This window comes from Carnobacterium gallinarum DSM 4847, from assembly GCF_000744375.1.
Taxonomy (GTDB): domain Bacteria; phylum Bacillota; class Bacilli; order Lactobacillales; family Carnobacteriaceae; genus Carnobacterium; species Carnobacterium gallinarum.
The window spans coordinates 230,685-288,355 of the sequence record NZ_JQLU01000004.1; the positions used below are offsets into that span (position 1 = coordinate 230,685).

A 57,671-nucleotide genomic window follows, 5' to 3' on the forward strand; every position below is an offset into this window, starting at 1 on the left:
CGCATCCAAAATCAGATGTAGTTGTAGACACAGACCGTGTTTATTTCCCATACAAAGCAAAAGATGTTGATGGAAATGATAATGAACACCAAAGTTCACATATCAAAGACGGTTTCTTATATATTGTTATCGATCCAGAAAAAACAGTTAAAGACATTTACGCTGATAAATTTTAATCGTTTAAACCTTGCAAAATTTCATTTAGTTGAAAATTTTGTAAGGTTTTTTTGTTTTTTTTTGTGCTTCATAGTATGATAGTTAATGATGGAAAAAGACGAATTAAGAATTAGGTGACAATTGTGGAAAAAGTAAAAACATACGCCGTTGTTGATATTGAAACGACGGGTGGAAATGTTGAAAATGGCGATAAAATTATTCAATTTGGCTGTGTGTTACTTGAAGATGGAAAAATTGTACAACAATTTGCTACGGATATCAATCCTGGTGTTCGGATACCAAAGCAAATTGAATATTTGACTGGAATTAGCACAAAGCAAGTAGCAAATGCACCATACTTTGAAGATGTAGCAACGACGATTTACAATCTTTTAGCAGACTGTGTTTTTATTGCACATAATATTCAGTTTGATTATCAATTTTTAGATGGAGAATTGCAAAATTGTGGGTTGCCCCCTTTGAAGCTTAAAGGGATGGATACGGTAGAATTAGCTCAGATATTAGTGCCGACAGCTGCAAGTTTTCGTTTGACTGATTTAGCTACTCAATTTGAGTTTAAGCACGAAAATCCTCATCAAGCTGATAGTGATGCATATGTTACTGCACAATTGTTTCTTTTATTAAATGAAAAAGCTAAAAAATTACCCTTAGTAACTTTGGAGAAGATTTTAGAGTTGGCACAACATTGCTCAATGGATACCGTTGATTTTTTTGTGGATTGTTTAGCTGAATTACGTTTAGATTTACCAAAATTATCAGAATCAATTATGATAAAAAATGGGTTAGCCATTCAACAGAAAGCTGTTGAAATAGAAAGCCGCAATCATCGAGAAGTTCATAAATATCCAGTTAGTCAGGAAGCAAAGGCTAATTTGTTTAAAAATAAGCTGAAATTAAGAACTGCTCAGATTGATATGATGGATGCGTTACATGCTTATTTGAGTCAAGCTGAAGAGAGAGAACTGAATCAGCATATGGCCATCGAGGCGGCAACGGGTGTCGGGAAAACATTGGGGTATTTGATTCCTTTAGCGTATCATGGGACTCCTGAAAAACCCATTATGGTAAGCACCTATACAACTTTATTGCAAAAGCAATTATTAGAAAAAGATATCGCACAATTAAGTCAGATATTACCTTTTCAATTATCAGCGACGATTATAAAAAGTAAAAGTCACTATCTTCATTTAGCAAAATATGAGGCAGAATTAAAAAAAGAAACGGTTCATAAAAATGATGCTCTTGTTAAAATGCGTTTATTAGTCTGGCTGACAATGACGAAAACGGGAGATTTAGATGAGTTAAACTTATCTAATTACAATCAACCCATCTGGCAAAGAATCCGTCATCGTGGGTGGTTGGCAAGTTCGATAGATGATCCTTGGCTAGCAGAAGATTTTTATTTATTTGCTAAAAAACAAGCACAACATGCTAGTATTATTATTACCAACCATGCTTTTTTATGTCATGATTTACAACGTGAGTTACCTGAATTGCCTCTAACTGATACTTTAATTATTGACGAGGCCCATCATTTAGCAGATGTTGCGACAAGTTCTTCTAGTGAAGTTTTTAATTACTATGGTCTTTTACAGGCCTTCCGAACATTAGGGAAATTAGATATAGAAAACTCTTATTTACAACGCTTGGATCAATTACAAGATCAACTAAAGATTGGCAGAAAGTATCAATTGGCAAGTTTGGAAATGAGTGTTTGGTCTCTTGAAGAGCAGCTATCTGATTTTATTGAAAGTTTACTCGCTTATTGTGGGCAACAATTAGCCGGAGAGCAAATACCGCAAGAGCAGGTTGAGTTACTAGTGAATCATGAAATCGTTTGGCCGTTGGAAGTAAAAAAAGCAATTAAACAAATCGGTGCTTTATTTACTGAAATTATTTTTATTAGTGAGGAATTACTGGCTAGTTGTTTAAAAGCGAAAGAACAATTAATCTTTGATGAGCTTTATTTTTTAGATAGCTATAACCAATTGTTAACGACTTTAAAGAAGAATTATCTTGTTTTTCAAACCGTCTTTCAAGAAAATAATGAGAATAGTGTAAATTGGTTTGCGTATAATCAAAAAAGTGCCAAAAATAGTTTTAAAATTAGACGTTCTCGTTTAGATAGTGGAGAATTTCTGCGGGAGCATCTTGTTAAAAAAGTCGGCAAAATTATTTATACTGGAGCCACTTTAGAGATCAAGCAAAGCTTTGATTATTTTGCTAATCAAATCGGAGAGAGTCAGCTGGAAACGATGATTTTACCATCACCTTATGATTATGGTAAACAGGCACGTTTGTATTTGCCAAAAGAGATGAAGCCAATTAAAAGCTTATCTAAAAAACAATATATTCAGGCGATTGTTGATAATTTTGCTGCATTAGCTACAGATAATAATGAGAATATGTTGGTTTTATTTAATTCATTAGAAACATTAAAGGAAGTTTACTATTATTTGCAAAAGCAAGCTTTATTTAGTGAACGGGAAATTCTTGCACAGGGGATTTCAGGAAGTCGAGAAAGAATTTTAAAACGTTTCTTTCATGCTACAGGTGGAATTTTACTAGGGGCTGATAGTTTCTGGGAAGGGGTCGATTTGCCAGGGAAAGCGTTGCGGATGATAGTTATTACGCGTCTGCCATTTGATTCTCCAGAGCAGCCATATACAAAAGCGAATTATCAGCAAATTGCTGAAAAAGGTCAAAATCCATTTACTGTGGCAACCTTGCCTAAAGCAACTTTACGATTACGTCAAGGTTTAGGTCGATTGATTCGATCTGAAGAAGATAAAGGCGTGATGTTAATTCTAGATGATCGTTTATTCAAAACGAACTACGGATTACAGATGTTAAAAGCCTTGCCAGAAAATCTACCAAAAGAAGAATTGCCGTTAGCTGAAATTGTTGAAAAAGCTAAGGAGTTCTTACGCTAAATTAAAGAAATTTTATGATTTCAAACGGCATTTCTAAAGAAAGTTTGGTATAATAGGAAAAGTAAGTCAATTGTAGAGAACAAATGACATTTGGTGTATTTTGTAAAGTGGGTGAAAGAGATGAAAAAGGGCATTGTTCTAACCTTAACAATCGTCATGGCCTTTATTGTTGTAGGTTCTTGGTACGTTTATTATGTTGGTCATCAACCGATGGCAAAAGCTGAAAAAGAAGCCACTGAAATTGCAAAACAAGAGGCAGATTTAAAGGAAGTAGATCAGTTTTATTGGTATAATGGTGTGGAAACATATTTTACTATAACCGGAACCAATCAAAAGGATGAGAAAATCATTGTTATTATTGCTAAAAAAGGTGGTAAAACACAAGTGATTAAGCAAAGTGACACGATTTCAGAAAGCGATGCACGCAAACTAACACGTGAAGCTAAAAATCCAAAACGAATTTTAGAAACACGAATTGGACTTGAAAAAGATATTCCAATTTGGGAAGTGGTTTATAAAGAAGAGAATGGTCGTCTGGGGTATCACATTTTGAAACTAAAAGATGGAGAGTATATTCGTGATATTAGTAATATTTAAATAGATGGTAAATATAGGGGGCTTGGACTATGGGGTTAATTTCAGATAGAATGAAAACGATTGGACCATCAGTGACGTTGGCGACTAGCGCAAAGGCTAAACAGCTAAAAGCGGCAGGTATTGATGTGATTAGTTTAGCTGTTGGGGAACCGGATTTTCAAACCGCTGATTCAATTAAACAAGCAGCGATTCAGGCAATTGAAAATGGAAATGCTAGTTATTACACACCGACTCCAGGAGTACCAGCATTACGTCAAGCAGTTTTAAAACGTACAGCTGAAGATTTAAACTTAGATTACGAAGATAATCAAGTTATCGTAGCAGATGGTGCTAAGAATGTGTTATATAATTTGTTCCAAGCAATTTTAAATGAAAAAGATGAAGTCTTAATTTTTGCTCCGTATTGGGTAAGTTATACGGAACAAGTTAAGTTAGCGTCAGGTACACCAGTTACCATCTCAACAGAAGCTAAAAATGATTATAAAGTTACTGTGGCGGAGCTTGATGCAGCGATTACTTCTAAAACAAAAGCTTTAATTTTAAACTCACCATCCAATCCAACTGGAATGATTTATTCAAAAGAAGAGTTACTTGCAATTGGAAATTGGGCAGTTAAACATAACATTTTAATTGTTTCTGATGAAATTTATGGCAAACTCATTTATAATGGACATGAGTTCATTTCGATTGCAACGTTATCTGATGAAATTAAAGCTCAAACCATCTTAGTAAATGGTGTTTCAAAATCTTATGCCATGACAGGTTGGCGAATTGGCTATGCTCTAGGCAATCCTGAGATTATTAAAGCAATGATTGATGTTGCCAGCCATTCAACAAGTAATCCGACTGCGGTTAGTCAATATGCTGCAATTGAAGCCTTAACTGGTAGCCAAGAAATCGTTGAAAAGATGCGTCTAGCTTTTGAGGAGCGCTTAAATACAGCATATCCTTTACTAGCAGCGATACCTGGTTTTGAAGTCATAAAACCACATGGTGCCTTTTATTTATTTCCAAATGTACGACAAGCAGCATTAGCTTGCGGTTTCACCACAGTTGATGAATTTGTTGATGGCATTTTAATGGAGGCTCATGTCGCAGTTGTTCAAGGTTCTGGTTTTGGTTCCAAAGATAATCTGCGAATTAGCTATGCAACTGATTTAGAAACCTTAACTAAAGGAATTGAGCGGATTCATCAATATGTATTAAGCAAAATGAATGACTAAAAATAGTTGTACTAAAGGAGTAAACAAACGTGAAAAGAATTACGATTAATGAATCAAAAGATTATGTAGGTCAAGAAGTTGAGATTGGAGCTTGGGTTGCCAATAAACGTTCAAGTGGAAAGATAGCCTTTTTACAATTACGTGATGGTACTGCATTTTTCCAAGGAATTGTGGTTAAAAGTGAAGTTGGAGAAGAGATTTTCCAATTAGCAAAAGGATTGCATCAAGAAACATCTATTTTTGTAACGGGTACAATTCAAGAAGATAGTCGTTCAAAATTTGGTTATGAGATTGTGGTTAGTGGTGTAACGGTTGTTGGCGAGAGTCAAGATTATCCAATTACACCAAAAGAACATGGAACTGAGTTTTTAATGGATCATCGTCATTTATGGTTACGTTCATCAAAACAACATGCGATTATGCAAATCCGTAATGAATTAATTCGTGGAACGTATGAATTTTTCAATAAAGAAGGTTTTATAAAAATCGATCCACCGATTTTAACGGCAAATGCTGCTGAAGATACAACGGAACTTTTTCATACAGAATACTTTGATGAAGAAGCTTTCTTATCTCAAAGTGGTCAATTATACATGGAAGCTGCAGCAATGGCTTTTGGGAAAGTATTTTCATTTGGTCCAACTTTTAGAGCGGAAAAATCTAAAACTCGTCGTCATTTGATTGAATTTTGGATGATTGAACCAGAAATGGCTTTTATGGATCAAGACCAAAGTTTAGAAGTACAAGAACAATATGTTGCTTATTTAGTTCAAAGTGTCTTAGATAATTGTGATCAAGCGTTGACTACTTTAGAGCGTGATAAAGAATTATTAAAAAAATATACAGAGCTACCTTATCCTAGAATTTCTTATGATGACGCTGTTAAGTTATTAAATGAAAATGGTTTTGAGGATGTTAAATGGGGCGATGATTTTGGTTCACCACATGAAACGTTTATTGCAAGTTCATTTGATAAGCCTGTCTTTATCTTAAACTATCCTAAAGCAATTAAACCTTTCTATATGAAACCACATCCAGATCGTGATGATGTTGTTTTATGTGCAGATATGATTGCTCCTGAAGGGTATGGCGAAATTATTGGTGGTAGTGAGCGTGAAGTTGATTTTGATAACTTATCTGCTGCAATCAAGAAATTTGGCTTAACTGAGGAAGATTATGCTTGGTATTTGGATTTACGTAAATATGGTACAGTTCCTCATTCTGGTTTTGGTTTGGGATTAGAAAGAGCTGTAACTTGGATTTCTGGTACAGAACATATTCGTGAGTCTATTCCATTCCCACGTTTGTTAAATCGTATTTATCCTTAAGCAGTTTAATCTGAAAAGATGTTGGTTCTTTCTAAGAATCAGCATCTTTTTTATGGCGCTGAAATTTGACTGAATCAGTTGTTTTGTCAGTAAAAATAGCGTAAGATAATGGAGAGTAAGGAGTTTGATGAAAATGAATAATCAGTTATTACAAAAATGGTTAAGAGCAGGAAACGTGTCAATTTCGACTATTCTATTAACCTACTATCGTCAAATCGGATTAAGTAACGAAGAATTAATTTTAATTATTCAATTAAAATCATTAATGGATCAAGGCAATCTATTTCCAGATACAGCAGAAATTGCACAGCGAATGGGAAATACTACAGATTCAATTTTTCAAGGAATCCATGAATTAATTCAAAAAAAAGTCTTAACGATTGAAACGGAAACAAGTTTTGATGGAAAAAGTCAAGATTTTTATAATTTGGCATTACTTTGGGATAAATTAGCTTTATGCATTCAGCAAGTGGAACAACAACAAACAAAGGCTGAATTAGCAACTGTTGAAAAAGATTTGTATCAACAATTTGAAGCAGAATTTGCTCGCCCGTTGTCACCAATTGAAATCGAAACGATTGGCATGTGGTTAGATGAAGACCATTATTCAGTGGAATTAATTGAATTAGCGCTAAGAGAAGCTGTTTTAAGTCAAGTGTACAGTTTAAAATATGTGGATCGGATTTTATTAAGTTGGGAACGCAAAAACATTAAAACTAAAGAGCAGGTTTTGAAAGAATCAGAAAAATTTCGTCAAAATTCGATGCCAGCAAAATCTGAACCAAAACAACAAAATAATGAGTCTACGACACAAGTACCATTGCATAACTGGTTAAATAACGAATAAGAAAAGAGGGAAAGCAAACTTGTTTTCAAAAGCTAAAACAATTCATGCAATTGAAGTAATGGGCGAAATGTTTCCCAATGCGACATGCGAATTAACACATAAAAATTCCTTTGAATTACTAATTGCAGTTATGCTAAGTGCGCAGGCAACCGATATTTCAGTAAATAAAGTAACTCCTGGATTATTTGAAAAATATCCAACACCTGAAGCTTTTTTAACAGTTCCGGTTGAAGAAATTATGGATGCGATTAAAACGATTGGATTATTTCGTAATAAAGCCAAACACATTCAAGGATGTTGTCGCAAATTGATAGAAGAGTTTAATGGTGAAGTGCCACAAACTCGAAAAGAGTTGGTTTCCTTGCCTGGAGTTGGGATCAAAACAGCTAATGTGGTTTTAGGAGATGCTTTTGGTATTCCGGCAATTGCGGTAGATACCCATGTTGAGCGAGTAACAAAGCGTCTGGGGATTTGTCGAATTAAAGATAACGTAGGTGAAGTTGAAGCGACACTGATGAAGAAATTACCTGAATCTATGTGGGTAGATGCGCACCATCGTTTAATCTTTTTTGGACGTTATCATTGTACTGCACGAAGTCCTAAATGCGCGATCTGTCCTTTATTAGATGAATGTCGTGAAGGAAAACAAAAAATGGGGCTATCTTAAACTAAATTAAGCAGTTAAGGTCAAAAGAAGTGAAAAGACTTTTTTTGATCTTATTTTATTTAAATAAAATATCTCTTGTATTTTAATTTGTTTTTTAGTAACATGTATTATATAAAAAATAAAGATTAGTATAGGAGAATAGAATTAATGTTGAAAAAAATCGTATTAACAGCAGGCCTCTTGTTTTTATTAGCAGGCTGTCAACAAACAAATGAAAAAACTGAGTCTGTTGCATCCAAAACGGAAGAGAAAAGTAAAAAAATGGCGACGAATAAAATGAACGAAACGGGTTATCAGTTAGCTTTGGAAGACGCAAAAAATGTAGGATTAAACGAAAATATGGATGATATGGAAGTAACACAAATTGAAAAAATACAGTCATTTGATACAGTAAAGTCAATTAAAGATTTAGAATCTAAGACAGAAGTAGGCATTCAAGGGTTGATTGTTGCTAGTGACCCCTCTATTGATATTGATGAAAATTTAATAGCATCAACGGGAAGAACTAGATTAACTATTTTAGTAAACCAAGTTTTTTATGGCGATCAGTCTTTAGTTGGGCAGACGATGATAGTTGACCAACCAACGGGTTTTGTGAAGAAAAGCCAATTTAAATCTGAAAAAGAAACATCAAGTATGAGTGAAGCAGAATTAAATGAAAAAGAACTGATTGGATTGAATGGTATTGGTCCAGCTACGACCGGCACGGAATTAATTGCATATTTGAGTCCCAATGATCAAGTTAAAGCTGGGGAATTACCAAATTACGTTTTTTATGGAGTCAGCTTGTCTAGATTTGATAAGGATGAAAAAACTGGGAAATACCAACAAGTGGTAGCACCAAACTCAGAACAAAAAGCAACAAAATTAAACAAAGAGATTAATGCACTTGTAAAATAATAAATATAAACAAACCGGCATCAATTAGAGAAAGTTTCTAATTGATGCCGGTTTTATTTTATTTATTAATTAAATCAAATTTTTAGTAATAGCTGAGAATCCGAATAGTGATAGGGTGTTTCTAGCCAGTATGGAAGAACTCTCAGCTGATGCAGAGCCACCTATAACCGTTGAATCACTTGAACTAGATGAAGATTCTGAACTACTACTTTCTGAGCTAGAAGCAGGCGGTTCAGTGCTGCTAGATTCAGGTGGAGCCACACTGCTAGAAGAAGAGGATGAAGCAGGTTCTTCTTTAGAAGAATCGACACTTGAACTATCTATCGCTTTTACGGGAACTTCCACAGAAGTTGAAACAGAGGGACTAGTTTGTCCGCCAACAGTTGCAGTTAAAGTAATTGTGACTGTACCTTCTGATGGATTTAAGACTGTATACTTTTTATCGGCTGTTGTATAGGATTGTCCACCAACAGTTAACGTATAATTAGCATTCTTAAATTGATAGTCATTCCAAGAGATTGCAATACTATTTTTTGTTGCATCGTAGCTAGCACTCAATCCAGTTGGCTGTGGCAATTCATCACTAGAGGAAGCACCGCCGCCACCACTAGAAACTTCTGTTGGAGCAAATCCCTTAACAAATAATTCTTGAAGAATATTACTGCTAGGCGTATAAGCACTAGGTTTCTTAGCAGGATCAGATCCTTTTAAAACTGGTGAAGAAACAACACTATTAGGTTTCTTCCAATCTTTTGTTTCAATATTAGCAGAAACATAAGACATTAATTCCTTATAAATCAATCCAGGTAATTTTTGTGATCGTGGATTTAAATCATGATTATCTGCATTAGGATCGTCATAACCAACCCAAACCGATATTGAATAGTTCGTTGTATAACCACTGAACCACGCATCTGGTGAAGAGCTAGCTGGAAACTTAGCTGCAATAGTATCATCATAATTTGTTGTTCCTGTTTTACCAGCTTGTGGTAAATTAGGAATTTGAGCATTTGTACCAGTCCCATTTTTAATTACATCTTTCAACATATCTGTCATCATGTAAGCTGTTGAATCTTTCATTGCTTGCGTTCCTTTAGTAGATAGGTCAATCTCTTTATCGTTTTGTAAGACAACTTTACTAACAGCATAGGGCTCATAATACGTACCGCCATTAGCAAATGCAGCATAAGCAGCTGAAAGATTTAATGGTGTTACGTCACCCCCAATTGCATTGGATTCGACTAACCCTTTAGTAACTCCATCGGATTGTTCAATATTAATACCTAGTCCTTGTAAGAATTGATTAGATTTATCTAAACCAACAGCTTGTAAGGTTTTTAAAGCAGGAATATTTCGCGAATCCTCTATTGCTTCACGAATCGACATTTGCCCTTTATAAGCACGATCGTAATTATAAAGTGGAATTCCGTTGGAATACGTGTAAGGAGCATCTGTTACTTGTTGATAGGTTGAGTAATTTAAAAACTCAATCGCAGGAGCGTAATCGGCTAATGGTTTCATGGTTGAACCAATACTACGTTTTAAACTTGTTGCACGATTTAAGCCACGTTGAGCAGTTTGTTTACGATTGCCACCTAAAGCTCTAATTTGCCCAGTGTTAACATCTACCATCGATACACCAGCTTGAAGTTGGTCATCAGGATAGGCAACATACTGATCGGTATTTAAAGTATCATATAGATGTTTTTGGGCATCCATATCTAAATTAGTATGAATGGTTAATCCGTCTGTAAAGATATTTAATTTTGTTTTCTTTTCAACTTCAGCAATAACTTGTTCCAAATAAGCATCAATGACTAGATCAGATGAATTATCAGTGGAATGATCTACCAATGCTACTTTAACATCTTCAGCTTTAGCCGTATCTCGTTCACTAGCAGATATTTTTTTGTTTTCATACATCGCATCTAGAACTAAATTTCGACGTTTTGTCGCATCTTCCGGATTGACATAGGGATCATAATCAGCTGGAGCTTGTGGCATTCCAGCTAATAAAGCCAGTTGAGCCAAGCTTAACTCTTTTAATGTTTTTCCATAGTAATACTTACTTGCTTTTGCCATGCCATAATTGTTATTGGCTAGATAAACTTTATTTAAATAAAATTCAAGAATTTGTTCTTTTGAATATTCACGTTCTAATTTTATGGATAACCAAGCTTCTTGAGCTTTTCTTTTAATCGTTTGATCAGAGGCCTTTGTTGAAAAGACTGAAAGTTTGACTAATTGTTGGGTTAATGTACTTCCACCTTCAGAAGCGAACCCTCTGGTTAAGTTAGCAACAACAGCGCCACCAATTCTAATTGGATCAATCCCAAAATGTTTATAGAACCGTCGATCTTCAATTGAAGTAATCGCATCTTTTAATTGTTGAGGGATTTCATCACCTTCTGCAACCTCACGATTTTCGCTACCAATTTCTTTAATAACATTTCCTTTGATATCAAGGATTTTAGAAGAAACAACACCTCTTAAATCTTTTTCAGTCAGGGCTGGAGCAGAAGATGCATAGTAAGCAAACAAACCAGCTCCACTAATTAGACCAACCAAGCCAATACCGATTAGCGATAGTAAGATTTTTTTCCAAAGCTTCATTTTGGGTTTGCCGTTATTTTTTAAGGTTGTTTTTTCTTTTTTCTGTTTTTGAGCAACACGTGACATTTTGTCATTGTTATCAGTCATAATTTATCTACTCCTTTAAACTAAACCATTTTACTAGAATTAACCAAGCTCTTGATTAGAGCGTTGAATGAGTATATCCACTACATCTAGGTAGGGAATACGTGGGGCTAAACTATAATACAATTCATGTCCACATTTTTCAAGGCTTTCTAATGAAATTGATTTTCGTCCTTCATGATCTTTTAATTCCCAAAATTGAATAAGTTCTTTGGCTTCCAGTAAAAATATGCGATTAGATAATGAAAAACGCAGCAAAACAAAACAAATTGCTTGTTGCTTTAAGCATTGTTGCATATGAGTAATCTGGTGCTGATGGAAATTTTTAAGTGGGAAAGATTGCTTGTTTTTTGTTTCTTTTGCTTCAAAGTCTAAATAGTAACCACGATAAACACCATTATAATCAGTTGTTGAGGCTTGTCTAAAATAGGCTTCTTTAATAACGGCAGCACTACGCTTTGGATAATCCACTTGTACAATTTGAACAGGTGTAGGTTTTTTGTGAATAACGGCTTTTCCGAAAGCTAGATAAGTTTCATTACTGGCATTGATATCATCTTCTAAGGTCATTCCTCTTTTAGCATAGGAAGGATCTTTCTTTGGGGCTTGCTTTTTTTTGCTAGATTCGGCACTATTAACATAGCTCTTACCGTTTGGATAATTAATAGCCACAAATAATCACACTCCTTTTACTATTATAACAAATAGTTAGCGGTAAAGAAAAGAAGAAGGATGGTAGCTTATGTCAAATTTAATAATCAGTGGGTATCGTTCTTTTGAGTTAGGTGTATTTAAAGAAGATGATCCTAAAATTGCTGTAATAAAAAAATGCCTAAAAGATAATTTAACCAATTTAATTGAAACGGGAGTTGAATGGATTTTAATTGGCGGACAATCAGGTGTGGAGCAATGGGGTGCTGAGGTAGTTAATGAACTGAAAGAAGACTATCCTGAAATTAAATTAGGTGTTATTTTTCCTTTCTATGAATTTGGCGGGAATTGGAATGAAATCAACCGCATGAAATTAGAAAAAATTAAATCTTCAGCAGATTTTACAGATAGCACATCTCATAAACCCTATGAAAATCCAAATCAATTAAGAGCTCATCAACAGTTTTTATTAGATCATAGCGATGCAGCATTGTTAGTTTATGATCCTGAATTTGAAGGGAAAACTAAGTATTTACACGAAGCAATTCAACGACAAGCTACTGTGAAAGAGTATCCTTGTTATCTAATTGATTTTGATCAACTACAAAATAGTGTGATTGAGGAATGAAATTAGTTTTTTTTTGATAGAATTTTTGATACAATGAGATAAATCAATAAAATTGTGTTATAATGAAAAATGAGAGTATGAAAATGAGGTGTAACCATGGCAAATAGAAATTTAACTACAAAAGATATTTTACAAAAAGAATTTAAAACATCTATGCGCGGCTATAGTCCTGCTGAGGTTGATGAATTTTTAGACAATGTGATTCGTGACTATGAATCATATAACAAAGAATTTACGCAACTTAAGGCTGAAAATGAGCGTTTACTTAGTAAAGTAGATGAGCTAACAAAACAAGCAACTGTTACTAAACCTGCTTATTCAGCACAACAACCGAATACAACGGTAACTAATTTTGATATTTTAAAACGTCTATCTAATTTAGAAAGACACGTATTTGGTTCAAAATTAGACGATACAAACGAACTATAAAATAATCAACTTAACTAAATTTAAAACATTGTAAATTTTGGGTAATTGCGGTCTAGCTAGACTAGGCTGAGGAAAGTCCATGCTCGCACAAGCTGAGATGCTTGTAGTGTTCGTGCTTAGCGAAACAATAAGCTAAGGCCTTTATCAATTGATAAAGTAACGGCAGAAAAAAAGTGCTAAGGTTAATTTATTAACTATGCCTGAGTATTCTTGAAAAGTGCCACAGTGACGAAGCATTAATGGAAACGTTAATGGTGGAACGCGGTAAACCCCTCGAGCGAGCAACCCAAACTTTGGTAGGGGCACTCTTTCTAAGGAATTCAACGAGAGAAAGAGGCAAGTAATTGCAGACAGATAATTACCTCCGGATAAAACAGAACCTGACTTTTTATCTGAGACAGAACATGGCTTACAGAAATTTACAATTTCAGGAAAAGACTGGCTTCTTAGGAAGTCAGTCTTTTTTATTTTTTAATTACTCTTTTAGTTAAGTTTCTATGAAATTATAGAAGAAAAATGCTACAATAGGTAGGAACTGTTTAGAAATAGGCCTTTTTTCTTAAAAAGGACGTCTATTCTAATCAAATATTTGGAATAGAATTGAGGAATTTAAATGAAAAATTTTCAACTTGTTGCAACGGCAGCTAGTGGAATTGAGGCTTTGGTAGGAAAAGAAATCAAAGATTTAGGGTATAACTGTCAAGTCGAGAACGGTAAGGTTTTTTTTGAAGGAACTGAACGAGATATTGCTAAAACTAATTTATGGTTAAGAACAGCTGACCGTGTCAAAATTATTGTTGGTGAATTTAATGCCTATGAATTTGATGAATTATTTGAGAAAACAAAAGCTTTGCCTTGGGAAGATTTGTTGCCGATGGATGCACATTTTCCAGTAGCGGGTAAGTCGATTAAATCAAAGTTATTCAGTGTATCAGATTGTCAAGCGATTGTAAAAAAAGCAATTGTTAACCGCTTAAGCGAAGTCTATCATCGTAATACACGTTTACCAGAAACAGGTGCTTTGTATCAGTTAGAAGTTGCTTTATTAAAGGATAAAGTCACTTTAACCTTAGATACTACTGGACCAAGTCTATTTAAACGAGGGTACCGGACATCAAAAGGTGGCGCTCCCTTAAAAGAAAATATGGCAGCTGCATTAGTGATGCTAACTAGTTGGAGAAAAGATCGCCCATTTTATGATCCTGTTTGTGGTTCAGGTACGATTCCAATTGAAGCGGCTTTAATTGGTCATAACATTGCTCCTGGATTTAACCGTAGCTTTGCTTGTGAAGAGTGGGAATGGTTTGATGCAGCAATTTGGGCTGAGGTTCGTACCGAAGCAGAAGGTTTAGCTGACTATGATGTTGAATTAGATATTGTTGGAACAGATATTGATGGCTACATGATTGAAATTGCCAAAGAAAATGCAATTGAAGCAGGTTTAGCCGATAGTATTACCTTTAAACAAATGCAACTAAGCGATTTTACAACAGAGAAAAAATATGGTGTCATTGTGGCTAACCCGCCTTATGGGGAACGTTTAGGTGAAGAAGAGGCAGTTCATACCCTTTATCGTCAAATGGGAACAACATATCGTCCGTTGAAAACATGGAGTAAATATGTTTTAACGAGTGATTTAACATTTGAAAGTTTTTACGGCGAGAGAGCGACTAAAAAACGTAAACTATATAATGGTGCATTAAGAACAGATTTCTTCCAATATTGGGGAGAGCGTCCACCACGTGTACCACGTAAACAGGAGGATTAAGTATCATGAATGAACTAGTCAAGCAAGAACAAGGTTTTTTAGCTTTATTAAAAGAAATCTCGATTTTAAATGAAGTTGATGCGTTATTGGGCTGGGATGCGTTAACGGGAATGCCTGAAGCTTCAACACCACAGCGTTCTGAAGTGACTAGTTATATTGCTGGTTTAGCTTTTGAAAAATCTGTTTCATCTGAAATGGTTCATTATTTAACCTTTTTGACTCAACATTTGTCTGAATTAAATCCAGATACCCAAAAAATGGTGGAAAAAGTTCAAAAAGAGTATGATTTAAATCATAAAATTCCACAGACTGACTATCAAGAGTTTATTAAAGTAATTTCACAAGCAGATAGTGCGTGGCGTAAAGCTCGCGTAGCGAAAGACTTTAATCTGTTTAAACCTTCTTTAACTAAAATTATTGATTTTGAAAAGCAATTTATTGGATATTGGAAAAAAGATGAAAAAACACCATACGATGTTTTGCTAAATCAATATGAGCCAGGCATGACGGTTGAAATTTTAGACCAAGTATTTGGTGAACTTCGTGCGGGAATTCAAGAAATTTTAGCAAAAATTAAGGCCAAAGGAAAAATTCCACAGACTGATTTCTTAAGTCGATATATGAGTATTGAAAATCAACGTAAATTCAGTATAGCTGTAATCAAAAAAATGGGGTATCGTTTTGAAGCGGGTCGTTTAGATGATACTACCCATCCTTTTATGGAAAGTATGAATCGCAATGATGCTCGAATTACGACACGTTGGGATGAATATAATGCCAAAATGGCCATTTTTGGTATTATTCATGAAGCAGGCCATGGGATATACGAGCAAAATATTGCTGAACGTTTTGATTACACACCTTTAAAAGGTGGCGTATCAATGGGAATCCATGAATCACAATCTTTATTTTATGAGATTGTGATGGGGAGCGATCGTGATTTTTGGCAAGATAATTATAAATTATTGCAATCGTATGCTGAAGGAAAGCTAGATGATATTGATTTTGATACCTTTTATAAGGGACTACATGAAACTAAATCTTCTTTAATCCGAATTGAAGCAGATACTTTAACGTATCCATTGCATATTATTATCCGATATGAAATTGAAAAATTGATTTTTAATGAAGATGCAGCTATTGAAGATTTACCAGAACTATGGAATCAAAAATATCAAGAATACCTAGGAATTACACCTGATAATGATGCAGTTGGTATTTTACAAGATGTTCATTGGAGTGGGGGGAGCTTTGGTTATTTCCCTTCTTATGCACTAGGATTTATGTATGCTGCACAGTTGCAACAGGCAATGAAAAAGGACCTTGATTTGCCAAGTATTTATGCAACGGGTGATTATGAAGCAATTCGTCAATGGTTAACAGAGCATATTCATCAATTTGGTTCATCCAAAGAACCAAATGAATTGATTCTGGCTGCAACGGGTGAAGCTTTAACGCCTAAATATTTATTGGAATTACAAGATAAAATTTATCAAGAAGTTTACGACTATTAATAAAAAGCAAGAGCCAAAACATTTTTCGTTTTAGCTCTTGCTTTATTTTTTATTTTGATTGTCGTTGTGCTAAAAAGATTGTTGGTCCAAGAATTGAAAAAAAGAAGGCTGAAACAAAAATCGTATGAACGATATCAGATGCGACTTTGATTAAACTTAAGCTACCTAAAAGAGTTACAACGGAAGCCCAGATGGAACTAAGTCCGATAAATCGTGCAAATTTAAGTTGCTGTTGGATTTTTGCTTTGTTGGGATTGTTTTTAGAAACACGAAGGGGAATACGTAACGTTTTTCCGTTGTAGGTTAACACACCAATAATAAACAGAAAAAAAGAAATTCCGATAAGCCATGTAAGGATTTCAGTCATGGACGTAACTGGTGGATGTTTAAGTATAGTCATAAAGACAACTCCCTTCGATTATAAAAATTTATTCATCTAATAAACTTAGTATACCTTGTTTATTAGGCTGAATTCAATTAATACGCTTGTCATCCGATTTGTTTTAACCGTTCTTGCAGTGCTTGTCTAGCAAGATGATCGGCTCCTTTATTTTGATTTTCTGCTATCCAGTTAATAAAGGTTAGCTCAAATGGGGCTAAAAGAGCATTAATTTCAGTTAAATAAATCTGATAATTTTCTTTTTTTACATAATTTCGATCAACAGCAGTTGCCACAATTTTACTATCTGTATAGATCATCAATGTTTCATCGTGTAAATTTTGTTCTCTTAAATAAGATAAACCACAAATCAAAGCTTCAAATTCGGCTTCATGATTAGTTAGAATCGTTGGCAACGGGAAAGTAAGTTGTTTATAAATAGTATCGCTAATCACAACAACACCTGCGCCACTTGGTCCAGGATTTCCTTTTGTAGAGGCATCTGTATATAGTTTTAACATAATGAACTCCTTTAGTTTTATGAGTCTTATTTTATAGCTTTTTAAGAAGAAAAGCTAGTTTAAAAAGAGTATTGATAAAACAAGAGCTGCTATTCATGTATGTTACTTCAAGATAGCGAGGAAATCTATCGTGTTTTTGTTATTTTATTTATGACGAGAAGTAGGATGCTAATGATAAGATATTCCTAAGATTGATGGTTTCTATTTTTCTTAATGGCATCATTTTTTAAACTATGATACTATATAAAGAGCAGATTAATGTGAATGGGAGTGAGTACCGTTTTGAATTATTCAAACAAAAAAAGTTATCGTCTTTCTTTAGAGCCTGCTTATCAAGTTATTTATTGGTCTGTTTGCTCAACGATGTTTTTTATTAGTTTTATTGGTATTCTTGAATTACAACGGGCAAACGTAATCAGTATTGTTTTTGCACTTTTATTTATTATTGGTTTTTATGTAGGAATGGGATCTAGTGTGACGATTCGTCAAAATCGAATTTATTTAAACTATTTACGGGGAGTCAAAAAAAGTGATATTTCTATTGAGGAAATTGAGAAAATTAAAATTTATTATTGGGGACAAGATTTTTCTTTAAGAGAAAATTCTAAATCCTTTGAACTTTATTTTTTTAATAAGAGAAATAAGGCACATTTTTGGCAAGAATTCACTCAAAAATATCAAGAGATTCCAATCACTAAGGAAGAAAATACAGTCGCTTATTTGGAGAATTCATTACAGGCTGAAAAATAATTCTAACTATAAAGAATGTTTAGTTACAGGCAATAAGGTATCTTTTCCTAATTTATAAACGAATTTAAAGCGTGAATCAAAACATTTTATTCGTTTTGATTCACGCTTTTTTATTTGTATTTAAAGTCGTATTCTGTGGTAAAAATGTTTAAGAGGGATTAGTTGTTTTGCTCACTGGCTGTAACGTTTGTTGCTTGTGGGCCGCGTGTACCTTCAAGTACATTAAATTGTACAACTTGTCCTTCGCTTAAAGTTTTAAAGCCTTCACCTTCAATTCCAGTGAAATGGACAAAAAGATCTTCTCCATCATTGTACTCAATAAAACCGTATCCTTTTTCAGTACTGAACCATTTAACCGTTCCCTTTTGCTTATGTACATGCCCCCCTTAAATTCATAATATTGCCATCTGAAAATATAACAAATCGGATAGCTATCTATATTATAGAAATATTCATTAGCTACGTCAATTATAATCGATCATTATTTGAAAAAAAATTAGAGAAATTACTTTTCTGGTTCCTTTTTACTAGTTATCTATTGTATAATGAAATAATAACAGAATAAAAAAGAGAAATATCTCTTTAATGTTCGTAATTTAGCAAATGGAGGAGATTTTTGTGAATTTATCAGATATTGAAATTGCACAGCAAACGAAAATGGAGCCAATTGAGGTCGTAGCGCAAAAACTAAATTTGACATCGGAAAATTTGGAACAATATGGAAAATATAAAGCAAAAATTGATTTTGAAACATTAAAAGCAGTTGAAGAAAATCCAACAGGTAAGCTGATTTTAGTAACAGCTATTAATCCAACTCCAGCAGGTGAAGGCAAATCAACTGTAACGATTGGTTTAGCCGATGCCTTAAGTCACCTAGGTAAATCAACAATGATTGCATTACGTGAACCTTCATTAGGACCAACGATGGGAATTAAAGGTGGCGCAGCTGGTGGTGGTTATGCACAAGTTGTACCAATGGAGGACATTAACTTACATTTTACTGGGGATATGCACGCCATTACTTCTGCAAATAATGCTTTATCTGCATTTATTGACAATCATATTTTTCAAGGGAATTCATTAAATATTGATTCAAGACGAATTATTTGGAAACGGGTAGTTGATTTGAATGATCGAGCATTGCGCCATGTTAATATTGGGTTAGGCGGCCCAATGCAAGGTGTACCTAGAGAAGATGGTTTTGACATTACTGTGGCCAGTGAGATTATGGCGATTTTATGTTTAGCAACGGATCTGAAGGATTTGAAAAAACGTTTGGCAGCGATTGTAATAGGTTATACGTATCAAAAAGAACCGATTACGGTGAAAAATTTACAAGTTGAAGGGGCATTAACATTACTATTAAAAGATGCTATTAAGCCGAACCTAGTTCAGACATTGGAACATACTCCAGCGTTAGTTCACGGTGGACCATTTGCAAATATTGCCCATGGTTGTAATAGCGTTCTTGCAACTCGAACAGCATTGCATTTAGCAGATTATACTGTAACGGAAGCAGGATTTGGAGCAGACTTAGGCGCAGAAAAGTTTCTTGATATTAAGGTGCCTCAATTAGGGAAAGCCCCAGATGTTGTCGTAGTCGTTGCTACAATTCGTGCTTTAAAAATGCATGGAGGTGTTCCTAAAACTGAATTAGCGACAGAAAATGTAGAGGCTGTAAAGAGTGGGTTTGCAAATTTACAAAAACACATTGAAAATATGCAAGGATATGGCTTACCAGTTGTTGTTGCGATTAACGAGTTTATTAGTGATACGGATGAAGAAATTCAAATGGTTCAAGATCTTTGTCAAGACTTAGGTGTCGTAGCGGCTTTAACAGCTGTTTGGGAAAAGGGATCGGTTGGTGGCGTAACGTTGGCTGAAGCAGTTTTAGCTGAGATTGAGCAAGGTGATGCTGAATTTTCACCACTATACAATGCAGCGGAAGAAACAATCATTGGGAAAGTAGAAAAAATTGTTCAAACAATTTATGGTGGAAAAAATGTTGTATTTTCTAAGAAAGCGTTAACCCAGATTCAAACATTCCAAAAAAATGGCTGGGAAGACTTGCCTATTTGTATGGCAAAAACACAATACTCTTTATCTGACGATCCAAGTTTGCTAGGTCGTCCACATGATTTTACAATTACCATTCGTGAATTTGTTCCAAAATTAGGTGCGGGCTTTATTGTTGCTTTGACAGGTGATGTTATGACAATGCCAGGATTACCAAAGCAACCAGCAGCATTAAATATGGATGTTTCTGAAGATGGAATAGTTTCTGGATTGTTTTAATCAACGTTAATAAAAAAGTACACTTCTGAGAATAGGAAGTGTATTTTTTATATACAGAATATGAACAGTGAATAGGTGTGTAACTAGTTCCTATTTTTGTTACACTAAGATTTTGAAAATAAAAAAGTTAAAGGTGGTTTCTGTGATGCCAACAATCTTAACGAAGGAATTAATCGAAGAAGCTAAGGCAAATGTCAAAGATTTCCCTGTGGAGGGATTTTTAGTTGGGCAAGGTTCTTTTTCTCCTAAATTTATGTTAATTGGTGAAGCGCCAGGAGCAGTTGAAGCGAATGAAACTGGAATTCCTTTTTCTGGTCGAGCTGGAAAAGAATTGGATCGTTTTTTTCAGTTACTTGAAGTTACACGAGAGGAAGTCTATCTAACAAGCCCCTTTAGAAGTCGTCCTTATGTAGAAAAAGAGAGAATAAATCGCAAGACGGGTAGGTTAGAGTTACGAAAGTACAATCGTCCACCAACAAGTCAAGAATTATTGGCACATGCTTTTCTATTAGATTACGAAATTAATAAGATTCAGCCACCATTTATTTTAACAATGGGCAATATCGGACTACAACGTTTAATTGGAAAAAAAGCCAAAATTGGTATGTTACATGGTAGGTTAATTGAATCTGAAATTCAACAACTATCCAAGATAGATATGACAAAATATCAATGGACAAAAGAAAAATATCAGATTTTTCCAACATTTCATCCAGCTGCTATTTTTTATAATCGTAAATTAGAAGTAGAAATTCAAGCAGATTTACAAAAATTTAAGCAACTTTTAAAATTAAATAGCCATTAATTTTATCTAGAAATATATGAGTTCTGACGAAATCGTGTTAGAATAGAAAAGATAATGTTTCAAGAAAAGGAAGTGATGAACACGCAATGAAAGAGCTTAACGTGTTAAATATAACCAAAACCTATGGAGAAAAGACCTTATTTGATGGTATTTCATTTACAATTAGTGAGGGAGAACGTGTTGGATTAATCGGTACCAACGGAACGGGGAAAACCAGTTTATTAAATGTCTTAACTGGACTGGATAGTGCTGAAGCAGGTGACATTCAGATGTCTAAAGAGTATCGAATGGGCTATTTACGTCAACATCCAGATTTGAATCCTGAACAAACGGTTTTTGATGCAGTTTTTGATGGAGATACTCCTATTTTAGTGGCTGTTAGAAACTATGAAAAAGCGTTAGATAATTTGACAATGGACCCTGAAAATCAACACTATCAAAATAACTACACAAAAGCAGAGCAAGAAATGAATCGTCAAGATGCATGGATTGCTGATACAAATGCAAAAATGATTTTAAATCAATTAGGAATTAAAGACTTGGAACAATCAGTAGCAACGTTATCTGGTGGTCAGCGTAAACGGGTTGGCTTGGCTCAAGTATTGATTCAAGCACCGGATTTATTAATATTGGATGAGCCAACCAATCATTTAGATTTTGCGACGATTAGTTGGTTAGAAAAATATTTAAGCAGTTATCGAGGCGCATTGTTACTAGTCACTCATGATCGTTATTTTTTAGATCGTGTTGTAAATCGAATGTTAGAGTTGTCTTATGGAAGCTTGACAAGTTATACTGGGAATTATGAAAGCTATGTTAAAGAACGTGCAGAACGTCAATTAGAGGCTGAGAAAGCAGATCAAAAACGCAAACAACTTTATTTGAAAGAGTTAGATTGGATGCGTGCTGGTGCGAAAGCAAGAACAACAAAACAGCAAGCAAGAATAGATCGTTTTCATGATCTTGAAGGCAATCTGAATCAAGCAAAAAGTGACGGGAAAGTCGAAATTAATATGGATGGTAGTCGTTTAGGTAAGCGTGTTTTTGAATTGAAAGATGCAAATCTAACGTTGGATAATCATGTTATTTTAAAAGATTTTAATTTGCTTGTCCAAACAAAAGATCGAATTGGTATCAGTGGTTTAAATGGTGCTGGAAAATCTACATTATTAAATACATTAGCTGGACGCTTTATCTTAGACAGCGGTGAATTAATTATTGGTGAAACAGTTAAGATTGCTTATTATACGCAAATGACTGAAGAAATGGATCCGTCAAAAAGAGTCATTCAGTATTTGCAAGAAGTTGGAGAAGAGATTGAAACAACTAATGGAACGCGCGTTAGTGTGACAGAGTTATTAGAGCAATTTTTATTTGATCGCCATATGCACGGTGCTTTGATTAGTAAGCTTTCTGGTGGTGAAAAACGACGTTTATTCTTATTGAAATTATTAATGGAACGTCCGAATGTTTTATTATTAGATGAACCAACGAATGATTTAGATATTGCTACTTTAACTGTTTTAGAAGACTATATTGAAACGTTCCCAGGCGCTGTTATTTCGGTTTCTCATGATCGTTACTTCTTAGATAAAACGGTAGAACGTTTGCTAGTTTTTGAAGGAAACGGAGTTATCACACCGTATTTAGGGACAATTACTGAGTATATTGCTCTGAATAAGGACACACCAGATAAACAATCTGGATCAGCTAGTGAAAAAGAAGGAAAAGCAACTAAGACAAATCAATCTATAGATAAAAAAGAAAAGGTTAAACTGACTTATGCAGAGCAAAAAGAATGGGAAACCATTGAAGATGATCTGTTCCAATTAGAATCTGAGTTAGAAGAAGTTAAAGAAGCTATGGCAGCATCTGGTAGTGACTTTAGTTTATTACAAGAACTACAAGCAAAAATGACAAAATTAGATGCAAATTTAGAAGCGAAAATGAATCGCTGGGAATATTTAAGTCAGTATGTGAGTGAATAATGGAGGGAAACCACTTGGAAAAAGACTATTTAGAACTTGGTAAAAAGGTAATGGAAACAGGAGCAATCAAAACAGATCGAACTGGAACTGGAACGAAAAGTCTATTTGGTTATCAAATGCGTTTTGATTTAGCTGCTGGGTTTCCTTTATTAACAACAAAACGTGTTCCTTTTGGTTTAATTAAAAGTGAACTTTTGTGGTTTATTAAAGGCGATACGAATATTCGTTATTTGTTGCAACACAACAATCATATTTGGGATGAATGGGCTTTTGAACGCTTTATTAAAAGTTCAGATTACACTGGACCTGATATGACAAATTTTGGCCGCCGAGCAGTAACGGACCCAGAATTTAATCAAGTTTATCAAGTGGAATTAAAGCAATTCTGTGCACGTATTCTAGAAGACGAAGGTTTTGCTAAACAATATGGAGAATTGGGCAATATTTATGGTTCTCAATGGCGTAATTGGAAAACGACACAGGGTGAAACGATCGATCAATTAAAAGATGTGATTGAGATGATTAAAAAAACACCAGATTCAAGACGTTTGATCGTATCTGCATGGAATCCAGAAGATGTTCCGACAATGGCCCTTCCTCCGTGTCATACATTGTTTCAATTTTATGTAGCAGATGGCAAATTAAGCTGTCAATTGTATCAAAGAAGTGCGGATATCTTTTTAGGAGTACCTTTTAATATCGCTAGCTACGCTTTATTGACGCATTTAATTGCTCATGAAGTTGGACTAGAAGTTGGGGAATTTGTGCATACTTTAGGGGACGCTCATCTTTATTCAAATCATATGGAGCAAATGGCAGAACAATTGACTCGGGAAGCTCGTGATTTTCCAACATTAACTTTAAATCCAGAAAAAGAGAGTATTTTTGATTTTGATGTAGCAGATATTCAAATTGAAGGTTATGATCCGCATCCAGCGATTAAAGCTCCAATTGCAGTTTAAGGGTAGTAAATTTTTAAGTTGAAAGGATTGGTGTTAAGATGATTGCTTATTTATGGGCGCAAGATGAACAAGGTGTGATTGGCAACAAGGGGACATTGCCTTGGAGTTTACCAAATGATTTAAAATACTTCAAACGAATGACAACTGGAAATGCTGTTGTAATGGGACGTAAGACATTTGAAGGAATGGGAAAACGTCCTTTACCAAATCGCATCAATATTATTCTGACAACGGATCCTAGCTATGAATCTGAGGGTGTGACAATTATGCATAGCCGTGAAGAAATTCTTGATTTTGCAAAATCTTATGAAAAAGATACTTTTATTACAGGTGGAACTGGTGTCTTTAAAGAGTTTTTAGAAGATGCGGATATTTTATACCGCACGATGATTCAAGGAGAATTTGAAGGAGATACGATTTTTCCAGCTTTAAATTGGGAAGAATGGCAGATTACGGATGCAGAACCAGGAATTATTGATGAAAAAAACAGATATCCTCATATTTTTGAAACATATCAACGGAAAAATTAAGAGAAATAAAAAGGTTATAGCATTGACTATAGCCTTTTTATTTTAAACTTATTTTCACTATTTAAGAGAGTAAATAATTATACAAATGGCGCTTTTTATGCTATATTTACACCACATTAGGCATTAATTGAAGCAGTTTAATGTAACAAAATCTTTTCTATCGAAGGAGACGACTTATATGTCATTTACAGTTAAAGAATTTTCTGCACACTATATTATTGGTTCCTCTACTCCAATTGACATACCGCAAGATCCAAGTGGCTTTCCAGCAATAAGTGCCAACAAAGAAAAAGCTTTAACTGAGTTGAAGAAGAATCAAAAAGAGTTGGCTGAATTTGCAAGTGATGCCCATTTTTATGGAGTGAATGCCAATCTTGATGGGGCTCATTACATTGTTGGAGTGAAAGCGGAAAAAGCAGTGAGTGGTCAAGCGAGTTTTGAACTACCAGCAGGTGAATATGCCGTTCTTACAACATCTGTAACAACTCGTCTAGAAGCAGATCAGTTTATTGGTGCTGCTTATGGAGAAGTATATCAATCTGAAGATTATGCAATTAATGGCAATTATAATTTAGAGATTGTTGATGCGTTTATTCAGGACCAAGTAACAGAATTTAGCGTTTTAATTCCAGTAGTTAAAAAATAATTTTTAAAGGTTTATAAAGTGTAGGCACTCAAATAATCTTTTGAGTATCTGCACTTTATTTTAGTTTGATACATGTACCGAATCATTGCATTAAAGTTGTTACCTTAATGTCAACAAGGTTATCCAATTGTTTTAAATGTGCTAGTTCATTGATAGCAATTAAAACTCAATCTTTAACGGTTAACGTTTATTGAATTCAAGTCTTCAATAAAAGACTGTATCTTAATTATCCATTTAAATCATATAGGCAATAAAGTTGTCACTTTCCATACTGCCATTCATTCATTTCTGTCCAATAATCTGATTGATAGATTGAAATACTAGGTAAGGTTGTGTCACAAAGTGGAGAAGTAGGATCAGTTCTTTCATCGATATGTAGTGACGTTTGGAAAGAAAAGTCCGTTTAAACCAGGTAATCGTCGTATTTTTTGCTGGCCAGTGTTGATTGAGTAAATTTCGTCATAATAAGATATCCAATTAAAAATAGAGCAATCCCAAATAGGACTACTCTATCAAATGTTAGTATTATACATAAAGTAAAATTGAGAAATACATTAATCCAGTACCTAACATCACGAAAAGATGCCATAAAACATGCATGAATTTTACTGAACGCATGCTATACACTAATGCACCGACTGTAAAGGAAACACCACCAGCTACTAATAGCCAAAAACCAACTACGCCAAGACCATCATATAAGGGTTTCATTGCTGTGATACATAACCATCCCATAATGATATAAATAACTGTCGAGGCATTTTGAAATTTTCCTAACCAAATGGACTTGTAAACAACGCCTAAGACTGCCATTAGCCAAATAATTCCAAAAAGTGTCCAGCCAAAAGTGCCACCAATTGTGACTAAGCAGTAAGGTGTATAGGTTCCGGCAATCAACAAGTAAATACTACTATGGTCGAATATTTGGAAAACGCCTTTAGCTCGGGTGAATATCAAGCTATGAAATAATGTTGAAGCAAGATAGAGTAAAATTAATGTCGTTCCATAAATTGCATAGGAAACTGTTTCAAGAGTGGAACCCGAATTTGCTCCTTTGATTAATAAGATGACTAAGCCAGCGATACTTAGACCAGCAGCAACACCGTGAGTAACCGCGTTAAAAACTTCATTTACGATTAAATACGTTTTAGAAAATTCAGTTGTTTGTTTCATGAAAATAAACCTCCAATTTTATTGAATTAGTTAAGCTAGTTGTCTTTTTTACAAGTAGTATAGTCTCTTTAGTAAGAGGTTTAATTATTAAATTTTAGACTTTATTTAGTTGAGCAGATAAATTTCTAAAATAAGCTGAAACTTTCGATGATTTTTTATGTTTTTCCGTCTTCTCTAGTGTACGAAAATTCAAGAATCTGTTATACTACTTAACAGAAGTCAAAAAAATAGAGAAACAAAAAATGGACGGTTTCCTTTGCTTTTCATTATTATAACATGAACTTCTCTATTTTTGCATAAAGAAAGTGTGGGATTAATAAAAAATGAAAAAAATTAAGATTGTGACCGATTCCTCAGCAGAGTTAGGTCAAGATGAGATTGAACAGTTAGGGATTTATGTGTTGCCTTTAACAGTTATGATTGATGATGAATCCTATGTAGATGGTGAAACACTAAAAAAAGAAGATTTTATGGAGAAAATGAATAAGTCTAAAGCTTTGCCTAAAACTAGCCAGCCTCCAATTGGTCGTTTTGTTGAGTTATACGATGAATTAGGTGCAGATGGTAGTGAAGTCATTTCAATTCATATGACTGAAAAATTAAGTGGTACAGTAAATGCTGCCCGTCAAGCTGCTGAGCTATCTCAGGCCAATGTAACAGTTATTGATAGTGATTTTACTGACCGTGGTCAATCTTTCCAAGTGCTTGAAGCTGCAAAATTAGCCCAAGATGGTGGAGACAAAGAAACTATTTTAAAACGAATTGCGCATGTTAAAGAACATACAAAACTATATATATGTGTGGTTACTTTGGAAAACTTAGTAAAAGGTGGACGAGTTGGGAAACTTGCTGGTGCTTTGTCCTCGTTACTAAATGTTAAAGTCATGATGGAACTAGTCAATGGTCAATTAGAAGTATGCGTTCGTGGACGTGGTATGAAACCAATTAACAAATGGATTGGGGAATTACAAGAGAAATTAAAAACAACGCCTAATTTAAATGCGGTTTCTTTTTCCTATGCGGATGATGTTGTTTATTTAGAGAATCTGAAAAATGAGTTCCAAGCAATTTTGCCAGATGTACCTATGCGTGTAAAACTAACGAGTCCAATCATTTCAACTCATGCTGGAAAAGGTGCATTTGCAATTATGTACTATACAGATTAAAAATGAGTAAACATAAAAGAGGCTGAGGACTTTTTGTCTCAGCCTTATTTTAAACATTTGGTTATTTAAAAGATACTTAACTTTGATTTAAGGAGGATTGTTTATGAAGCGAGTACGTTCCATAATAGGGATTGTTCTTTTTCTTGGTGTTGTTTCTTTTCTTGTTTTTCAAGTGATGAATGTAACGACAAAACGTCCAGAAAACTCAACAGTAGCAGATACTCAAACTAAAAATAGTTCAGCAACGCAAGAAAATCCTTTGAAATTAGTTGCCATTGGAGATTCCCTAACAGAAGGTGTAGGGGATAGTACTTCTAGAGGTGGTTATGTCCCACTTGTTGCAGGTTTGTTAGAGGATGATGGGAAAAATAAACGAGTGATATCAACAAGTAATTACGGTATTGCAGGAAATCGTAGTGATCAGATTTTGAAGCGAATTAAGAAAGATACTAAACTACAAATGGATGTAAAAAAAGCTGACGTTATCGTTTTAACGGTTGGTGGAAATGATTTGATGAAAGTTGTGCAATCAGAACTTTTAAATGTAAAAGAAGAGAGCTTTGTTGAGCCAGAGAAAGCATATCAGGAACGTGTAAAAGCTATTTTTTCTGAATTAAGAGGAATGAATTCAGAAGCGCCACTATTTATTTATGGTATTTATAATCCTTTTTATCTTTATTTCTCTGATATTACAGAGATGCAAGACGTTGTAACTTCATGGAATAAAGCAACCGAAGCAGTTGTAAAAAAAGAAAAGAAAGCGTATTTCATTCCAATCAATGATTTATTATATAAAGGTGAAAATCAAGCAGTGGTTTCTGGTTTAAAGGGAAACGCTGCTGAATCAAGCTCTTCTAATGCTAAAAAAGCAACTACAGCAGATGATTTTTCGACCGCAATGGATAATAGTAAAATTGTAAATAATCTTCTTTTTGAAGAAGATCGTTTTCATCCCAATGATATTGGTTATGGGTTGATGGCCCAAGCTTTATATGAGAAAATGTTAGAGAATTCAAACTCATGGGAAAAGAGTGAGTGAATGATACTGAAGGAGAATATGTATGGCAGAAGAAAAAAAGAAATTTCTGAGTTCTTTAAAACCAAAAGGACCAGTCAATCCATGGAAATGGATTTGTTTAGGATTAATCGCTTTGTTGCTAGGTGTTGGAATTTGGGGATATAGTAAAGTAATCACTCCAGTAAATACTATTCAAGATACAAAAACACAACAGGTAAAACAAACTGTTTCATTTGAAGTAGCGTCTAAAAAAGCTGAAATTAATCAATTAGTTGCTCATTCTCTCAATGAATTTATTGAGGCAGGGGATATTGAGTATCAATTTATTTTAAATGACGAAGCAGAACTAATCGGTACGTTCCAAGTATTTGGTCATGATGTTCAATTTTATCTTTATTTAGCCCCCTACGTAACGGAGAATGGCAATGTTCAATTGAAAGCAACTAGTTTGTCTATTGGGCAATTAGATTTACCGATTACCTATGTAATGAACTTCATTGCAAAACAATATAAATTGCCTGATTGGGTTCAAGTTGATAGCAAAAAACAATTAATTTTATTAAATTTAAATGAATACAAATTAAGTAATGGAATGATTATTACTGCGAAGAAAATTGATTTAAAAACAGATGATATTCGTTTTAATATCTCACTTCCTTTAAAGGAAATTAAAAAGACGACAAAATAGAAATGGAGGGATGGATAATATGACTGAAAAAGCAATATTTGCTGGTGGCTGTTTTTGGTGTATGGTAGCTCCCTTTGATCAATTGCCTGGAATTGAAGGTGTTCTTTCTGGATATACAGGGGGACATACTGAAAATCCAACTTATGAAGAAGTTATGAATCATACAACAGGTCATACGGAAGCTATTGAAATTTTGTTTAATCCAGATGTGATATCGTATGAGAAATTAGTTGAGATTTATTGGCAGCAAACAGATCCGACAGATGCAATGGGACAATTTCAAGATCGTGGGGATAATTATCGACCGGTTATTTTTGTAGCCAATGCCCAGCAACGTCAACTGGCTGAAAAATCAAAAAAAGTATTAGAAGCTAGTGGGAAATACAAAAATCCTATCGTAACAACGATTGAAGAGATGTGTCCTTTTTATCCAGCCGAAGCGTATCATCAAGAATTTTATCAAAAAAATCCTGAACGATATGCACAAGAAAAGTTAGAACGTCAAGCTTATGTCATAGAAAAGGAAAGTGGGGGCACTGAATGAGACAATCTTTTTATCAGTTTTTAATGACTGAGCGCAATCCACATAAACGTGAGGGAATCAGTCAATTTGCCAATGATGCATTTCTTGACACAGGTTTTCCAAAACAGTCAGAAAATTACCATGATATTAGCCACTATTTAGAAATGAATGGTGACTATCTATCCTCTATGCGAATCTTTGATGAGGCATGGGAACGTTATATTGAAAAAATGACTTAATTAAGACTATTAGGAGGAAAAAATAATGAGTATTCATATTGAAGCACAAGTAGGACAGATTGCAGAGACGGTTTTGTTACCAGGAGATCCTTTGAGAGCAAAATACATTGCTGAAACATTTTTAACAGATGTACAACAATACAACCGAGTGCGTAATATGCTTGGTTATACAGGATTGTACAAAGGAGAGCGTATCTCTGTTCAAGGAACAGGTATGGGATTACCGTCAATGATGATTTATGCAGAGGAGTTAATTACTCAATATGATGTAAAAAATTTAATTCGTGTTGGAACGGCTGGTGGGATGCAAAAAGATGTGAAAGTTCGCGATGTTGTGTTAGCACAAGGAGCAACAACGGATTCTAGCATTAATCAAAATACTTTTGGTGGTCAAGTGGATTTTGCTCCAATCGCAAATTTTGATTTATTAAAAACGGCTTATGAAGTTGGAACAAAAAGTGGTCTGTCATTAAAAGTTGGAAATGTCCTATCATCTGATCGGTTCTATAATACCGAGATGGACAAAGTAAAATTAGCTGAATACGGAATTTTAGCAGTTGAAATGGAAGCCGCTGGTTTATATAGCGTAGCAGCTAAGCACAATCGTAAAGCGTTAGCTATTTTAACCATTAGTGATCATATTTTCACTGGTGAAGAAACGACTTCCGATGAAAGAGAACGTACTTTTGACGACATGATGATTGTTGCATTAGAAACAGCTTTAACACAAAAATAATTTTGGAGGCGTCCTATGAATAACGAACCAAATGAATCTAAGGAACAAAAAGACACCGTTCAAGCTCCTAAGAAAAAAACGACGGTTAGTTTAACTGGATATATCTTATCATTAGTAGTTGTAGCAGTTGTAGCAATAGGCGGCACGTATCTAACTACCAAACAGTTAACTGCAAATCAAAATGGATTAATTGCTAGTAAAACAATTGATAAAACAACGAATAAAGAAACAACAAAAGAGTTTAAAAAACTAGAAGAAATCTATCAACAATTAACTACACGCTTCTTTGAAAAAACCAATAGTAATAAGCTGATTGAAGGAGCTATTACAGGAATGGTTAATTCATTAGATGATCCTTATTCCCAGTATTTAAATGTGAAAGAAGCGACAGCATTAGATGAAAATATTTCCTCTTCTTTTGAGGGAATTGGTACCGAGGTCATGAGCCAAAATGATGCGATTACTATTTCTTCTCCAATTGCTGGATCACCTGCTGAAAAAGCTGGTTTAAAAACGAATGACATCATCTTGAAAGCAGATGATAAAGAGTTAACAGGTGTTAGCTTAGCGAAAGCTGTTACGTATATTCGTGGTGAAAAAGGTACGAAGGTAGTCTTGTCGATTAAACGTGGCGATAAAGTATTTGATGTTACTGTAGTGAGAGATACAATTCCCGTTGAGACAGTTAAAAGTCGATTAGACGAAACCGATCCAACTATTGGTTATATTAAAATTACCAACTTCTCCCAACCGACTTATAATGAAGTCAAAGCTGCGGTTGAGACACTTAGAAAAGATGGTGCTAAGTCTTTTATCCTTGATGTTCGTCAAAATCCAGGTGGCTTGCTAGATCAAGCTTTGAAAATTTCCAATATGTTTGTGACAGATGGAAAAAATCTGATGCAAACTAAAGAAAAAGATCAAGAAGCTCAAGTGATCAAAGCAGATACCTCTTTGGGTGATTTTAAAGTAACTGAACCTGTGACATTATTGGTGGATGAAGGAAGCGCTAGTGCTTCTGAAATCTTAGCTGGTGCGATGCAAGAGTCAGGAAATAGAACAGTAATTGGAACAAAAACATTTGGTAAAGGAACGGTTCAAACGGTTGCTAAATTATCTGATAAGAGTGAGTTAAAATTAACTATTGCTAAATGGTTGACGCCAGATGGACAATGGATTCATAAAAAAGGAATTGAGCCTACAATTAAGGTAGATTTACCAGAATATACTCATTTGTTAAGAATTGATGATACGAAGACGTATAAGCAAGGTGATTTATCAGATGAAGTGAAGAATTTACAAGGTATTTTAAAAGCATTAGAATACCCGCTAGATAATACAGATGGCTACTTTGATGCTTCGACTACAGAAGCAGTACGCGCCTTCCAAACAGCTCATGAGTTACCAGTTGATGGAGTTGTAACTGGGAAAACAGCAACAGATTTAGTTAGTGATTTATTAGAGCTAATTAAGAAAAATGATACCCAATATCAAAAAGCTGTTAGTTATTTACAAGAAAATAAAGCTGGATAAATTTAACTGAAAATCACTAAGAAGGGGAGTATCCTTTTTTAGTGATTTTTTGATTTAATCGTTCTTTTTTCATTGAATGAATAAAATTTTATTATTTTCAGCAAAATAATAGTCATTTCTAAGATTATCTTGTATGATAGAGTAAGAGAATAGATTAATAGTTTGGGGCGAAGTACATGAAGAATAAAGCTTGGCGAGACCATCTATGGGATTGGTTTAAAGCCTTAATTTTAGCCGGCTGTGTAGTTGTTCTATTGCGATACTTTCTATTGCTTCCAATAATGGTTCAAGGATCTTCAATGATTCCAACGCTTCACCAAGGAGACCAAATGATTGTTGAATCTATTTCAAAAATCAAACGTTTTGATGTGATTGTTTTTCAAGATGCATCTGAACGAACGTTGGTAAAACGTGTTATTGGCTTACCAGGAGAAGAAATTCGGTATGATCATGATCAGCTCTATGTCAATAATAAAGAAGTGAGTGAGCCTTTTTTAAAGAATAATTTGGTTGAAGCGGCAGGGGAAACATGGACGTCAAATTTTGATCTTAAACAGTTAACGGGAGTCAATAAAATTCCTAAAGATAGTTATTTTGTCTTGGGTGACAATCGTCGTTCAAGTAATGATAGTCGCGTTTTTGGATTTATTACGAAGGATGAGATTATTGGCAAAACGAACTTTGTTTATTATCCATTTAAGCGAATGACGGCGATTAATTAAGTGGGTTAAAAATAACAAACATGTAGATGTGTGTTGGAAAGTAGGAAAGTAAATGGCAAAAACAACTTATTCAGATGAAAGTTTTGATGAAATTGAACGGTTTGAACCAAGAAGTAAGAAACATAAATCGAAACGGAATAAAAAAAGAAATCGGCGTAGTGAAATTTTAAGTACATTTATTTATATTTTAGTTGCTTTAGGGATTGTCTTACTGGTTCATCAATTTTTATTTGCACCGGTAAGTGTTGATGGTGAATCAATGATGCCAACTTTGAGAAACAGAGATCGAATTATTTTAAATAAAATTGAAAAAATTGATCGTTTTGATATTGTGGTGTTCCCAGGTCCAGATGATCCAAGTCGATTGTATATTAAGCGCATCATTGGAATGCCAGGTGATGAGATTTTAATGCAAGAAGATACGCTATACATTAATGGGAAAGCAGTTAATGAACCATATTTAGATGTTTATAAATCTAAACTTGAAAAAGATCAATTGCTAACTGGAGATTTTACGCTAATGGGAAAAACAGGTGTTTCTAAAGTTCCAGAAGGTGAATATTTTGTAATGGGAGATAACCGCTCGAATTCTAAAGATAGTCGCATTTTTGGATTTGTCCATGCTGATAAAATTGATGGTACGGCAGAACTTAGAATTTGGCCCCTGAATGATTTTGGTTTTATTAAGGATCGTAAAAACTAACTAAATAATGTATTAAATAGGGTGGGGATGAGCTAATTCCTCACCTATTTTTTATGAGTGATGGGGAGAGAAAACGTGAGGGATCGATGATTTTAGTTTAAAACTAAGTCTAAAAGGGAAGTTTTTTTAAGGGATTAGTGATAAGGGTTGTTGATCTAAAAAGTAAAAAAGCTGAATGCCATAAGAGGATTTTTTTTAAGCAAGAGATGTGTTACAATGTTAAATGGAAGAAAATAGAAAAAAACATTGATTATTCGGTAAATAAGGAATTTAGCGACTACTTAAAAAACACAAAATATATGTTTTTGACTATCAACAGGATAGATTAGGCAGAGATGAAAATAACAAGCTGAAGGTAGAAATATCTTAGAAAATAATGGATTTAAAGAGAGGAAGAACGAAATATGACAATTCAATGGTTCCCCGGGCATATGGCCAAAGCGAGACGTGAGGTTTCAGAAAAACTAAAGTTAGTTGATATTGTCTTTGAATTAGTAGATGCACGGATTCCTTTATCAAGTCGTAATCCAATTTTAGATGAATTAATTGGGCAAAAACCCCGAATTATTATTTTAAATAAAAGTGATTTAGCAGATGAGCGTCAAACAAAAGCATGGATGGAGTATTTTAAAGAACAAGGTATTTCAGCAGTTCCAATCGTGGCTCAAGAGGGCAAAGGCATGCAAAAAGTTATGTCTGAAGCAAAATTATTGTTAAAAGAAAAATTCGATCGTATGAAAAGTAAAGGGATTAACCCACGAGCAATTCGTGCAATGAGTATTGGTATCCCAAACGTTGGAAAATCAACATTAATTAATCGTTTTATTAAGAAAAATATTGCAAAAACTGGAAATAAGCCTGGTGTTACTAAAGGGCAACAATGGCTTAAATTAGGAAAAGAATTAGAATTATTAGATACTCCTGGGATTTTATGGCCTAAATTTGAGGATCCTCAAATTGGAAAAAAACTAGCTTTAACTGGGGCTATTAAAGATGCATTATTGCAAATGGATGATATTGCTTTATTTGGCTTAGATGTAATGCGCAGCTATTATCCAAAGCAATTGGCCAAACGTTACGGTCTAAATGAACAGGAATTAATGCTAGAGTTACCAGAATTATTAATTCTAATTAGCGAAAAACGCGGTTTCCGTGATGATTATTCACGAGCTAGTGAAATGATCGTTTTTGAAATTAGAAGTGGTCGTTTAGGACGTTATACATTAGATCAAGCACCTGTTCACTTAAGTGTAGAAGGAACGAAAGAAGCATGACAGAAAAATTAACGATTAAGGCTATCAAAGAGTTATTAATAGATATTACAGAAGAAACTGACGAACGAATGATTAAGTTGCAAAAAGACTCACGAAAAGGTGTTGTATCAGCGATTCAAAGCTGGAAAAGACAACAAGAAAAAGCTTTAAAGTTAGAGGCTGACTATCAACGAATGTTGGAGTTTGAACACAATATTTGGGAGAATGATTTGGCTTATATTGCTGGAATTGATGAAGTTGGTCGTGGACCATTAGCAGGTCCTGTAGTTGCAGCTGCTGTTATTTTACCACAAGATTTTCATATTTTAGAAATCAATGATTCTAAGCAACTTTCTGAGAGTAAACGTGATGAATTATATGAAAAAATTAAAGCAGAAGCTTTGGCCATTGGGATTGGAATTAAAGATGAGAGAATTATCGATAAAGTGAATATTTATGAAGCCACAAAATTAGCTATGATTGAAGCGGTAGACAATCTAACAATCGATCCACAATATTTATTAATTGATGCAATGGTTCTTGATTTACCAATCCCTCAAAGCAAATTAATTAAAGGGGATGCTCGTAGTTTATCAATTGCAGCAGCGAGTATTATTGCTAAAGTTACTCGGGATCGGATGATGAAAGAGTATGCTATGGAATATCCAGGCTATGGTTTTGAAAAAAATGCAGGATATGGAACAAAAACCCACTTAGCAGGCTTAGCTGAACATGGAGTGACGCCGATTCATCGTAAAACTTTTGCACCTGTTAAAAACATGCTTTAGGTTAAATAGAATATGCAAGAGATTGAGATTAAAACTAAGAAATAGTTTTAATCTCAATCTCTTTTTTATTTTAAGTAGTAATAGAAAAACATACTTTTTTTCGAGATTGATAGTTATTGCGATAATTTTTTTATTTTTAAAATTTTTCAGACTTTTTTACGAATAATATAGATAAGAACAAAATTTGAAAAGAGGTTGAAATATGCAAAAATTAGAGAGTAAGATTATGGCATTTTTAAAAGAAGAATTGGTTCGCTATGCATTGTGTAAAGGAATTGGAGCAAAGCTGAGTATTGAGCTGATTACACATTTAATAGAAAATCCTAGTCTACCTATTGGTGATTTAGTGAGTAGAATAAATTTAAGTTTAGATAAGCAAGCCTTTTTTTTAAAACAATATCATGCACTCGATTTTAAAGAAATTCAACAAAAGTATGAAGAATTAGAAATTGGTTGGATAACAATTTTAGACGACCACTACCCAGAATACTTAAAACATAGTTACAATCCACCAGCAGTTTTATTTTATCAAGGGAATATTAACCTACTGAATAGAAAAATATTAGCCATTGTTGGCTCAAGAAAAAGTACGAATTATGGTAAGTCTGTCTTGCAAAAACTGTTACCTGAACTGATTGCTGAAGACTTTGTTACTGTTAGCGGATTAGCATTAGGAATCGATCAAGAAGTTCATCAACAAACAATAAAATTAGGTGGAAATACAATTGGAGTGATTGGCACAGGATTGGATTTGTGTTATCCTAAGAACAATCAGGCTTTACAGCAGAGGATGCGTCGTGAACAATTAGTTTTATCTGAATATCCGTTGGGAGCAAAACCATTAAAACAACATTTTCCGATGCGAAATCGGATTATTGCAGGGGTATCGGTAGGAACTGTAGTCATTGAAGCCGCTTTTCGGAGTGGAAGTTTAATTACTGCTAACTTAGCGTTGCAAGAAGGGCGAGAGGTTTTTGCAATTCCCGGAAATGTTACTAATTTATCCTCAGGTGGAACAAATGATTTAATTGTGCATGGTGCAAAGTGTGTCACAAATGCTGGTCACATTTTAGAAGAGTTTTACTAAAAAATACAATAGATATAGGCTCAAAAAATGGTCGAAATCTTTGAACTTTTTCGTTTATCTTCTATTATATATGAACAAGCTTTAGCTACCACAGTTGACAAAGTACCTATAAATGGAATAAGATGATTAACGATTTCAATTAAAAAAGATGAATGTAAAAAAGCTCAGATGAAAGGAGCATTTATTTGGCCTATAAATATTTAGTGATAGTAGAATCACCAGCTAAAGCAAAAACAATTGAAAAGTATTTAGGCAAAAATTACAAAGTTGTTGCTAGTTTAGGACATATTCGTGATCTCCCTAAAAGTAAGATGGGGGTTGATGTGGAAAGTAATTATGAACCACATTATATTTCAATTCGAGGAAAAGGCGACATTATTAAAGACTTAAAAAAACATGCAAAAAAAGCTGAAAAAGTTTTTCTAGCAGCCGATCCAGATAGGGAGGGGGAAGCCATTGCGTGGCATCTCTCTTTCTTGCTCGGTTTGGATATCGAGGATAAAAATCGTGTTGTCTTTAACGAAATAACTAAAGAAGCAGTTAAAGGTGCCTTTAAAGAACCCCGCTCAATCAATATGGACCTAGTTGACTCACAACAAGCACGTCGTATTTTAGATCGTCTTGTTGGGTATACGATTAGCCCAATATTATGGAAAAAAGTAAAAAAAGGATTAAGTGCTGGGCGCGTTCAGTCAGTTGCCTTAAAATTAATCATTGACCGTGAAAATGAAATTACTGCTTTTAAACCAGAAGAATACTGGAGTATTGGCGGAAACTTTAAAAAAGCTGCTAAGAAATTTAAAGCGAATTTTTATGGAATTGATGGCAAAAAAATGGACTTAAAAAATACTGAGGATGTCCAAAAAGTCATTAAAAAAATTAAATCTAAAGATTTTGAAGTAACAAAAGTAACGAAAAAAGAACGGAAACGGAATCCGGCTGTACCTTTTACAACAAGTAGTTTGCAACAAGAAGCGGCTCGTAAATTAAATTTTAGAACCCGTAAAACCATGATGGTTGCTCAACAGTTGTATGAAGGAATTGCTTTGGGACGTGGCGGTTCAGTTGGTTTGATTACCTATATGCGTACAGATTCTACTCGAATTGCGGATAGCGCAAAGGAAGAGGCTGCTGAATTTATTATTAATCAATATGGTAAAGAGTACTCTGCAACGACATTTAAAAAGACTAAAAATGCTCAAGGCTCTCAAGATGCCCATGAAGCGATTCGTCCCTCAAGTGTGCTAAGAACACCAGAAGAAATTGAAAAATATTTAAATAAAGACCAACTGAAGTTGTATAAATTGATTTGGTCGCGTTTAGTAGCAAGTCAAATGACTCCGGCTGTTTTTGATACAATGCGTGTCGATTTGGTACAAAATGGCGTTCAATTTAGAGCAAATGGACAAAAAATTAAGTTTGCAGGATTTACAAAAGTCTATATTGAAGGCAATGATGAAGGAACGGAAGAAAAAGACAATATCTTGCCTGATATGGAGCAAGGAGACATAGTTAAATCTGTTGATATTGAACCAAAACAACACTTTACTCAGCCTCCTGCTCGATTTACAGAAGCAACCTTGATTCGTTCCTTAGAAGAAAATGGTGTTGGGAGACCGTCTACCTATGCACCAACGCTAGAAACAATTCAACGTCGTTACTATGTAAAATTAGAAAGCAAACGTTTTGAACCAACTGAACTTGGTAGCATTGTCAATACGATGATCGTTGAGTTTTTCCCGCAAATTGTCGATATTCATTTTACAGCGGATATGGAACAACAATTGGATTTTGTTGAAGAAGGCAAAGAAAATTGGGTTGATGTTATCGATCGTTTCTATAAACCTTTTGCGATTGAAGTTGCTAAGGCTGAAGAAGGTATTGAAAAAATTCAAATTAAAGATGAGCCAGCGGGATTTGATTGTGAATTATGTGGTCATCCCATGGTGATTAAATTAGGTCGTTATGGCAAATTCTATGCATGTAGCAATTTTCCAGAATGTCGAAATACTAAAGCAATTGTTAAAGAAATTGGCGTAACTTGTCCGGTTTGTAAAGAAGGTCAAGTAATCGAACGCAAATCGAAAAAGAATCGTATTTTTTATGGTTGTGATAAGTATCCAGGATGTGAGTTTGTTTCTTGGGATAAACCAGTTGGACGTGATTGTCCGAAGTGCCAACATTATCTAGTTGAGAAAAAACTAAAAGGTGGCAAACAAGTAATCTGTAGTAGTTGTGATTATAAGGAAGCTGTCCAAAAATAAATACAAAGGCTGACTATGTGCGAACTTTGCATATAGTTAGCTTTTTATTGTTCTTAAATTTCCGCTAAGCTTTTATTTTTTCTCCCTTTTAGATTTAACTTTTATGCAAACAAGTGTATAATTATATCTAATAGAAAACGCTAACTAAACAATGTAAGGAACCTCCAAATAGAGACTGCGTTTTTAGAAAGAAGGGGATAATTTAAATGGAAAATCAACAATTTGTCAATGTAATTGGTGCAGGGCTAGCAGGTAGTGAAGCAGCTTTTCAAATTGCCGAAAGAGGTGTACAGGTACATCTATATGAAATGCGCCCTGTAAGAAATACTGAAGCGCACCATAGCCCTAACTTTGCTGAACTTGTATGTACAAACTCATTAAGAGCTAATCAGGTAACAAATGCAGCCGGTTTATTAAAAGAAGAAATGCGTCAATTTCATTCACTTATTATCGCCGAAGCAGATGCAACAGCGATTCCAGCTGGAGGAGCATTAGCTGTAGACCGAGAATCATTTTCTGGGAATATTACAAAGCGCTTAAAAAATCATCCTAATATTACGGTTTATTCAGAAGAGGTCACCTCGTTACCGGAAGGACCGACAATTATTGCGACAGGTCCGTTAACTTCTGAGGCTTTAGCTAAGGAAATTTCTGATTTTACAGAGTCAGATGGCCTTTACTTTTATGATGCAGCTGCCCCAATTATCGATAAAAATTCAATTGATATGGACAAAGTGTATTTAAAGTCTCGTTATGATAAAGGAGAAGCCGCCTATTTAAATTGCCCGATGAATGAGACTGAGTTTAATCGTTTTTATGATGCTCTAGTGGAAGCAGAAGTTGCTCCTTTGAAGTCTTTTGAAAAAGAGAAATTTTTTGAAGGATGCATGCCAATTGAAGTCATGGCGAAGCGTGGTCGTAAGACACTTTTATTTGGACCAATGAAGCCTGTGGGTCTAGAAGATCCTAAAACCAATCGACGTCCTTTTGCTGTTGTTCAATTACGCCAAGATGATGCAGCTGGTTCACTATATAATTTAGTTGGTTTTCAAACTCATTTGAAATGGGGAGAACAAAAGCGATTATTGCAGTTAATTCCTGGATTAGAAAACGCTGAAATTGTTCGTTATGGTGTGATGCATCGAAATACATTTATGAAATCACCTGATTTGCTAGAAGCTACTTATCAATCGAAGAAGCGCCCTGATTTATTTTTTGCTGGTCAAATGACAGGTGTTGAAGGGTATGTTGAAAGTGCAGCTAGTGGATTGTTAGCTGGAATTAATGCGGCCCGACTTGTTAAAGGTGAAGAATTGCTAATCTTATCAGATGAAACAGCAATGGGTAGTATGGCTTATTATATTACACATGCAGATGCTCGCTACTTCCAACCAATGAATGCGAATTTCGGATTATTTCCACCGTTACGTGAACCAATTCGTGACAAATCTTTGAGAAATGCGGAATATGCTAAGCGTTCTTTGGAAGTTTTATCGAATTTAGAGAAAATTCACTCAATTCAATAATCTATTGATTGTATTCTTCCTGCTGATATGATAAAGTAATTTTGTCTATGAGTAGGAGGGATTTTTTTGAAGGAATTACAATGGAAAGAGACCTTTTTGCAGTATTTGATTGTAGAACGGCACTACTCTGAATTAACTAAAAAAGCCTATGATGAAGATATCGCTGATTTTTCTGAATTTTTAGTGGAAACTGGTGATGCATCTTTTTTAAAAGTAGAGTTGCCAGATGTTCGGATTTATTTAGGAAGATTGAATGAGAAACAATTTAGTCGAAATACTATTTCTCGCAAAATTTCTAGTTTACGGGCGTTTTATCAATTTCTCTTAAAAAATGAAGTTATGGCAGATAATCCTTTTTCGTATGTTAATTTGAAGAAAAAAGCTTTACGATTGCCACGTTTTTTTTATGAAAAAGAAATGGATGCACTTTTTGCTGCAGTTAAAGGTGATGAACCGTTAGATATTCGTAATGAAGCTCTCTTAGAAGTTTTGTATGGTACGGGAATTCGGGTGACGGAGTGTCGCAATATTCAGATACAGGATATTGATTTTGAATTAGGAGTATTATTGGTTCATGGAAAAGGGAACAAGGAAAGATATGTACCTTTTGGTCATTATGCTGCTGTTGCTATGCAAAATTATCTGAAGTTAAGTCGTCAAGTGTTAATGGATAAATATCATAAAAATCATGATTATTTATTTATCAATCATTATGGTGCTCAAATAACAGCAACTGGAATTGAATATGTACTCAATCAAGTGATTAAAAAAAGTAGTCTAACATCTGAAATAAACCCTCATATGCTGCGTCATACGTTTGCAACTCATTTATTGAATAATGGTGCTGATATGCGGACTGTGCAGGAATTATTGGGACATGCAAGTTTATCTTCAACACAGATATATGCTCATGTAACTAAAGAGCATTTGCAAAAAGATTATCGAGCGTTTCATCCACGAGCGTAAAATACAAGAGGAAGAAGCCCGTAAAAAAAGCAGGAGGAAAGAATTATGACAACATTTCATGCAACAACGATATTTGCTATTAACCATAATGGAAAGTCTGCAATGGCTGGAGATGGTCAAGTTACAATGGGTGAATCGGTAATTATGAAGGGAACTGCGCGAAAAGTTCGTCGCATTTATAACGGTGAAGTTTTAGTAGGATTTGCAGGAAGCGTAGCAGATGCCTTTACCTTGGAAGAAAAATTTGAAGGCAAGTTAAACGAATACAAAGGCAACTTGAAACGTGCTGCTGTTGAGTTAGCTCAGGAATGGCGTACAGATCGTGCAATGCAAAAATTAGAAGCTTTACTGATTGTGATGAACAAAGACGAGATGCTAATGGTAAGTGGTGGTGGTGAAGTCATTGAACCAGATGATGGTATCTTAGCAATCGGTTCAGGAGGCAATTATGCATTATCTGCTGGTCGTGCCTTAAAGAAACATGGACAACATTTGTCTGCCAAAGAAATTGCCAAGGAAAGTTTGACAGTTGCAGCAGATATTTGTGTCTTTACGAATCATAATATTATCGTTGAAGAATTATAAAAAGGAAGTGCTAATGTAATGATGAATGCAAATATGCAAATGACTCCAAAAGAAATTGTAGCAGAGTTAGATAAATATATTATCGGACAACAGCAAGCCAAAAAATCTGTAGCTGTGGCTTTACGTAATCGTTATCGCCGGATGCAATTGGATGAAGAGATGCAACGTGAAGTTACGCCTAAGAATATGTTGATGATTGGTCCAACAGGTGTAGGGAAAACTGAAATTGCTCGTCGATTAGCACAATTAGTCAATGCTCCTTTTTTGAAAGTTGAAGCGACTAAATTTACAGAAGTTGGTTATGTTGGACGTGATGTAGAATCAATGGTACGCGACTTAGTTGAAAATGCAATTCAAATCGTTGAAAAACAACAATATTCGGCTGTTTATTTAAAAGCTGAAAAAAATGCAGTTGATCATTTGGCTAAATTATTGGTACCAGGGATAAAAAAAGAGAAGAAAAAAGCGGAATCAACGAATCCATTTGAAAGTATGATGCACAATATGGGCATGAATATGGATCAAATGAATGGAGCTGAACTAGAAGAAGAAGTGACTGAACAGATTTCAACAAATCGTGAAGTAATTAAGCAGCAGATTCGAGATGGGTTACTTGACCAACGTGAATTAACTGTTGAGCTTGAAGAACGTAAAAAAACAGTGAATTCTCCAATGAATGCTGGTTTAGAGCAAATGGGAATTGATCTAAATGATACTTTAGGTGCATTAACACCGAAACGTAAAGTAAAACGCACCGTGACTGTAAAAGAAGCATTAGAATTGTTTATTCAAGAAGAATCAGAGAAATTAGTGAATCCTGAAGATCTTCATTCTGAAGCAATTCGTTTGGCACAAAATACTGGAATTATTTTTATTGATGAAATTGATAAAATTACGTCTAAATCAGGTGGTCAAAGTGGAGAAGTTTCTCGTGAAGGTGTTCAACGTGATATTTTGCCAATCGTTGAAGGATCATCTGTTAGTACAAAGTATGGTGTGATTCAAACAGATCATATTCTATTTGTAGCTTCAGGAGCATTCCATGTGTCTAAACCGAGTGATTTAATTCCTGAATTGCAAGGACGTTTCCCGATTCGTGTTGAATTAGATGACTTAGATGCCCAAGATTTTGTCAAAATTTTGACAGAACCAAATAATGCTTTAATTAAGCAATATGTAGCAATGCTAGGCACTGAGAATATTGATGTTACCTTTACTTTTGAAGCGATTGAACGCTTAGCTGAAATTGCTTATCAAGTCAATCATGAAACAGATAATATTGGAGCTCGCCGTCTTCATACAATTCTAGAAAAATTGTTGGAAGATTTGTTATTTGAAGCACCAGATATGCACATGGGAGATATTACAATTACTGAAAGCTATGTAAATGAAAAAATAGCACATATTGTAGCGGATAAAGATTTAAGTCGCTATATTTTATAAGTTTAACTGATGGAGGAATAGCATAATGAATGAATTACTTTTAAAAATGCGTCAAATCAATAGTATGTTACAACAAGAAGGTGGATTTGACTCTACCAAGGTGGCGAAAGCTGGGGAGCTTCCATTTAATAAGATGGTAGAAGTTTTGGGGGATTCATTGGATGCGAATACCTATTTAATTAGTGAAAGCGGAATTTTACTAGGTTTCAATGAAAAGCATGGCATGAATAATGAGCGTGTTAAACAAATGTTGCAAGATAAAAAATTTCCACAAGATTATACAAGAAGTATGCTGAGTATTACCGAAACAAAAGCAAATATTGGAATTGAAAGTGATTATACTGCTTTTCCAGTTGAAAATCGAGATTTATTCGCAGAAGGGTTAACTACTTTAGTTCCTATTTATGGAGCAGGTGAACGCTTAGGGACGATTATATTGGGACGAATTACCCGCGAATTTACAGATAGCGACTTAATTTTGACTGAGTATAGTGCAACGATTGTAGGGATGGAAATCCTTTATCAAAAATCAAATCAAATTGAAGAAGAAACAAGAAGTTTAGCTATTGTTCAAATGGCGATTAAAACCTTATCTTACAGTGAATTGAAGGCTGTTAAAGCAATCTTTGAGGAATTAGATGGAACAGAGGGGCGTTTAGTTGCTTCAACAATTGCAGATAAAATTGGGATTACACGTTCCGTGATTGTGAATGCTCTTAGAAAATTAGAATCAGGTGGTATTATTGACTCTAGGTCCTTGGGGATGAAAGGAACTTATATTCGAGTGAATAATCCTAAGTTTATTACGGAACTTGCACGAGAACAAGTCTATTAATAGTAGAAAAAGTTATCTCAAGTCACTTATATTGAGGTAGCTTTTTCATTAGTTTAGTGGGTTAATTTTAGTTAAATGGAAAAGGGGGAATAGAGAATGACGATTCAACTTGAAAATGAAAAATTAGTTGTAGTTGTTTTAGAAAAAGGAGCCGAATTGGCTAGTATTAAAAGTAAAGAAACTGGTATTGAATATTTATGGCAAGCTGATCCAGCCTATTGGGGTCGTCATGCGCCTGTATTATTCCCGATTGTCGGACGTTTAAAAGAGGATCAATATCAATTAGAGGGAAAAACTTATGCAATGGGGCAGCACGGGTTTGCTCGTGATGAAGCATTTGAAGTAGTGGAGCAGAGTGAAACGTCTGTGACTTTAGCTTTAACATCAACTGAAGAAACAAAGGTGAACTATCCATACGATTTTCGTCTATTTATTCGTTATACGTTAACGGAGAACACTGTTAAAACTCATTATAAGGTTGAAAATCCAAGTTCAGCAACAGATATGTATTTTTCAATTGGTGCACACCCAGGATTTAATGTGCCTTTGACAGAGGATACGGTCTTTGAAGATTATTTCTTTAGTTTCTCTCCACGTAAAACGCGAACAACAATTCCTTTACAAGGCGCTTATTTAAATACGCCAGCAAAAACACTAGCTCAAACCAATACAGATATTGCTTTAAGTCGTCATTTATTTGATAATGATGCCTTAATCTATGAAGTAAAAGGTGAAAATATTTTTACGATTCAATCTGAGAAAAATAACTATGCTGTTTCAGTAAAATTCACTGATTTTCCATATGTTGGAATTTGGTCGCCACCTAAGACTGATGCGCCATTTGTTTGTATTGAACCGTGGTTTGGAATTGCGGATGCTCTTGATGCAACAGGCAATTTAAAAGAAAAATTAGGGATTCGTGTATTAACACCGCAAGAAGAATTTCAAGCGGAATTCGATATTACTGTTCGTTAACTAAAAAACATCTGAAATCCATGTTTAGCTCGTTGGATTTCAGATGTTTCTTAATTTTCAGTGTTATTTATTCGTTTTCTCTTTTTTGTAGCCTAATCCAAAAGGAACTTTATTTTCAGTGCCATCTATTATTCGGGTAATATTTGCTCGATGTCGATAAATAATAAAGACCATTAAGATACAAGCGATTATTGTTAGTATGGGATCGTGATAATACCAACTTGTTGGTGCTACGATTAGCATTGCAATAATGCTAGCCAAACTGACCATTCTGGTAATGTAAATCAGTGAGACGAATAAAATCGCACAAAAGACAAAGAATTGAGGATTGTAAGCCAATAAAGCACCTGCACTAGTTGCAACAGCTTTACCACCTTTAAATTGAGCGAAAATAGGATACGTATGTCCGATGATTGCTCCTAACCCAATTGCTAAGGCGTTGACATCACTGTGAAAGAATAGCGGCAAGCTAGCAGCTAAGGTTCCTTTGAGAATGTCCATCAACAATACAACGGTTCCAGCTTTTTTTCCTAGAACACGATATGTATTCGTTGTTCCTGAATTTCCGCTGCCAAAATTACGAATATCTTTATGATAAAATAATTTACCAATCCAAACACCAGACGGAATTGATCCTAGCAAATAAGCAATTACTAGCATGATACTAATTTTTAGCAAATAAAATCGCTCCTAATCTATCAAAAAATCTGTTCGCCATATTTTAGCATTTTCCAGGAACGATGGCTAGTCCTTTGGAAAATATTATCGCTAAAGCCTGATTTTAGTAAGAGCTTATTTGCTAGAAAGCTCTAGAATTTAGTATAGAGCAAAGATATTACTAGAACTTTTAGGATAAAAAATGGTATTATAGCCAATACAGACAATCTTTGCGTTGACGAGTTTACTTTTGTATCAAAATAAAAGAATTTATCCAGTCGGAAAGCGACTTTTGTAAGGAAAAAAAACTTTTTCTATGCAAAATGTCCTTTTAGACTTTTCATTATTTGCAAGATAGAGTATCATTGTATAGATGCGCGAACTATTAGCGCTAGTTATGGTCTAAGGAGTTTTGAAGATGCCGAAAAAAGTAAATATGGAATATAATGATGAAGCTATCCAAGTTCTTGAGGGACTTGAAGCTGTAAGAAAGCGTCCAGGAATGTATATTGGTTCAACGGATAGCCGTGGATTACATCACTTAGTCTATGAAATTGTTGATAATTCTGTTGATGAAGCTTTGTCAGGTTATGGAACAGAAATTACAGTCACATTACACAAAGATAATAGTATTAGCGTAAAGGATAACGGTCGCGGAATGCCAGTTGGAATGCACGCTTCAGGAATCCCAACTGTACAAGTTATTTTTACTGTGCTTCATGCTGGAGGTAAATTTGGTCAAGGTGGCTATAAAACTTCAGGGGGACTACATGGTGTTGGTGCCAGTGTTGTAAATGCATTATCTGAATGGTTGATAGTTGAAATCGTCCGTGACGGCGTTTTATATGAACAACGATTTAAAAATGGTGGAATTCCAGCTGATACACTAAAAAAGGTGAAGAATACCAAAGAAAAAAATGGGACAACGGTACATTTTAAGCCGGATACTACAATCTTTTCAACCATTAATTATTCCTATGATATTTTGTCTGAACGCTTAAGAGAATCAGCTTTTCTATTAAAAGGATTAAAAATTGAGTTAATTGATGAACGTACAGATAAACACGAAATTTTCCATTACGAAGAAGGAATTAAAGAATTTGTTGAATATTTAAATGAAGAAAAAGATGTGTTAAATCCAGTTGCTTATTTTTCTGGTGAAAACAATCAGATCGAAGTTGAATTTGCTTTTCAATACAATGACGGTTATTCAGAAAATATTCTTTCTTTTGTCAATAACGTCCGAACTAAAGATGGCGGTACTCATGAAGCAGGAATGAAAACATCATTAACGAAAGCCTTTAATGAATATGCTAGAAAATCAAACTTGCTGAAAGAAAAAGATAAGAATTTAGAAGGCAGTGATTTCCGTGAAGGATTAGCTGGAATTATTTCTGTTCGGATTCCAGAAGATTTGCTTCAATTTGAGGGTCAGACGAAAGGGAAACTAGGAACACCACAAGCGCGTGCTGCTGTTGATGCCGTGATTGGGGAGCAACTTGGTTTTTATTTAGTTGAGAATGGTGAAACAAGCCAAATGTTGGTGCGTAAAGCGATTAAAGCGAGAGAAGCGAGAGATGCAGCTCGTAAAGCTCGTGAAGAAAGTCGAAATGGCAAAAAACGCAAAAAGAATGAATCTTTGTTGTCTGGAAAATTGACTCCAGCCCAAAGTCGTAACCCTAAACGAAATGAGATTTATCTAGTCGAAGGAGATTCTGCTGGCGGTTCCGCAAAACAAGGCCGTGATCGAAAATTCCAAGCGATCTTACCGTTACGAGGAAAAGTAATTAATACAGAAAAAGCTAAACTACAAGATATTTTAAAAAATGAAGAAATCAATACGATGATTTATACAATCGGCGCAGGTGTTGGGGCTGAATTTGATATTGAAGACTGTAATTACGATAAAGTTATTATTATGACCGATGCGGATACCGATGGTGCCCATATCCAAGTATTACTATTAACCTTTTTCTATCGTTATATGAAACCTCTGATTGAAGCAGGAAAAGTTTATATTGCTTTACCTCCGCTTTATAAGATTTCTAAAGGTGTTGGGAAAAAAGAAGTCATTGAATATGCTTGGACGGATGATGAATTAGAATCCAAGACTAAAAAAGTTGGGAAAGGTTATATTTTACAACGTTATAAAGGTCTTGGTGAAATGAACGCCGATCAACTTTGGGAAACAACGATGGATCCTGAAACTCGGACGTTAATTCGAGTAAGAATTGACGATGCTGCACAAGCAGAGCGTCGAGTATCTACTTTGATGGGAGATAAAGTAGAACCACGTCGTAAATGGATTGAATCTCATGTTGAGTTTTCATTAGAAGATGGCGGAAGTATTTTAGAAAATAGCCAAATGATGGAAACTACTGGTGAGGGAGACCATATCCAGCAAGTCGAGTTACTAGATACAGAAGGAAGTGTTGAAGATGGAGAATAATAGATCGGATGTTCAAGAACTAACCCTTGAAGAAGTCATGGGAGATCGTTTTGGACGTTATTCTAAATATATTATCCAAGAGCGGGCACTACCAGATATTCGTGATGGACTAAAGCCAGTTCAACGTCGGATTCTGTATGCCATGAATGTTGAAGGAAATACCTCTGAAAAAGGCTTTAGAAAATCAGCCAAAACTGTCGGAAATGTAATTGGGAATTATCATCCTCATGGAGATTCAAGTGTGTATGAAGCCATGGTTCGGATTAGTCAAGATTGGAAATTACGTGAAGTTTTAGTTGAAATGCATGGAAATAACGGGAGTATGGATGGCGATCCGCCAGCAGCAATGCGTTATACGGAAGCTCGTTTATCTAAAATTTCAGCAGAACTATTGCGTGATATTGAAAAAGAAACGGTTGATTTTGTTCTAAATTTTGATGATACCGATAAAGAACCAACTGTTTTACCAGCGAAGTTCCCTAATTTGCTAGTCAATGGTGCAACAGGGATTTCAGCGGGTTATGCAACTGATATCCCACCACATAATTTAGGTGAAGTGATTAATGCAACAACTCATTTAATCGATCATCCTAATGCTACAGTGAATGAACTAATGGAGTTCATTAAAGGACCAGATTTTCCAACAGGTGGAATTTTACAAGGACTTGATGGAATTCGTCAAGCCTATGAAACTGGAAAAGGAAAAGTAATTGTTCGTTCAAAAACGCATATTGAAGATTTACGTGGTGGCAAACAACAAATTGTGATTACTGAGATTCCTTTTGAAGTCAACAAAGCCGTAATGGTGAAACGGATGGATGAAATTCGTTTAAATAAAAAAATTGATGGAATTGCTGAAGTTCGTGATGAGTCAGATCGTACTGGCTTACAAATCGTAGTTGAATTAAAAAAAGAAGCGAATGCAGAAGGTATTTTAAATTATTTATTGAAAAATACAGACTTGCAAGTTTCTTATAATTTTAACATGGTTGCCATTGATAAAAAACGCCCTGAACAAGTGGGGATTTTGCGGATGTTACGTGCGTATGTGGAGCATCAACAAGAAGTGATTACCCGTCGTACAAAATTCAATCTATACAAAGCTGAATCAAGACAGCATATTGTAGAAGGTTTAATCAAAGCCTTATCTATTCTTGATAAAGTGATTGCTGCAATTCGTAGTAGTAAAGATAAGAAAAATGCCAAAGAGAATTTAATGTCTCAATTTTCATTTACAGAACTTCAAGCAGAAGCGATTGTTTCTTTACAACTGTACCGTTTAACGAATACAGATATTACAGCCTTAGAAAAAGAAGCAAGTGAGTTAGCAACAAGTATTGCTTCTTATCGCAAGATTTTAGATAATCCAAAAGAGATGGCTCGTGTTTTGAAAAAAGAATTGAAAGACATTCAAGAAAAATTCATTACTCCCCGTCGAACTGTGATTCAAAATGCCATTGAAGAATTAAAAATTGATACAGAAGTGTTAGTTTCTCAAGAAGAAGTAATTGTATCGGTTACACGAGAAGGTTACTTGAAACGTAGTAGCTTACGTTCGTACTCTGCTTCTAAACCAGAGGAAATCGGTCTTAAAGAAGGCGATCTACCTATCTTTGTTCAACAAATGAACACGTTAAATCATGTTCTGATGTTTACTAGCAAAGGGAATTTAATTTATCGTCCTGTTCATGAGATTGCAGACTTAAGATGGAAAGACATTGGGGAGCATATTTCACAAACAATTGGCTTAGCTATGGATGAGACTATTATTAAAACAATTGGTTTAGTTGATTATCTGCCCGAGGCGACGTTTACATTTGTTACAAAAGAAGGCATGATTAAACAAACAGCAGTAGCTGATTTTGTGGCAGGACGTGGTTATAAAACGAGAGCGACTGTAGCAATGAAACTTAAACAGGAAAATGACGAACTATTAGATGTTATTTATTCGGTAGAACCAACAACTAAAGATGTCTTTATGGTAACTAATCGTGGTTTTGGTTTGCGTTACTCTTTAAGTGAAGTGCCAATTGTCGGAACGAAAGCAGCCGGAGTTAAAGCAATTAACCTAAAAGAAGGCGATTATGTCGTTAACGGTGTTTTATTAGATCATGACTCAGCGAAGACGAATGTAATGATGCTAACGCAACGTGGTGCTGTTAAAAAGATGAATATTAGTGAGTTTGATTTACTTGGTCGTGCAAAACGTGGTTTATTAGTTCTCAGAGAATTAAAGAAAAATCCACATCGTATGATCTTTATGAAAGAAATCGAACCTGATACAACAATTAAGATTGTGACAACTAAAGGCAAAGAGTTTAGTTTAAATACAGACCACTATCAAGTCAGTGATCGTTATTCAAATGGCTCCTTTATTTTAGATGAAACAACGGATGGGGAACCACAAGATATACAAGTTATTTTACCTTATCCAGTTTTAGTGAAAGAGAATGGATCAGGTAAGGCATAAGTTAAAAGATAAAGACGGCGAACAGCTGTCTTTATCTTTTTTTACATTTAATTCATTATTGAGCATTCAATGTAAAATCTGTACTATTTTCATATAATAAGTTTCATGTTTTATCATCTATTATAGTACAGAGTTAGAGGTTATATTATAACAGAAAAGTTTTTTTAATAAAAAAATGAGGAATTAGATAAAAAATTCACATACTTTAAATGCTTTTAAATAAGCTTTTCAAAGATGTTTTTATGTTTTTTTTATCAGATTGTACAAAAAGTACAATTAAAGTATTTGTTTTTCGAGTAAGACGTGTTATACTGTTTTTGTAAGAACTGTTATACTAATTAAAAGTTCACTAAAAAACATTTACTCGAGGAGGCCCATTTTACTATGGAACAATGGAATGGATTTAAAGGCGACAAATGGCAAAAATCAGTAGACACTCGTGATTTTATTCAAAAAAACTATACTGAGTATAGAGGCGACGACAGCTTTTTAGAGCCAATCGCACCAAGTACAGATAAATTATGGACAAAATTACAAGAATTATTTGAAGTGCAACATGAAAAAGAAGGCGTCTATGACATGGATACAAATATCCCTGCTACGATTACTTCACACGCACCAGGATATTTAATCAAAGAAGAAGAAAAAATCGTTGGTTTACAAACAGATGTACCATTGAAACAAGCATTCATGCCTTTTGGCGGAATCAAAATGGCAAACAATGCATTAACTTCAAATGGTTTTGAAGTTGACGAAAACATGAACTACATCTTTAATGATTTAAGAAAAACACATAACCAAGGTGTATTTGATGCTTATACTGCTGAAATGCGTATGGCTCGTAAAAATAAAATCATTACTGGTCTTCCAGATGCTTATGGTCGTGGCCGTATCATCGGTGATTACCGTCGTATCGCATTATACGGTATTGATTTCTTAATGGCTCAAAAGAAAAAAGATCACGACAACACTGGTAACAAAGTGATGACTGATGATGTTATTCGTTTAAGAGAAGAAATCTCTGAACAATACCGTGCATTAAATGATCTTAAGAAAATGGCTGCTTCATACGGCTTTGATATTTCAAAACCTGCTAAAAATGCACAAGAAGCAATCCAATGGTTATACTTCGGTTACCTAGGTGCAATTAAATCACAAAATGGTGCAGCTATGTCTATCGGACGTATCTCAGCATTCTTAGATGTTTATATCGAACGTGATTTACAAGCTGGTTTAATTACTGAGTTTGATGCACAAGAAATGATCGATCACTTAATCATGAAATTACGTATGGTTAAATTTGCTCGTACGCCTGATTACAATCAATTGTTCTCTGGTTACCCAATTTGGGCTACTTTATCAATTGCTGGTATGGGTCTTGACGGACGTTCAATCGTAACGAAAAATGATTTCCGTATTTTACACACATTAACAAATATGGGACCATCTCCAGAGCCAAACTTAACAGTTCTTTATTCTTCACAATTACCAAAAGGATTCAGAACATTCGCATCTAAAATTGCGAAAGAAAGTTCATCAATCCAATTTGAAAATGATGATTTATTACGCGCTAACTGGGGTTCTGATGATGCAGCAATCGCTTGTTGTGTATCTGCAACAGTTATCGGTAAAGATATGCAGTTCTTTGGTGCTCGTGCGAACTTAGCTAAAGCTGTCCTTTATGCAATCAATGGTGGGGTAGATGAAAAAACTAAAATGCAAGTTGCTCCTAAATTCCGTCCAATGACTGGTGACTCTTTAGATTTCAACGATTTCATGGACAAATACAAAGATATCCTTGATTGGTTAGCTGAATTATACGTGAATACATTAAACGTTATTCACTATATGCATGATAAATATGCTTATGAAGCTCCACAATTAGCTTTAATGGATAGTGATTTAAAACGTACTTTCGCAACTGGTATTGCTGGTATTTCACATGCTGCTGATAGCTTAATGGCTATTAAACATGGTGAAATCGAAGTTATCCGTGACGAAGATGGTATGGCAATTGATTACAAACCAACTAAAGAATTCCCAACTTATGGTAACGATAATGAAGAAGCAGATGCTATGGCAAACTGGATCTTAGAATACTTCATGACTCAAATCAAACGTCAACACACTTACCGTAACTCTCGCCCTACAACTTCACTATTAACAATCACTTCTAACGTGGTTTATGGTAAAGCAACTGGTAACACTCCAGATGGACGTAGAGCTGGTAAACCTCTTGCTCCTGGGGCTAACCCAAGTTATCAAGATGGTAAATTCTTAGGTGAGAAAAATGGGTTATTGGCTTCACTTAACTCAACTGCTCGTTTAGAATATACTTCTGCTTTAGATGGTATTTCTAATACGCAAACAATCAATCCTAATGGTTTAGGTAAAGACGATTCTACAAGAATTGACAACTTACGTAACGTAATGGATGGCTACTTTGATAAAGGTGGTTACCACTTAAACGTGAACGTATTTACAAATGAATTATTATTAGATGCACAAGCACATCCAGAAAAATACCCTAATTTAACAATTCGTGTATCTGGTTATGCAGTTAAGTTCCGTGATTTAAGTCCTGAGCAACAAGCAGACGTTATTTCAAGAACTTCACATGACAGAATGTAATTCATTCATGACGAAGATTTAAAGAAGGAGGGGTGACAATCGTCATCCCTTTTTACTTAAAAAAGGAGAGAAAAAAACATGACAGAATCTGTTGTTGGTAGAATTCATTCTACTGAAAATTTCGGAACAGTTGATGGGCCAGGTGTTCGCTTTGTTGTATTTACCCAAGGTTGTCGTATGAGATGCCAATTTTGCCATAATCCGGATACTTGGAAAATTGGTAGTGGTGGAAGAGAAGTAACGACAGATGAACTGTTAGCAGAAGCCAAAAAATTCCAGTCTTATTGGGGCAAAGATGGTGGAATCACGATTAGTGGTGGTGAACCGCTTCTACAATTAGATTTCTTAACGGATTTATTTAAGAAAGCTAAAGCAGAAGGGATTCATACAACGATTGATACGTGTGGTAAACCATTTACAAGAGAAGAACCTTTCTTTAGTGAGTTCCAAGAACTAATGAAGTATACAGATTTATTATTATTTGATATTAAGCATATTGATGATGCGCAGCACAAAATTTTAACTTCATTAGGAAACGAGAATATTTTAGAAATGGCGAAGTATCTCTCTGAAATTGATAAACCAGTTTGGATTCGTCACGTATTGGTTCCTGAGCGTAGTGACTATGATGAATACTTGATTCGTTTAGATACATTTATTAAAACACTGAATAATGTTAAGAAAGTAGAAGTTTTACCTTATCATAAAATGGGGATTTTTAAATGGGATGAATTAGGTCTTGATTATCCGTTAAAAGGAATTGAACCACCTGCGGATGATCGGGTATTAAATGCTCGTGAACTGCTTCATACAGCGGACTATAATGGTTATAAAGATATGTAATTCAAACTAAGCAGTCACGCTTAGTTTGAATTGATTATTGAGCACATAGATTAGTTTGTTTGTGTAAGAAGATTTCATTATAAGAAATAATTAATGAAAAGAGCAACTTTTGGTTGCTCTTTTTGTATTTATTGACTATCATAGTAATAGCAGAAATTTATAATAAGTAAAGGAGTTATTAAGTATGAAAACAAAATCAGATAATATTTTTTCATCTAAAACATTAAATTATTTTCTACAATTAGCAGAAACTATGAATTATACCCAAGCTGCACAACTTCTAGGTATTACTCAGCCAGCGTTAACACAGCAAATTAAAAAGTTAGAACGTCTTTCTGGTGCGCCACTATTTTATTCTGTTGGAAAGAAACTACATCTTTCAGACGCTGGAAAAACAATGTTGCGGACAACACATGAAGTTTATGATATTTTAAATGCTGCAACAGATGAAATTCAACAAACAACAAGTGCAACAATCGGGAAAATCCGAATTGGTTTACTATCTTCAATTGAAGATAAAGTGTTTACTGATTTTATTATTTCTTATTTTAAAGAAAACCCTGAAGTAGAAGTGACGTTATTAATGTTGCCACGTAATGAAATCTGGGAAAAATTAGAAAATAATCGCATCGATTTAGCTATTATGTATTTACCAGATGAGAGCATTAAAAACTGGAAACCTTACAAATCTAAAAAAATTATGGATGAAGAAATCTTATTTTTACACCATGATGAAGCATTAGATAAGAAAAAGAAAATTAAAATGAAAGACACAACAGCAAAACGTTGGGTTACTTATCCGGATACGTATTATATCAATGAGGTTTTAAAAGAAAGTTTTAAAAATCAAATGGCGGACTTGCCAACGGTAGCTGGGAATTATACGACTCCATCACAGTTATATAAATTTAGTAATGCAACGGAGTGTTATACGGCATTGCCTAATTCATTTATTAAGGCACATGAAAACGAAGCTGAATTAAAGGCAATTCCATTTGAGCCAGCAATTAAGTTTACAATGTCTTTTGTCTTTCGAGCAGATAAAGATCAGATTCCTCGTATTGATAACTTTTTAACTTCATTTGATCAATATATTCAGGAATCAGACTATATTTCGAGATTGAAGTCATAATTTTAATTAAAAAGATGATAAAATTTAATATTAAACTAAAGGAGATTTTTTTATTATGAGTAAAGTACTAATTTTTGGGCATTTAAATCCAGATACGGATGCTATCACGTCTGCAATTTCATATGCATATTTACAAAGACAATTAGGTGTTGATGCTGAAGCTGTGGCTTTAGGAGAAGTTAGTGAGGAAACTGCTTATGCTTTAAATCACTTTAATGTCGCTGCACCTCGTGTAGTTGAGACAGTTGCAAATGAAACCAATCAAGTAATGTTAGTGGATCATAATGAATTTCAACAAAGCGTTTCAGATATTCGTGAGGTAGAAGTATTATCCGTTGTGGACCATCACCGTATCGCAAATTTTGAAACAGCAAATCCGTTGCATTATCGTGCTGAGCCAGTTGGATGCACGAATACGATTATTTTAAAATTATATAAAGAACATCAAATCGAAATTCCAAAAGAGATTGCTGGTTTAATGCTATCTGCTATCGTCTCTGACAGCTTATTATTTAAATCACCTACTTGTACTGCTGAAGATGTAAAAGCTGCTAAAGAGCTTGCTATTCTTGCTGAAGTTGATTTAGATAGCTATGGTTTAGATATGTTGAAAGCTGGAACGAATTTAAGCGATAAAACACCAGAACAATTGTTAAATATGGATGCCAAAAGTTTCCCGATGGGTTCTAAAAACGTACGTGTTGCTCAAGTAAATACAGTCGCAATTGAGGATGTATTTGTCAATCAAGTAGCTATTGAAGCAGAAATTATTAAAGAAATGACTGATAATAGTTATGATTTATTTGTTTTAGTAGTGACCGATATCTTAGATAGCAACTCAATGATTTTAGCATTAGGTGATTCTGTATCAGCAGTTGAAACAGCATTTAATGTTCAATTAGAAAATAACAAAGCTTTATTAAAAGGCGTTGTTTCTCGTAAGAAACAAGTTGTACCGCAATTAACCGAAGCTTTAAACTAAAAAAGTGAGAAAGAGTTCTATCTGATTTTTAGATAGGGCTCTTTTTAGTTTGATTTAGATAAATAACGAGTTGTTTTTTTGCTTGCATCTAAATTGATTTATGCTATCATAAAATTGGTGTATCAATACAATAATCGTAGCTGATTTGTTAGAAATTCTATTAAGAAAATAGGAAGGATGTGTCTATCATGAAAACACAATTGATCTTAATTAGAGGAAATTCTGGAAGCGGGAAAACAACAATTGCTAAAGAACTTCAAAGAAGGTTAGGGCGAGGTACATTGTTAGTTTCTCAAGATGTAGTGAGGCGGGAAATGTTGCGAGTACATGATCAAGCAGGTAATCTATCCATTGAATTAATTCAACAAATTGCTGCTTACGGAAAAGGAAAAGTAGAGTTTGTAATTGTTGAAGGGATTTTACGCACTGAAACGTATCGAGAGATGTTAGATCAGTTGATGAGTTATTTTGACAATGAAGTACTGGTTTACTACTTTGATTTGCCATTTGAAGAGACCGTTAAAAGACATCAAATGCGAGAGATTTCTGGTGATTTTAGTGCGGAACGTATGAAGAAATGGTGGCGGGAGAAAGATTACTTACATATATCCAATGAAACATTGTTTACTCTGGATATGAGCCAAGAAGAATTAGTTGAAAAAATAGTAGTTGATATTGATAAAAGCAGAAAAAATAATAAGGGTGGGTAAAATATGTTTAAGATATCAAATATACTTAAAAGAAAAAAAGTTGCCAGTGAATTAGACTATCAGTATGATTTTATTAAAAACTTAAAAAAATTAGAACAACTAGATGGTGTAAAAAACAACATAAATATGCTAAAGAAACAGAAAATGGAAGAAATACCACGATATTACAGTTGCACAGAGGAAGAATATAATAAAGAAAAAGAAATAGAGGAGATTCCGTTACAAAAAATTGTAGGTATAGTAAGATTCGGTACATACAACACTTGGTATGATGTGTATAAAAGTTACAAAAAGTATAGTAAAAATTTATATAGAAATAATTATTCTGTAGATGGTAAA

52 protein-coding genes, 1 other RNA gene and 1 pseudogene (2 of these 54 cut by a window edge) are annotated in these 57,671 nt (G+C 34.5%); 47 read left to right on the top strand and 7 right to left on the bottom strand.

Annotated features, from left to right (window positions below):
* From BR43_RS03835 to BR43_RS03870, 8 genes are all read left to right on the top strand, one after another.
* A protein-coding gene (locus BR43_RS03835) for a hypothetical protein (protein WP_034559662.1) crosses the window boundary here: on the top strand, positions 1 to 176 show its 3' end. 298 nt of this gene lie to the left of the window's left edge; only the last 176 of its 474 coding nucleotides appear in the window; its start codon lies off the left edge, out of view; the stop codon is at positions 174 to 176.
* A gap of 123 nt (positions 177 to 299) precedes the next feature.
* Complete coding sequence (gene dinG / locus BR43_RS03840; protein ID WP_034559664.1) at positions 300 to 3,110, top strand: ATP-dependent DNA helicase DinG; 2,811 nt, start codon at positions 300 to 302, stop codon at positions 3,108 to 3,110.
* Positions 3,111 to 3,230: 120 nt separating this feature from the next.
* A complete protein-coding gene (locus tag BR43_RS03845; protein WP_034559666.1) occupies positions 3,231 to 3,707 on the top strand; it encodes a cell wall elongation regulator TseB-like domain-containing protein in 477 nt (158 codons plus the stop codon).
* A gap of 29 nt (positions 3,708 to 3,736) precedes the next feature.
* The gene (locus BR43_RS03850; RefSeq protein WP_034559668.1) at positions 3,737 to 4,930 is read left to right on the top strand and encodes a pyridoxal phosphate-dependent aminotransferase; all 1,194 of its coding nucleotides are present in this window, start codon (positions 3,737 to 3,739) and stop codon (positions 4,928 to 4,930) included.
* A gap of 29 nt (positions 4,931 to 4,959) precedes the next feature.
* Positions 4,960 to 6,258 carry an asparagine--tRNA ligase gene (gene asnS, locus BR43_RS03855; protein ID WP_034559670.1) on the top strand — a complete coding sequence of 433 codons (1,299 nt, stop codon included), beginning with the start codon at positions 4,960 to 4,962 and terminating at the stop codon, positions 6,256 to 6,258.
* Between the two features lie 133 nt (positions 6,259 to 6,391).
* Complete coding sequence (locus BR43_RS03860) at positions 6,392 to 7,105, top strand: DnaD domain protein (protein WP_034559671.1); 714 nt, start codon at positions 6,392 to 6,394, stop codon at positions 7,103 to 7,105.
* Positions 7,106 to 7,124: 19 nt separating this feature from the next.
* Positions 7,125 to 7,772: an endonuclease III gene (gene nth / locus BR43_RS03865; RefSeq protein ID WP_034559673.1), complete on the top strand. Its 648-nt coding sequence runs from the start codon at positions 7,125 to 7,127 to the stop codon at positions 7,770 to 7,772.
* Between the two features lie 147 nt (positions 7,773 to 7,919).
* Positions 7,920 to 8,672 (top strand): lipoprotein, encoded by a 753-nt coding sequence (locus BR43_RS03870; protein WP_034559675.1) that lies wholly within the window; start codon positions 7,920 to 7,922, stop codon positions 8,670 to 8,672.
* Between the two features lie 69 nt (positions 8,673 to 8,741).
* Here the strand turns inward: BR43_RS03870 and BR43_RS03875 are convergent, their stop codons facing one another.
* Both BR43_RS03875 and recU read right to left on the bottom strand, forming a co-directional pair.
* Entirely contained in the window at positions 8,742 to 11,372 is a 2,631-nt protein-coding gene (locus BR43_RS03875) for a PBP1A family penicillin-binding protein (RefSeq protein ID WP_034559676.1), read from the bottom strand.
* Positions 11,373 to 11,411: 39 nt separating this feature from the next.
* Positions 11,412 to 12,041, bottom strand: coding sequence for a Holliday junction resolvase RecU (gene recU / locus BR43_RS03880; RefSeq protein ID WP_034559678.1), 630 nt, complete (start codon positions 12,039 to 12,041; stop codon positions 11,412 to 11,414).
* Between the two features lie 70 nt (positions 12,042 to 12,111).
* On the opposite strand from recU, the gene BR43_RS03885 reads away from it, so the two are divergent.
* The 5 genes from BR43_RS03885 to BR43_RS03900 all read left to right on the top strand — a co-directional run bounded on the left by BR43_RS03885 (position 12,112) and on the right by BR43_RS03900 (position 16,359).
* Entirely contained in the window at positions 12,112 to 12,648 is a 537-nt protein-coding gene (locus BR43_RS03885; RefSeq protein WP_034559679.1) for an SLOG family protein, read from the top strand.
* A 96-nt stretch (positions 12,649 to 12,744) separates the two neighbouring features.
* On the top strand, positions 12,745 to 13,077 hold the full coding sequence (gene gpsB, locus BR43_RS03890; protein WP_034559681.1) for a cell division regulator GpsB: 333 nt from the start codon (positions 12,745 to 12,747) through the stop codon (positions 13,075 to 13,077).
* 33 nt (positions 13,078 to 13,110) lie between these two features.
* Positions 13,111 to 13,494: RNase P RNA component class B (gene rnpB, locus BR43_RS19450), an RNA gene on the top strand.
* A 196-nt stretch (positions 13,495 to 13,690) separates the two neighbouring features.
* Complete coding sequence (locus BR43_RS03895) at positions 13,691 to 14,845, top strand: THUMP domain-containing class I SAM-dependent RNA methyltransferase (protein ID WP_034559683.1); 1,155 nt, start codon at positions 13,691 to 13,693, stop codon at positions 14,843 to 14,845.
* Between the two features lie 5 nt (positions 14,846 to 14,850).
* Positions 14,851 to 16,359: a carboxypeptidase M32 gene (locus BR43_RS03900; protein ID WP_034559686.1), complete on the top strand. Its 1,509-nt coding sequence runs from the start codon at positions 14,851 to 14,853 to the stop codon at positions 16,357 to 16,359.
* Between the two features lie 49 nt (positions 16,360 to 16,408).
* Here the strand turns inward: BR43_RS03900 and BR43_RS03905 are convergent, their stop codons facing one another.
* Together BR43_RS03905 and BR43_RS03910 are read right to left on the bottom strand one after the other, a co-directional pair.
* A complete protein-coding gene (locus tag BR43_RS03905; RefSeq protein WP_051933802.1) occupies positions 16,409 to 16,759 on the bottom strand; it encodes a hypothetical protein in 351 nt (116 codons plus the stop codon).
* An 89-nt stretch (positions 16,760 to 16,848) separates the two neighbouring features.
* A complete protein-coding gene (locus tag BR43_RS03910) occupies positions 16,849 to 17,259 on the bottom strand; it encodes a ribonuclease HI family protein (RefSeq protein WP_034559688.1) in 411 nt (136 codons plus the stop codon).
* A 282-nt stretch (positions 17,260 to 17,541) separates the two neighbouring features.
* Here BR43_RS03910 and BR43_RS03915 point away from each other — a divergent pair, with 282 nt between their 5' ends.
* The gene (locus BR43_RS03915) at positions 17,542 to 18,009 is read left to right on the top strand and encodes an EbsA family protein (RefSeq protein ID WP_157463935.1); all 468 of its coding nucleotides are present in this window, start codon (positions 17,542 to 17,544) and stop codon (positions 18,007 to 18,009) included.
* A 158-nt stretch (positions 18,010 to 18,167) separates the two neighbouring features.
* Here BR43_RS03915 and BR43_RS19455 read toward each other — a convergent pair.
* Positions 18,168 to 18,377 (bottom strand): annotated as a pseudogene (locus tag BR43_RS19455) (cold shock domain-containing protein); the annotation flags it as partial.
* A gap of 235 nt (positions 18,378 to 18,612) precedes the next feature.
* Between BR43_RS19455 and BR43_RS03920 the strand changes: the two are divergent.
* The 6 genes from BR43_RS03920 to BR43_RS18950 all read left to right on the top strand — a co-directional run bounded on the left by BR43_RS03920 (position 18,613) and on the right by BR43_RS18950 (position 25,235).
* Positions 18,613 to 20,304, top strand: a complete 1,692-nt coding sequence (locus tag BR43_RS03920) for a formate--tetrahydrofolate ligase (RefSeq protein WP_034559694.1) — start codon at positions 18,613 to 18,615, stop codon at positions 20,302 to 20,304.
* 145 nt (positions 20,305 to 20,449) lie between these two features.
* Positions 20,450 to 21,109 carry a uracil-DNA glycosylase gene (locus tag BR43_RS03925; RefSeq protein ID WP_034559696.1) on the top strand — a complete coding sequence of 220 codons (660 nt, stop codon included), beginning with the start codon at positions 20,450 to 20,452 and terminating at the stop codon, positions 21,107 to 21,109.
* Positions 21,110 to 21,195: 86 nt separating this feature from the next.
* Positions 21,196 to 23,097 (top strand): ABC-F family ATP-binding cassette domain-containing protein, encoded by a 1,902-nt coding sequence (locus tag BR43_RS03930; RefSeq protein WP_034559703.1) that lies wholly within the window; start codon positions 21,196 to 21,198, stop codon positions 23,095 to 23,097.
* 14 nt (positions 23,098 to 23,111) lie between these two features.
* Positions 23,112 to 24,059, top strand: coding sequence for a thymidylate synthase (locus BR43_RS03935; protein WP_034559707.1), 948 nt, complete (start codon positions 23,112 to 23,114; stop codon positions 24,057 to 24,059).
* A gap of 38 nt (positions 24,060 to 24,097) precedes the next feature.
* The gene (locus BR43_RS03940; protein WP_034559709.1) at positions 24,098 to 24,589 is read left to right on the top strand and encodes a dihydrofolate reductase; all 492 of its coding nucleotides are present in this window, start codon (positions 24,098 to 24,100) and stop codon (positions 24,587 to 24,589) included.
* 178 nt (positions 24,590 to 24,767) lie between these two features.
* Positions 24,768 to 25,235: an effector binding domain-containing protein gene (locus tag BR43_RS18950; protein WP_051933803.1), complete on the top strand. Its 468-nt coding sequence runs from the start codon at positions 24,768 to 24,770 to the stop codon at positions 25,233 to 25,235.
* A 525-nt stretch (positions 25,236 to 25,760) separates the two neighbouring features.
* On the opposite strand, the gene trhA is transcribed toward BR43_RS18950, so the two are convergent.
* A complete protein-coding gene (gene trhA / locus BR43_RS03950; protein ID WP_034559711.1) occupies positions 25,761 to 26,408 on the bottom strand; it encodes a PAQR family membrane homeostasis protein TrhA in 648 nt (215 codons plus the stop codon).
* A 323-nt stretch (positions 26,409 to 26,731) separates the two neighbouring features.
* Here trhA and BR43_RS03955 point away from each other — a divergent pair, with 323 nt between their 5' ends.
* The 19 genes from BR43_RS03955 to BR43_RS04045 all read left to right on the top strand — a co-directional run bounded on the left by BR43_RS03955 (position 26,732) and on the right by BR43_RS04045 (position 45,458).
* A complete protein-coding gene (locus tag BR43_RS03955) occupies positions 26,732 to 27,574 on the top strand; it encodes a DegV family protein (RefSeq protein ID WP_034559713.1) in 843 nt (280 codons plus the stop codon).
* Positions 27,575 to 27,677: 103 nt separating this feature from the next.
* Entirely contained in the window at positions 27,678 to 28,613 is a 936-nt protein-coding gene (locus tag BR43_RS03960; RefSeq protein WP_034559715.1) for an SGNH/GDSL hydrolase family protein, read from the top strand.
* A gap of 22 nt (positions 28,614 to 28,635) precedes the next feature.
* Positions 28,636 to 29,280, top strand: a complete 645-nt coding sequence (locus BR43_RS03965; RefSeq protein WP_034559717.1) for a YpmS family protein — start codon at positions 28,636 to 28,638, stop codon at positions 29,278 to 29,280.
* A gap of 19 nt (positions 29,281 to 29,299) precedes the next feature.
* Positions 29,300 to 29,824, top strand: coding sequence for a peptide-methionine (S)-S-oxide reductase MsrA (gene msrA / locus BR43_RS03970; protein WP_084679729.1), 525 nt, complete (start codon positions 29,300 to 29,302; stop codon positions 29,822 to 29,824).
* Complete coding sequence (locus BR43_RS03975) at positions 29,821 to 30,042, top strand: YozE family protein (protein ID WP_034559721.1); 222 nt, start codon at positions 29,821 to 29,823, stop codon at positions 30,040 to 30,042. The genes msrA and BR43_RS03975 overlap by 4 nt, the downstream gene beginning before the upstream one ends.
* Positions 30,043 to 30,067: 25 nt before the next feature.
* Positions 30,068 to 30,778, top strand: a complete 711-nt coding sequence (gene deoD / locus BR43_RS03980; RefSeq protein WP_034559723.1) for a purine-nucleoside phosphorylase — start codon at positions 30,068 to 30,070, stop codon at positions 30,776 to 30,778.
* 15 nt (positions 30,779 to 30,793) lie between these two features.
* Positions 30,794 to 32,311, top strand: a complete 1,518-nt coding sequence (locus tag BR43_RS03985) for a S41 family peptidase (RefSeq protein WP_034559725.1) — start codon at positions 30,794 to 30,796, stop codon at positions 32,309 to 32,311.
* 176 nt (positions 32,312 to 32,487) lie between these two features.
* On the top strand, positions 32,488 to 33,033 hold the full coding sequence (gene lepB / locus BR43_RS03990; protein WP_034559727.1) for a signal peptidase I: 546 nt from the start codon (positions 32,488 to 32,490) through the stop codon (positions 33,031 to 33,033).
* A 52-nt stretch (positions 33,034 to 33,085) separates the two neighbouring features.
* Positions 33,086 to 33,736 (top strand): signal peptidase I, encoded by a 651-nt coding sequence (lepB, locus tag BR43_RS03995; RefSeq protein ID WP_034559728.1) that lies wholly within the window; start codon positions 33,086 to 33,088, stop codon positions 33,734 to 33,736.
* 404 nt (positions 33,737 to 34,140) lie between these two features.
* A complete protein-coding gene (ylqF, locus tag BR43_RS04000) occupies positions 34,141 to 35,010 on the top strand; it encodes a ribosome biogenesis GTPase YlqF (protein ID WP_034559729.1) in 870 nt (289 codons plus the stop codon).
* Positions 35,007 to 35,777 carry a ribonuclease HII gene (locus BR43_RS04005; RefSeq protein ID WP_034559731.1) on the top strand — a complete coding sequence of 257 codons (771 nt, stop codon included), beginning with the start codon at positions 35,007 to 35,009 and terminating at the stop codon, positions 35,775 to 35,777. The genes ylqF and BR43_RS04005 overlap by 4 nt, the downstream gene beginning before the upstream one ends.
* 202 nt (positions 35,778 to 35,979) lie before the next feature.
* Positions 35,980 to 36,864: a DNA-processing protein DprA gene (dprA, locus tag BR43_RS04010; protein ID WP_034559733.1), complete on the top strand. Its 885-nt coding sequence runs from the start codon at positions 35,980 to 35,982 to the stop codon at positions 36,862 to 36,864.
* A gap of 185 nt (positions 36,865 to 37,049) precedes the next feature.
* The gene (topA, locus tag BR43_RS04015; RefSeq protein WP_034559735.1) at positions 37,050 to 39,128 is read left to right on the top strand and encodes a type I DNA topoisomerase; all 2,079 of its coding nucleotides are present in this window, start codon (positions 37,050 to 37,052) and stop codon (positions 39,126 to 39,128) included.
* A 206-nt stretch (positions 39,129 to 39,334) separates the two neighbouring features.
* Positions 39,335 to 40,654, top strand: coding sequence for an FADH(2)-oxidizing methylenetetrahydrofolate--tRNA-(uracil(54)-C(5))-methyltransferase TrmFO (gene trmFO / locus BR43_RS04020; RefSeq protein WP_034559738.1), 1,320 nt, complete (start codon positions 39,335 to 39,337; stop codon positions 40,652 to 40,654).
* A gap of 66 nt (positions 40,655 to 40,720) precedes the next feature.
* Positions 40,721 to 41,620: a tyrosine recombinase XerC gene (gene xerC / locus BR43_RS04025; RefSeq protein WP_034559740.1), complete on the top strand. Its 900-nt coding sequence runs from the start codon at positions 40,721 to 40,723 to the stop codon at positions 41,618 to 41,620.
* Between the two features lie 45 nt (positions 41,621 to 41,665).
* A complete protein-coding gene (gene hslV, locus BR43_RS04030; RefSeq protein ID WP_034559742.1) occupies positions 41,666 to 42,205 on the top strand; it encodes an ATP-dependent protease subunit HslV in 540 nt (179 codons plus the stop codon).
* 18 nt (positions 42,206 to 42,223) lie between these two features.
* The gene (hslU, locus tag BR43_RS04035; RefSeq protein WP_084679732.1) at positions 42,224 to 43,648 is read left to right on the top strand and encodes an ATP-dependent protease ATPase subunit HslU; all 1,425 of its coding nucleotides are present in this window, start codon (positions 42,224 to 42,226) and stop codon (positions 43,646 to 43,648) included.
* A gap of 25 nt (positions 43,649 to 43,673) precedes the next feature.
* A complete protein-coding gene (gene codY / locus BR43_RS04040; RefSeq protein ID WP_034559744.1) occupies positions 43,674 to 44,483 on the top strand; it encodes a GTP-sensing pleiotropic transcriptional regulator CodY in 810 nt (269 codons plus the stop codon).
* Positions 44,484 to 44,579: 96 nt separating this feature from the next.
* A complete protein-coding gene (locus BR43_RS04045) occupies positions 44,580 to 45,458 on the top strand; it encodes an aldose 1-epimerase family protein (RefSeq protein ID WP_034559747.1) in 879 nt (292 codons plus the stop codon).
* A 63-nt stretch (positions 45,459 to 45,521) separates the two neighbouring features.
* Here the strand turns inward: BR43_RS04045 and plsY are convergent, their stop codons facing one another.
* Positions 45,522 to 46,118 carry a glycerol-3-phosphate 1-O-acyltransferase PlsY gene (gene plsY / locus BR43_RS04050; RefSeq protein WP_211252905.1) on the bottom strand — a complete coding sequence of 199 codons (597 nt, stop codon included), beginning with the start codon at positions 46,116 to 46,118 and terminating at the stop codon, positions 45,522 to 45,524.
* A gap of 415 nt (positions 46,119 to 46,533) precedes the next feature.
* Between plsY and parE the strand changes: the two genes are divergently transcribed.
* The 8 genes from parE to BR43_RS04090 all read left to right on the top strand — a co-directional run.
* A complete protein-coding gene (gene parE, locus BR43_RS04055) occupies positions 46,534 to 48,564 on the top strand; it encodes a DNA topoisomerase IV subunit B (RefSeq protein WP_034559751.1) in 2,031 nt (676 codons plus the stop codon).
* A complete protein-coding gene (parC, locus tag BR43_RS04060; RefSeq protein WP_034559756.1) occupies positions 48,554 to 51,034 on the top strand; it encodes a DNA topoisomerase IV subunit A in 2,481 nt (826 codons plus the stop codon). Before parE ends, parC begins: the two co-directional genes overlap by 11 nt.
* A gap of 384 nt (positions 51,035 to 51,418) precedes the next feature.
* Positions 51,419 to 53,665 carry a formate C-acetyltransferase gene (pflB, locus tag BR43_RS04065; protein WP_034559758.1) on the top strand — a complete coding sequence of 749 codons (2,247 nt, stop codon included), beginning with the start codon at positions 51,419 to 51,421 and terminating at the stop codon, positions 53,663 to 53,665.
* 78 nt (positions 53,666 to 53,743) lie between these two features.
* Positions 53,744 to 54,508 (top strand): pyruvate formate-lyase-activating protein, encoded by a 765-nt coding sequence (gene pflA / locus BR43_RS04070; protein WP_034559760.1) that lies wholly within the window; start codon positions 53,744 to 53,746, stop codon positions 54,506 to 54,508.
* Positions 54,509 to 54,692: 184 nt separating this feature from the next.
* Positions 54,693 to 55,640 (top strand): LysR family transcriptional regulator, encoded by a 948-nt coding sequence (locus BR43_RS04075; protein WP_034559761.1) that lies wholly within the window; start codon positions 54,693 to 54,695, stop codon positions 55,638 to 55,640.
* Between the two features lie 55 nt (positions 55,641 to 55,695).
* On the top strand, positions 55,696 to 56,622 hold the full coding sequence (locus BR43_RS04080) for a manganese-dependent inorganic pyrophosphatase (RefSeq protein ID WP_034559763.1): 927 nt from the start codon (positions 55,696 to 55,698) through the stop codon (positions 56,620 to 56,622).
* A gap of 188 nt (positions 56,623 to 56,810) precedes the next feature.
* Positions 56,811 to 57,332, top strand: coding sequence for a kinase (locus tag BR43_RS04085; protein WP_034559765.1), 522 nt, complete (start codon positions 56,811 to 56,813; stop codon positions 57,330 to 57,332).
* A gap of 3 nt (positions 57,333 to 57,335) precedes the next feature.
* Positions 57,336 to 57,671: the 5' portion of a hypothetical protein gene (locus BR43_RS04090; RefSeq protein ID WP_034559768.1), read on the top strand. Its footprint extends 240 nt past the window's final position; 336 of the gene's 576 nt are visible here — the first part of the coding sequence; it begins with the start codon at positions 57,336 to 57,338; the stop codon falls past the right edge of the window.

Excerpts from the sequence above, each read along its gene's own strand:
- BR43_RS03940 (WP_034559709.1), top strand. The coding sequence starts at position 24,098 with ATGATTGCTTATTTATGGGCGCAAGATGAACAAGGTGTGATTGGCAAC.
- BR43_RS03910 (WP_034559688.1), bottom strand. The coding sequence starts at position 17,259 with ATGTTAAAACTATATACAGATGCCTCTACAAAAGGAAATCCTGGACCA.
- BR43_RS03895 (WP_034559683.1), top strand. The coding sequence starts at position 13,691 with ATGAAAAATTTTCAACTTGTTGCAACGGCAGCTAGTGGAATTGAGGCT.
- hslU (WP_084679732.1), top strand. The coding sequence starts at position 42,224 with ATGATGAATGCAAATATGCAAATGACTCCAAAAGAAATTGTAGCAGAG.
- BR43_RS03845 (WP_034559666.1), top strand. The coding sequence starts at position 3,231 with ATGAAAAAGGGCATTGTTCTAACCTTAACAATCGTCATGGCCTTTATT.
- deoD (WP_034559723.1), top strand. The coding sequence starts at position 30,068 with ATGAGTATTCATATTGAAGCACAAGTAGGACAGATTGCAGAGACGGTT.
- BR43_RS03985 (WP_034559725.1), top strand. The coding sequence starts at position 30,794 with ATGAATAACGAACCAAATGAATCTAAGGAACAAAAAGACACCGTTCAA.
- BR43_RS03920 (WP_034559694.1), top strand. The coding sequence starts at position 18,613 with ATGGAGGAGATTTTTGTGAATTTATCAGATATTGAAATTGCACAGCAA.
- BR43_RS03850 (WP_034559668.1), top strand. The coding sequence starts at position 3,737 with ATGGGGTTAATTTCAGATAGAATGAAAACGATTGGACCATCAGTGACG.
- BR43_RS03925 (WP_034559696.1), top strand. The coding sequence starts at position 20,450 with ATGCCAACAATCTTAACGAAGGAATTAATCGAAGAAGCTAAGGCAAAT.
- BR43_RS04080 (WP_034559763.1), top strand. The coding sequence starts at position 55,696 with ATGAGTAAAGTACTAATTTTTGGGCATTTAAATCCAGATACGGATGCT.
- BR43_RS18950 (WP_051933803.1), top strand. The coding sequence starts at position 24,768 with ATGTCATTTACAGTTAAAGAATTTTCTGCACACTATATTATTGGTTCC.
- lepB (WP_034559728.1), top strand. The coding sequence starts at position 33,086 with ATGGCAAAAACAACTTATTCAGATGAAAGTTTTGATGAAATTGAACGG.
- dprA (WP_034559733.1), top strand. The coding sequence starts at position 35,980 with ATGCAAAAATTAGAGAGTAAGATTATGGCATTTTTAAAAGAAGAATTG.
- pflB (WP_034559758.1), top strand. The coding sequence starts at position 51,419 with ATGGAACAATGGAATGGATTTAAAGGCGACAAATGGCAAAAATCAGTA.
- BR43_RS03975 (WP_034559721.1), top strand. The coding sequence starts at position 29,821 with ATGAGACAATCTTTTTATCAGTTTTTAATGACTGAGCGCAATCCACAT.
- parC (WP_034559756.1), top strand. The coding sequence starts at position 48,554 with ATGGAGAATAATAGATCGGATGTTCAAGAACTAACCCTTGAAGAAGTC.
- BR43_RS03900 (WP_034559686.1), top strand. The coding sequence starts at position 14,851 with ATGAATGAACTAGTCAAGCAAGAACAAGGTTTTTTAGCTTTATTAAAA.
- BR43_RS03965 (WP_034559717.1), top strand. The coding sequence starts at position 28,636 with ATGGCAGAAGAAAAAAAGAAATTTCTGAGTTCTTTAAAACCAAAAGGA.
- lepB (WP_034559727.1), top strand. The coding sequence starts at position 32,488 with ATGAAGAATAAAGCTTGGCGAGACCATCTATGGGATTGGTTTAAAGCC.
- BR43_RS03955 (WP_034559713.1), top strand. The coding sequence starts at position 26,732 with ATGAAAAAAATTAAGATTGTGACCGATTCCTCAGCAGAGTTAGGTCAA.
- BR43_RS04005 (WP_034559731.1), top strand. The coding sequence starts at position 35,007 with ATGACAGAAAAATTAACGATTAAGGCTATCAAAGAGTTATTAATAGAT.
- BR43_RS04085 (WP_034559765.1), top strand. The coding sequence starts at position 56,811 with ATGAAAACACAATTGATCTTAATTAGAGGAAATTCTGGAAGCGGGAAA.
- BR43_RS03960 (WP_034559715.1), top strand. The coding sequence starts at position 27,678 with ATGAAGCGAGTACGTTCCATAATAGGGATTGTTCTTTTTCTTGGTGTT.
- trhA (WP_034559711.1), bottom strand. The coding sequence starts at position 26,408 with ATGAAACAAACAACTGAATTTTCTAAAACGTATTTAATCGTAAATGAA.
- pflA (WP_034559760.1), top strand. The coding sequence starts at position 53,744 with ATGACAGAATCTGTTGTTGGTAGAATTCATTCTACTGAAAATTTCGGA.
- BR43_RS04045 (WP_034559747.1), top strand. The coding sequence starts at position 44,580 with ATGACGATTCAACTTGAAAATGAAAAATTAGTTGTAGTTGTTTTAGAA.
- codY (WP_034559744.1), top strand. The coding sequence starts at position 43,674 with ATGAATGAATTACTTTTAAAAATGCGTCAAATCAATAGTATGTTACAA.
- trmFO (WP_034559738.1), top strand. The coding sequence starts at position 39,335 with ATGGAAAATCAACAATTTGTCAATGTAATTGGTGCAGGGCTAGCAGGT.
- BR43_RS03905 (WP_051933802.1), bottom strand. The coding sequence starts at position 16,759 with ATGACTATACTTAAACATCCACCAGTTACGTCCATGACTGAAATCCTT.
- plsY (WP_211252905.1), bottom strand. The coding sequence starts at position 46,118 with ATGCTAGTAATTGCTTATTTGCTAGGATCAATTCCGTCTGGTGTTTGG.
- BR43_RS03885 (WP_034559679.1), top strand. The coding sequence starts at position 12,112 with ATGTCAAATTTAATAATCAGTGGGTATCGTTCTTTTGAGTTAGGTGTA.
- BR43_RS03860 (WP_034559671.1), top strand. The coding sequence starts at position 6,392 with ATGAATAATCAGTTATTACAAAAATGGTTAAGAGCAGGAAACGTGTCA.
- ylqF (WP_034559729.1), top strand. The coding sequence starts at position 34,141 with ATGACAATTCAATGGTTCCCCGGGCATATGGCCAAAGCGAGACGTGAG.
- gpsB (WP_034559681.1), top strand. The coding sequence starts at position 12,745 with ATGGCAAATAGAAATTTAACTACAAAAGATATTTTACAAAAAGAATTT.
- BR43_RS03875 (WP_034559676.1), bottom strand. The coding sequence starts at position 11,372 with ATGACTGATAACAATGACAAAATGTCACGTGTTGCTCAAAAACAGAAA.
- parE (WP_034559751.1), top strand. The coding sequence starts at position 46,534 with ATGCCGAAAAAAGTAAATATGGAATATAATGATGAAGCTATCCAAGTT.
- hslV (WP_034559742.1), top strand. The coding sequence starts at position 41,666 with ATGACAACATTTCATGCAACAACGATATTTGCTATTAACCATAATGGA.
- msrA (WP_084679729.1), top strand. The coding sequence starts at position 29,300 with ATGACTGAAAAAGCAATATTTGCTGGTGGCTGTTTTTGGTGTATGGTA.
- BR43_RS03870 (WP_034559675.1), top strand. The coding sequence starts at position 7,920 with ATGTTGAAAAAAATCGTATTAACAGCAGGCCTCTTGTTTTTATTAGCA.
- BR43_RS04075 (WP_034559761.1), top strand. The coding sequence starts at position 54,693 with ATGAAAACAAAATCAGATAATATTTTTTCATCTAAAACATTAAATTAT.
- BR43_RS03930 (WP_034559703.1), top strand. The coding sequence starts at position 21,196 with ATGAAAGAGCTTAACGTGTTAAATATAACCAAAACCTATGGAGAAAAG.